Raw genomic sequence first — 57087 nt, 5'->3', positions numbered from 1 at the left:
AGGGCGTAGTACGTCCGCGACTTCACTGTGCCCAGCGGGATGCCCAGCACCTGTGCGGCCTCCGCCATGGTCCGGCCCCGGTAGTAGGTCTCCAGCAGGACGGCGCGGTGGTCCGGGGACAGTGACCGGACGGCTTCGGCAACCGCCCAGCTCTGCAGTGCCTGCTCGATCTCGTCCTTGCCCGGCCTCTGCTCGGCGGCTCGCTCCAGCACATCGCCGCCGGCCTCGGCCGGCCTGGACTGCCGGGCCCGGTGGGCGTCGATGACCAGGTGTCGAGCGACCGTATACAGCCATGCCCGGGCCGGGCCGCGGGCGGGGTCGAATGCGGCGGGATGCTGCCACGCTCGCAGCAGCGTCTCCTGTACCACGTCCTCTGCCCATTGCCAGTCTCCCGAGGTCAGTCGCAGCACGTAGTGAAACAGGGCTCCTGCGTGCTCTGCGTACAGAGTGCGCAGCAGTTCCTCATCTGCGGTCGAGAGGGTCCCTCTATCAGAGACACGGTGCGCGGAGCGATCCGGATCGGTCCTTGAACCACGCTTTCGGGAACTCCTGGGCATAAGACGATCATCAGGCATATGCGCCACTTTGTCCTGTACGGGCAGCTCGGTGCCGGGCACGCGCTGTGGGTGCCGCAGGTGGTACGCCCTTGCGGCGTTACGACCTCGCCATGATCAAGCATGCGCGGATCCGGGACCGACTCGCTTCCGCTGTGGCAAGGGGTGGAACAGGGGTGACCGAAATGCACCAGGCGACGCACGCGCTCTCGCCACCGGCCCCGCTCCCCTGCCCCCGTGCATCGAAGCCGGTGCCACTCCGCAGCCCCGACCGATGTCCAGCACACACCCACGCCGATGGCGCTACGCACAGTGATCGGTGGCTGTGCGGCGACCGGGGCAGGGCTCCATCCGGCCAGTGTGCGCATCACCCGTATGGGCGACGCCGACCTGCCCCGAGTCGCTCGCGGCTGCCTACTCGGGCGAACTGCCGCGTGTCGCCTTCATCTTCGTGGCGTGGCAGGGCGGATGCGCAGCGCGGAGCACCTGGAGGCGGGCAGCCGGCACGGGGCGGCACCCAGGCTCGCTCGCTGGGTCCGTGAGGACGCGTGCCGATGAACGCGGCATCCACCACATCGCTGCGGTTGCGTCCAGAACGACAGCCGGGCCCGCGAGCCAGAGAGCGGCGAAGGCCCGGGCCGACCGCGGCCGACCTGTAGGTGAAATGGTTTGACATCGACGACCAGCGGCACATGCCCGTCCCGCCGAACAAGAAAGTCCGGGACATGACGTCTTCTTGCACATCCACCTTGGCGGTGAGCAGGAACGGCTGGGCCCAGATGCCCGTTACGCTCCGGTCGAAGTCAGCGTAGAGCAGGCGCGTCAACTCGAGTCGCGACTCGTAATCACATGATCACATGATCCCGCATGGGCGAGGACCAGACGACGCGCGACATGCATCCCGTTGTCCTTTGGGCCGAACATGGGCCATGCTCTGCGAGAAAAGGACATACGAGATGAAAACCCACAACCGGCTCCCGGGAAGATCCGCACCGAGACCCCTGTTAGTAGAAGCGTGAACGAACTGCGTGAGGTCGAGGTTGTCGTCATCGGCGCCGGCCAGGCCGGGCTGTCCAGCGCCTATCACCTGCGGCGCACCGGCTTCGAGCCGGAGCGCGACTTCGTGGTCCTCGACCACTCCCCCGCGCCGGGCGGCGCCTGGCAGTTCCGGTGGCCGTCACTGACGTACGGCAAGGTGCACGGGATGCACGCCCTGCCCGGCATGGAGCTGACGGACGCCGACCCCGCGCGCCCCTCGGCGGAGGTGATCGGTGCGTACTTCGACCGGTACGAGCGCACCTTCGGCCTGCGCGTGCGACGGCCCGTCAATGTGCAGTCCGTCCGGGAGGGAGACGGCGGGCGGCTGCTCGTGGAGACCTCGGACGGCAGCTGGTCGACGCGCGCCCTGATCAACGCGACCGGCACCTGGGACCGGCCGTTCTGGCCGCGCTGTCCCGGCCAGGAAACCTTCCGCGGGCGGCAGTTGCACACCGCGCAGTACGCCGGACCCGAGGAGTTCACCGGACAGCGGGTCGTGGTCGTCGGCGGCGGCGCCTCAGGCACCCAGCACCTGCTGGAGCTGGCCCCGTACGCGGCCGCGACCACCTGGGTCACCCGGCGGCCTCCGGTGTTCAGCGAGGGGCCCTTCGACGAGGAGACGGGCCGGGCCGCCGTCGCACTGGTGGAGGAACGGGTGCGCCAGGGACTGCCGCCGCGCAGTGTGGTCTCGGTCACCGGGCTACCCCTCAACGACGCCGTTCGGCAGGGGCTCGCCGACGGGGTCCTGGACCGGCAGCCGATGTTCGACCGGATCACCCCGGACGGCGTGGCGTGGAACGATGGACGGAGCATCGACGCCGATGTGATCCTCTGGGCGACCGGGTTCCGGGCCGCGCTCGACCATCTGCGTCCGCTGCGGCTGCGCGAGCCTGGCGGCGGGATCCGGATCGTGGGCACCCGGGCGGTGGCCGATCCGCGTGTCCACCTCGTCGGCTACGGCCCCTCGGCCAGCACCATCGGCGCCAACCGTGCGGGCCGCGCGGCCGTCCGGGACATCAGGCGGCTGCTGGAGAAGGAACAGCCGGTCGCCGCGTGACCTTCCGCCGGGTCAGCGGACCGAAGGCTGCGAGGCTCCGGACCCGTCCGGACCCTGACCCGGGCTCTGGCCCTGTCCCTGCCCCGCGGCCTGGCGCACGGCGTTGAATTCCGCCACGTTGCGCAGGTGCGTCTGGTAGTCGGAGGTGAAACGGGTGTCTCCCGGCTTGACCGTGACGAAGTACAGCCAGTCGCCCGGCGTCGGGTTCAGCGCGGCGCGCATCGCCTCCTCGCCGGGGTTGTCGATCGGTGTGGGCGGCAGGCCCATGCGCTGATAGGAGTTGTACGGGCTCTCGATCCGGGTGTCGTCCTGGCTGGTGCGGACGGTGCTGCGGTTCATCGCGTAGTTGATCGTCGAGTCCATCTGCAGCGGCATCCCGCGTTCCAGCCGGTTGAGGACGACCCGGGCGACCTTCCCCATGTCCGCCTGCGTCGCCGCTTCCGCCTGGACGATGCTGGCGATGGTGACGGCCTGGTAGACGTTCATCGCGTTGCGCTGCGCCCCGGCCGCAACCGGCGCCGCATTGAACTCGCTGTTGGCGGTGTCGACCATCGAGCGCAGCAACGACTCGGGCGTCGCGCCCTTCTCGATGCGGTACGTCGCCGGAAAGAGATAGCCCTCCGGGTTGCCCTGGGCTTCGCCGGGCAACTGCAGGCCGGCTTTCCCGATGGACTTGCGGGTGCTGCCCGGGGGCAGCCTGAGGGCCCTGTCGATCGCGTCGTACACCTGGCTTGCGCGCCAGCCTTCCGGGACGACCAGCGCGGTGGGCGGTGGCGGCTCCTTCGGGCCGCTGTCCAGCGTCAGCAGCGGCACCGCCACGGCGGTGCCGACCAAGACGGCGCCGGCCGCGAGGAGGGCGAGTCTGCCCCGGCGTGTCAGTCGCATCGTGCCTCGTGACGGAATCTTCGTCTGCATGCGGGAACGGTAATACGCATATCGCCCTAAATCCGGTACATATGCAGTTGTCGGGCACAGCGTCAGCTTGTCGGTTCCGGCCGCGCTCAGCTCACGGGTTCCGGCCGCGCTCAGCACGAGGTTCGATCTGCGCTCAGCTCGTCGGTTCGAGTTGGGCGTCCCGGCGCACCAGCGCGGCGTACCTCCCGTCAAGCTCCAGCAGCTCCTCGTGACTGCCGCGTTCGGCGACCCGCCCGGAGTCGAGGACCACGATCTGGTCGGCGCCGCGGACCGTGGACAGGCGGTGGGCGATGGTGATCGTGGTCCGGTCCGCCGACAGGGCGTCGATCGCCTCCTGGACGGCGGCCTCCGTACGGGTGTCGAGCGCGCTGGTCGCCTCGTCGAGGATGAGGACCGGCGGATCGCGCAGGATGGTACGGGCTATCGCCAGGCGCTGTTTCTCACCGCCGGAGAAGCGGTGGCCGCGTTCGCCGACGACCGTGTCGTAGCCGTCGGGGAGCGCGGCTATGTGGTCGTGTATCTGCGCCGCCCTGGCCGCCGCCCGCAGTTCCTCGTCGGTGGCGTCCGGCTTGGCGAAGCGGAGGTTGTCGGCGACCGAGGCGTGGAAGAGGTACGTCTCCTGCGAGACCACACCGACCGCGCGGGCGAGGGTGTCGAAGTCGAGGTCCCGGACGTCGATGCCGTCCAGGGTGACGCGGCCGCCGGTGACGTCGTAGAGGCGGGGCACCAGATAGCCGAGCGTGGACTTGCCGGCGCCGGTCGGGCCGACGACGGCGAGGCTGCCGCCCGCGGGCACGGTGACGTCGATGCCGTCGAGGACGGGGCGGGTCCTGTCGTCGTTGTCGTAGCGGAACTCGACGCCCTCGAAGCGGACTTCGCCCTTGACCTGGTCGAGACGGACGGGCCGTTCGCGCTCGGTGATGTCGACCGGCAGGTCCAGGTACTCGAAGATGCGCTGGAAGAGGGCGAGGGAGGTCTGGATCTGGACGCCGGTCGCGAGCAGGCTCACAGCCGGGCGGAACAGCCCCTGCTGGAGCGAGACGAAGGCGACGATGGTGCCGAGCGAGACCTTCGGGCCGCCGAACTGGAGGGCGAGACCGGCGGTCCAGTAGATGACGGCGGGCATCGCGGCCATGACGATCGTGATCACGGCCATGCGCCAGCGGCCGGCCATGTTCGACCGCACCTCCAGGTCGACCAGGCGCTCGGACTCCTCCGCGAAGGACGCGGTCAGCGAGTCGGAGCGGCCCATGGTGCGGCCGAGGAGAATGCCGCTGACCGAGAGCGACTCCGTGACGGTGGCCGCCATCGCGGCCATCTGCTTCTGCCGCTGCGTGGTGATTTTCTTGCGTTCGTTGCCGACACGGCGGCTTATCCACACGAACACGGGCAGCAGGAGCAGCGAGACGATCGTGAGCCGCCAGTCGAGGGCGACCATCGCGACGATCGTGGCGACGACGCTGGTGGCGTTGGAGACGAGGGAAGTGGCGGTGGAGGTGACGGTGGCCTGCATGCCGCCGATGTCGTTGGCGATCCGGGACTGCACCTCGCCGGTGCGCGTGCGGGTGAAGAAGGCGAGCGACATGCGCTGCAGGCGGCCGTAGACGGCGGTGCGCAGGTCGTGCATGACGCGCTGGCCGACCGTGGTCGAGATCAGCGTCTGCAGCACGCCGAAGACGCTGGAGAGGACCGCGCTGAGGATCATGCCGAGCGCGAGCAGGCTGAGCAGACCGGTGCGGCCCTGGGGGATCGCGACGTCCAGGGTCTCCTTGAGCAGGAACGGCGTGGCCACCGAGACCAGGGAGGAGGCGCCGACCAGCAGGCCGACGACCGCCAGCCGGCCCCGGTAGGGACGGAAGAGCTTCAGGATGCGGCGCACCTGCCGGGGCTGTTCCTTGGCGTCGGCAGGCGGGGTCCAGGACGTTTCACGGTCGGGGTGCATGGGCTCCTACGGAGGTGAACGGGCGCCGGACAGGGATCGGCCGACGGTGACGAACGGATCGCAGCTCATTGTTACCTATACTCACAATGAACGGCATCCTGATATTGTTCCCGCATGACCATCCCCGACCCCGACGGCCTGCTCGCCGAGCAGTTGCTGCGGCTGACCCGCCGGGTGCACCGCATCCAGAAACGCCATCTGGAACGCCACGACCTGGGCATCACTCCGGCCCAGTCCCGGCTGCTGCGCACCCTCGCGCACTACGCTTCCCCGCCGCGCATGGCCGACCTGGCCGAGCGTCTGGAGGTGGTGCCGCGTGCGGTGACAACACTGGTCGACGGTCTGGAGGCGAGCGGGAAGGTACGGCGGGCGCCGGATCCGGCGAACCGGCGGGTGACGCGGATCGAGCTGACGGACGAGGGACGCACGACCCTGCGCGAGCTGCGCGGCGCGCGCCGCTCGGCGGCCGAGGAGATCCTCGCTCCGCTGACGGAGAAGGAACGCCAGGTGCTCGGTGTCCTGCTGGACACCCTGATCGAGGGGGACGGCGGCCAGCGCTGCTGAACCCACCGCCCCGGGCTCGGCGTACAGCGCGGCGGGCCGTACACCACTGGTGCCCAGACAGCTCTTGATGACCGCGAGGCCGCTTGCGTGCGACGCGTCGCGGCAGGGACGGATGCGGACTGCGGCACGGGCGTTCATCCGAAGGCGCGCTCGATCCCCACGGTGACGCCCGTGCCACAGCCGCTCACATCACCGTGGCGCATGCCACATCGCCGTGCTCAACAGCGGTAGCGGTCCTCCGTCAGCGCCCCTTGAGCCGTGGCCAGCGAACGGTCGTAGCAGCCGTCGGAGCCGTACAGCCGGTAGCGCTCGCTCGACGTGCCGACCGCGTGCCGCTGGTCGCGCGGGACGTTCATGGTGTACGCCGCGTCACCGTTGTAGGTGTCGTCCAGCCGCGACCACGCGGTGCGCCGGCCGCCTTGCAGTTCCACGACCGACGCGCGGTCGCCGAGTGTCAGCACGGTGCGCAGCCGGTCGTCGGTGCCGATGGTGGTCGCGCCGTTCATGGTGTACGTCCGGTGTGTGTGCGTCGTCCGCGCGGGGCCGTGTCCGCCGACGGTGACCGTCTGGTCGTCGGACCAGGTCGCGTCCAGTCCGTCCATGTTCTCGCCGTCGGTCCAGCGGTGGACGGAGGTGTTGGCGAGCGCCCGGGTGACGGTGGTGGTCACACGGCCGTGCGAGGTGTCGAGGTATCCCGAGACGGTGAGCCGGTGTCCGGCGTCGGTGGCGACACGGTTCTCCGAACCGGGCGTGTACACGGAGGAGTTGGCGATGTCCGTCGCCCGGTCCGCGGTCAGCGCGCCGGTGACGCGGTCACGGTGCGCGTCCTGCCAGACCAGGACGTTGACCGGCGCGCTCCAGCCCGGCCGGCCCGCGGGCAGACCGGCCACGGAGACCTCGAAACGGTGCGGACGGCCGTCGTTGAGCAGACCCGCGAAAGGCGTGAGGTCGTATGCGATCGGGCGGACGTCGAAGGCTCCCGGTGCCGGGAGGACGTACCAGAGGAACGGGTTGGACCAGCCGCCGGTCCAGACGTTCGGGAAGGGCGCGGCGATTCCGGCGAGCCGGCCGTCGACCTTGATCTGCACCTCGCGGTAGGGGCCGTGATCGGCCTTGCAGGAGTACGACGCCGGGTCGGCCACCGTCAGATACCAGAACTCCTCGCAGCCGCCGCCCGAACCGGTCGCGTACACCTCGGCGACGATCCGTTCGCTGTTGCGCGGCGTGGTGAGGGTCGTGCCGTCGGGCGTGTCGGCCAGGGTGAGCACGCGGTCGGGGGTCCGCTCCGCGGGACGACCCGCGTAGAAGGTCAGGGTGACGTGCACGTCGATGACACCGGTGTAGGTGCCGTCCACGACGTTGCCGATCAGCATTTCGACGTCCTGCGCCCTGCGGAAGGTGTCGCTGTAGCGGGTGACGTCCTTCTCGACGTGCCATTCGATCCCGTCGGGCGAGGGCTCCGGTGTGGAGGTGCGCAGGATCTCGACCCCGCCGACATGCAGATAGCCGAGGCGGTCGTACTGACGGCCCTTCACCTTGCCGTCGAGCCGCAGGACGACCTTGCTCCAACGGTCGCCGCAGTCCTGGGGCGGGGTGTACGCGCCCCGGTACGGCGTGAAGTCGCGGAACTGGGCGTCGGCGAGCGTGACCTGACAGGACGGGGTGTGCGGCCGGTCGACGGGCGGCGCCGCGGTGACCGGGTCGTGCCAGTCGGTGCCGAACTCGGCCGGAGCGTCGGCCGCCTGGGCGGCAGCGGCTCCCGGGCCGAACAGGGCGCTCGCCAAGAGGGTCGCTCCGGCGAGCATGGACATGACTATCCGTCTTCTCATGGCCGTGTTCTACGGGGAGTTGACCACCCACCGCAATGAGGAGATCGGACGACAGTCGCCGCGCGAGCCGGTCCGGCGGGAGCGCATACCGGCTGACCGCACAGCGGAACATTTAGTGCTATATGCACACCTCGCTGACATAGTGCGGTCATGAAGATCATGCCCGCCGGCCGCCCAGCGGGGTCCCCGCGCCGCGAGTCCCGGCACCGGCGCCCCCGCCCCGTCCTCCGCACCCCTCGCGTGACCCTGTCCCTGGCCCTCGCCGTTGCCGTCACCGGTGCCGCCGCGTTCGCCGCCCTGTCCTCGCACGGCGCCCACCGCTCGCCCGCCCCCGGCCCGGCCGCCTCCTCGGGCCCGGTGCCCTCCCCCGGCGCGCCGGGCATCGGCGACCCGCTCATGCCGCTCGCCGGAAACGGCGGCTACACGGTCCGCCGCTACACGCTCGACTTCGACTGGCGGGCGCCGCGGACGCCGTTCGCCGCCGGCGCCACCATCAGCGCCACCGCCACGCAGTCCCTGTCCCGCTTCGACCTCGACTTCGCGGGCAACACGCTGCACCGGGTCACGGTCGACGGGGCGCCGGCCACCGCGGTACGCGACGGCGACGAACTCGTCGTCACCCCGGCGCGCCCCATCCCCCTCGGCAGCACCTTCACCGTGCACGTCACCTACACCGCCGACCCCAGGCAGAGCCGGCACCGCGGCGACGCGATCCAGGACTACGGCTGGGTGCCCACCGCCGACGGCACCTTGGTCTGCGCTCAGCCCGACGGCGCGAAACTGATCTTCCCGGCGAACGACCACCCGAGCCTGCGGGCGCCCGTCACCTTCCGCATCACCACACCGCCCGGAATCAGTGCGGCGGCCAACGGCCGCCTCGTCGGCACCGTCCGGCAACCCGACGGACGCGTCCGGTGGACCTACGACTCCGAACAGCCGATCGCGGCACAGCTGGTCCAGATGGCGATCGGGAGGTTCACCTTCGCCGACAGCACCGGTCCGCACGGACTTCCGGTCCGGGACGTGGTCCCGGACGACCTGGTCGGCGACACGGAAGGCTTCCGCTCGCTCACCCCGGAGCATCTCGCCTGGCTGGAACAGCGGCTCGGCCCGTACCCGTTCCGCCGCTACGGCGTGCTGGTCGGCGACACCGACCTGCCGGTGGCACTGGAGACACAGTCGCTGTCCGTCGTACCGAAGGACGACCTGCTGGGCGACCGGGTCGACGCCGAGCGCAACCTCGTACACGAGTTGACCCACCACTGGACGGGTGACAGCGTCGCCGTCCGGCGCTGGGCCGACCTCTGGCTGAGCGAGGGTCACGCCCGCTTCTACGAACGTCTGTACTCGGCCGAGCACGGCGGCATCAGCCTCACGGACGCGATGCGGGCGGCCTACGAACAGCACGACCAGTGGCGGCACGACGAGGGGGCGCCCGCCGAGCCCACGCAGTCCACGCTGTTCAAGGTGATGCGCTACGACGGCTCGGCGCTCGTGCTGTACGCCCTGCGGGAGAAGGTCGGCGCGGAGACCTTCGGCCGGATCGAACGCTCCTGGGTGACGGCGTATCAGGGCCGGGCGGCCGGCACCCGGGACTTCATCGCACTCGCGTCGCAGGTCGCGGGCGAGGACCTGAGCCCGTTCCTGACCCCGTGGCTGTACGGGCCGCACACCCCGCCCATGCCGGGCCACCCCGACTGGCAGGTGGACCCGGTCGAGGACTGAGCCGGCACGCCGCCGACCGAGTGGCCCCTGCCCGGCCGCTCGGCCACCCCGGTGACGCTTGGCGCGACACGGCGCGGAAGGCACGGAAACGTACCAGGGGTGGCGTCCAGGACAACCCCCTGTGTTCTGGTGGTGACGACATGTCTGGAGAACCGTGCAATGAGAAGACCGGCCGCCCCACGTGTTCCCAACTCCCTGCGCGAGTGCCGCCGGGCAGCCTGCGTGATCGCGTCGGCGGCGGTGCTGGTGCCGCTGCTGCTCATCCCACTGGCCGACGACGAGACCCCGGACCAGCAGCTGCAGAACACCTTCGCGGAGGCCGCCCGCGAGTTCCACGTGCCGCGCAGTGTGCTCATGAGCGTGTCCTACATGCAGACGCGCTGGGACACCCATCCGGGTGCCCCGAGCGTCGCGGGCGGCTACGGGCCGATGCACCTGGTGGACCCCAGCCGGACCGAGGCTCCCGCAGCGGCAGCCGGCTCGGCGGAGAACGGCGCCGGCATCCGGCCGCACGCGGGGGCGGCCGGAACCTCTGCCGCACCCGAGGCCACCCCGTCGCCCGGTCACACCGTCCAGCCGGCGGACCTGGACCGCGCCGCACGCCTGATCGAGGTCCCGGCCGAACGCCTGCGGACGGATCCGACCGCCAACATCCGCGGCGGCGCGGCGATCCTGGCCGCCACGCAACGCCAGCTCGGCAAGCCCCTCAGCGACAACCCGGCGGACTGGTGGGAGGCGGTGCAGCACTACCCGGGCACCCGTGACATCACGGCGGCGACCACGTACGCGAACGATGTCTTCGACGTGATCCGCAAGGGGGCGCACCGCACCACCGCCGAAGGACAGGACGTCACCCTCGCCCCCAACCCCGGCGTACGCCCCCACGTCACTCGGGCACAGGCCCCACCGCGGCCCAAGCAGGTCGAGTGCCCCGCGGAGCTGGCCTGCGACTGGCTCAGCGCGCCGTACGAGGAGATCGACGAGGACGGTGACTACGGCAACCACGACCTCGGCAACCGGCCTGTCGACCAGAAGATCGACTACATCGTCATCCACGACACCGAGGCGTATCTGCCGAACATGTTCAAGACGGTGCAGGATCCCACGGAGGCGTCCTGGCACTACTCGATCCGCTCCAGCGACGGCCACATCACCCAGCATGTGAGGACCAAGGACGAGGCCTGGCACTCCGGCAACCAGTTCGTGAACGCCCGCTCGATCGGCGTGGAGCACGAGGGCTTCCTCACCCAGCCCGGCAAGTGGTACACGGAACCGATGTACCGGGCCTCGGCGCGCCTGGTGGGCTACCTGGCGAAGAAGTACCAGGTCCCGCTCGACCGGCAGCACATCATCGGCCACGACAACGTACCGGCGCCGACCGACGACTCCATCCCCGACATGCACGACGACCCCGGTCCCTTCTGGGACTGGCGGCACTACTTCGACCTGCTCGGCGCGCCGCTGCGGGCCTCGGCCGGTCCGGACAGCGACATGGTGATGATCCTGCCGGACTACGCCATCCACAAGCCACGGTTCACCGGGTGCAAGGGCAGCGGTCAGCCGTGTGCGCCGCACGGCTCCAGCGCCGTACGCCTCCACACGCGACCGGACGACAACGCCCCGCTGATCCAGGATCCCGGCCGCAAGCCGGACGGCGACCCGTCCACGGAGGACGTCAACGACCTGGGTTCCCGCGTGTCCGCAGGGCAGACCTTCGCCGTCGCCGACCGCAGCGGCGACTGGACGGCGATCTGGTTCCAGGGCCACAGAGCATGGTTCAGGAACCCGGCGAAACACCCGACGGCCGTCGGTGCGAGCGGCCACATGGTGACCCCGAGGGAAGGCCTGGACGAGATCCCGGTGTACGGGCGTGCCCTTCCGGAGGAGGACGCCTACCCCGAGGGCGTGGAGGGGGAGCCCGAATCGCCGCTGCCCTACCGGTTGCGGGCGGGACAGCGGTATGTGACACAGGCCCTCGTCCGCAGTTCGTACGTCCCCCGGTCGTCCATCGTCGACACACCCGACCCGGTGGTGAAGGGCCAGGAGGGGTACTACGAGATCCAGTTCGGCCACCGGCTCGCCTATGTCAGGGCCAGTGACGTGGACATCGTCGACAGTACCTCTGCGGCGGCGGGACCGCCGTCGGCGCCCACGGACGACCCGGCCGCGCGCTAGGCGGCCAGTTCCGCCCGGTCCCCCATCACCACGACCGGATCGAGCGCCGGGTCGAGCGTGCGCAGCAGGACCTCCATGGCCTGCTTGGAGACGCTGACGCAAGCCGAGGTGCCGCTGCCGTGGTCCATGTGCAGCCAGATGCCGCCCCCCTTGCCCGCACCCCAGGGACGGCCGGCGTCGCGCGGCGGGGTGCCGGGGAGGCGGTTGTAGTCGATGGCGATGACGTAGTCGAAGTCGTGCTGGTGCGCCTCGTCCCAGTCGGCCGGCGGCGTATAGGCGCTTACGTCGCGGTCGTACGGCAGTCGGGCGCCCGGGTCGGGGAGCACACCGCCCGCGTCGGAGAGGGTGAACACACCGACCGGGCTGCGCTGGTCCCCCTCATGGTGGTCGGCGGTCCAGCCGTGCCGCCCGTTGTGGGCGGGCCAACTGCCCGTCGAGTGCCACCCGGCACCACGCCGGGTGTACAGCACCAGCCTGGAGTCGGCGGAGTTCGCGCCCTCGCCGTAGACGGCCACGATCTGGCGGGAGTCGGCGGGGATCCGCCGGCGGAGGCGGGCGCCGACGCCGGGGATACGGGTCGGGTCGGTCGTGGGAACCGAGGACAGGGTCGGGCTCTGCGCCGGCCGGCCGACGGGCGCCGGCGCTCCAGCGGTGCGCGCGGGGCCGGATGCGGGGCCGCCGCACGCGGTGAGGGTGGCGAAGAGCGCTCCCAAGGCCGCCACCGCGACCGTCCCACGCCGCCGTACGTTGTCGATCTCCATGTGCACCGGGCCATGGTGGCCTGAAGCCGGTGGACTCAGATAGCGGTCGAGGAAAACCGTTTGAAATTCACCACTCTGCGACGCCAACCTGTCACGGCTTGTCCGCGTTCATCGCCGCTTCCCCCTGCCCTGACACGAGCCACTGGGACGTCATGCAGATTCAAGACCTGCCGTATTCCGATCCGGGCGTCCCCGACGCACGTTCGGGCCCCCGACTCCTGTGGTGGCTCTGGCAGAACCAGCTGGGCGGACAGCTGAAGTCGCTCGCCTGGGGCCTGTTGCACTTCGTCTCCGTGTCGGCCCTGCCCTTCTGCGTCGGCCTCGCCGTCCAGGCGGTCGTCGACCGCTCCGGCACCCGGCTCGCCCTGACGGGTGGTCTGATGCTGCTGTGCGGCACGGGCATCGCCCTCGGTGACACCTTGCTGCACCGGGCCGCCGTCACCAACTGGATCACGGCCGCCGCCCGCGTCCAGCAACTGCTGGCACGCAAGGCCGCCCTGCTGGGCTCCGCCCTGACCCGGCGGGTGGCCGCCGGCGAGGTGGTGGCCGTCTCCACCGGTGACGTCGAGAAGATCGGCTGGTTCGTGGAGGCCGTCTCCCGGTTCACCGCGGCCGCGCTGACGGTCGTCGTGGTCTGTGCCGGCCTCCTTCTCTACCAGCCCGCCCTGGGTGTGGTCGTCGCCGTCGGACTGCCCGTGGTGGCCCTCGCGGTACTGCCGCTGCTGCCCCGTGCGACGCGCCGCGCCGACGTACAGCGCGAGAAGGCGGGCCGGGCCACCGAGCTGGCCTCGGACACGGTCGCCGGACTGCGGGTACTGCGCGGCATCGGCGGCGAGGAGCTGTTCCTCGACCGCTACCGCCGGGCCTCGCAGGAGGTACGGCACGCCGCGGTGCGCAGCGCCCGGATGTGGTCGCTGATCTCCGCCATCCAGGTACTCCTGCCCGGACTGCTGCTCATCGCCGTCGTCTGGCACGGCATCCACCTGGCCCGGCAGGGCCGCATCACCGTGGGCGAACTCGTCACCGTCTACAGCGCGGTCATGATCCTCAACTACCCGCTGCGGCACTTCGAGGAGATCGCCATGGCGTACTCCTTCTCGCGCCCGTCGGCCAAACGGGCGGCCCGGGTGCTGTCGCTGGAGCGGTCCACGGCCACCGAGGGCACCCGCGAGGCCGAGGTCCCCGGCGGCGACCTGTACGACCCCGGCACCGGTCTGCTGGCTCCCGCCGGCCGTCTCACCGCCGTGGTCTGCGGCGACCCGGACGCGGCGGGCCGGCTCGCGGAGCGGCTGGGCGGCCATCCCACCGAACCGGGTCGCTCGGCGCTGCTCGGCGGCGTGCCCCTCGACGAACTCCCCCTGGACACCGCCCGTACCGCCGTCCTCGTCCAGGACAAGGACCCGGTGCTGCTGTCCGGCACCCTGCGCGAGCTGCTCGACGTCCCCGCCTCCGGAACCGTACGGGCCGCGGACGCGCTGGACGCGGCGCAGTGCGGCGACGTCCTGGACGCGCTCGTCCAGGGATCGCTGGACGCCGCGGACCCGATGGACGCCCGTGTCACCGAGCGCGGGCGCTCCCTGTCCGGCGGCCAGCGCCAGCGGCTCGCGCTGGCCCGGTCGCTGATCACCGACCCCGAGGTGCTGGTGCTGGACGAGCCGACCTCCGCGGTCGACTCACATACCGAGGCACGGATCGCGGACGGACTGCGCCGACTGCGCTCCGGGCGCACGACGGTGGTGTTCACCTCCTCACCGCTGCTGCTCGACCGCGCGGACGGGGTCGCCCTGGTCCACGAGGGCGAGGTCGTGGCGGTCGGCGTGCACCGCGAACTGATCGACGGCGAGCCGCGATACCGGGCCGTGGTCACGCGGGAGACGGACGACGAACTGGCCGCGGCCGACCAGGGTGCACTGGTGGGCGCACGGCAGGAGCGGGAAGAGATCGAGGAGAGCGCATGATCGGCGTTGCGCCACCGGCGTACGACCCGGCGGCCCCGACGACCGCCACCACCCTGCCCGTCGGCGCGGCGGCGACCGTACGGGCCTACGTCACCGAGCTGTTCCGCCGGCACCGCCGGGCCTTCCTGCTGCTCATCGCGGTCAACACGGTGGCCGTGATCGCGTCCATGGTGGGTCCGTACCTGCTCGGCGGCCTGGTCGAGCAAGTGTCCGACGGCGCCCGGGAGCTTCATCTCGGCCTGACCGCCGGTCTGTTCGTGCTCGCGCTCGCCGTGCAGGCGGCGTTCGTACGACAGGTACGGCTGCGAGGCGCGATGCTCGGCGAGCGGATGCTGGCCGACCTGCGCGAGGACTTCCTCGTCCGCTCGGTCGGGCTGCCGCCGGGCGTGCTGGAACGGGCGGGCACCGGCGACCTGCTCTCCCGCATCACCACCGACATCGACCGCCTGGCCAACGCGATGCGTGAGGCCGTGCCCCAGCTGGCCATCGGCGTCGTGTGGGCCCTGCTGCTGCTCGGCGGGCTGGTGGTGACGGCGCCGCCGCTGGCGGCCGCCGTGCTGCTCGCCGTGCCGGTGCTGGTGGCAGGGTGCCGCTGGTACTTCAAGCGGGCGCCCTCCGGCTACCGCTCCGAGGCCGCCGGGTACGCGGCGGTCGCCGCCGCCCTCGCCGAGACGGTGGACGCGGGTCACACCATCGAGGCGCACCGGCTCGGCGACCGCCGCGTCGCCCTGTCGGAGCGGCGGATCAAGGAGTGGACGGTCTGGGAGCGGTACACGCTCTGGCTGCGGTCCGTGCTCTTCCCGGTGATCAACGCCGTGCACGTCATCGTGCTGGGCTCGGTCCTCATGGTCGGCGGGGTGTTCGTCCTGCACGGCTGGATCGGGGTGGGCCGGCTGACCACGGGTGCGCTGATCGCACAGATGCTCGTCGACCCGGTGAACCTGATCCTGCGCTGGTACGACGAGGTACAGGTCGCCCAGGTGTCGCTGGCCCGTCTGGTCGGTGTGCGGGACATCGAGCCGGACGCCGGGGACGCCTCGCTGACGCCGGACGGACGCGACGTGCACGCCGACCGGGTGCGCTTCGGCTATCGCGAGGGCGTGGACGTGCTGCGCGAGGTGTCCCTGGAGGTCGCCCCGGGCACCCGGCTGGCCCTGGTCGGCCCGTCGGGCGCGGGCAAGTCCACCCTCGGCAGGCTGCTCGCCGGGATCTACGCACCGCGGGACGGGCGGATCACCCTGGGCGGCGCGGAGCTGTCCCTGATGCCGGCGGAACGCGTCCGCTCGCACGTCGCCCTCGTGAACCAGGAACACCATGTCTTCGTCGGCTCCCTGCGCGACAATCTCCTGCTGGCCCGCACCGGCGCCACGGACGCCGAGCTGTGGGCCGCCCTGGGCGCGGTCGACGCGGATGCCTGGGCGCGGGCGCTGGACGACGGCCTGGACACCGAGGTCGGCTCCGGCGGTCTCACGCTGACCCCGGCACAGGCCCAGCAGATCGCGCTGGCCCGGCTGGTGCTCGCCGATCCGCACACCCTGGTCCTGGACGAGGCGACCTCGCTGCTCGACCCGCGCGCGGCCCGGCATCTGGAACGCTCCCTGGCCCGTGTCCTGGACGGCCGCACGGTGGTCGCCATCGCCCACCGCCTGCACACCGCCCACGACGCCGACGTGATCGCCGTCGTGGAGAACGGCCGCATCAGCGAGCTGGGCAGCCATGACGAGCTGGTCGCGGCGGACGGCGCGTACGCCGCGCTGTGGCGGTCCTGGCACGGGTGAGGATCCGTCCCCGACCGGTACGACAGCGCGGCACCCACCCACAACGCCGGTCACCGCGCTCCCCTGGGCGCGGCCGCGGACCCTGCCCGGAACAGCACCGCCGGGCGCGCCCGGCGTTCACGGGAGTCCGACGGCGGGCGCGCCCGGTGGTCGCTGCAGTCCGACGGCGGGCGTGGCGGCCGGGCCCAGCGGATCGAGGGGCCGTGGGACCTGCGGGCGCTTGGGCAGCCAGGTCGCGGCGGCACGGCGTGCGGCGGGCTCCGCAAGCGCCCAGGAAGCGCGGGCTGTGGCGGGGCTGCCTGCGGTAAGGGCCGCCGGCGGTCGCGCCCGGCGTTCGCCGGAGTCCGCCCGCGGTCTGGGGGGTCGGGCAGGGCCGGCCGGTGCGTGGTGGGGGCTGTCGGGTGCCGGTGTTCGAGTGGTGGGCCTGAGCGGCGGCCGTGCCGTTGCGCGGGGCCGAGCAAGGGTGGAAGGCTGGAGAACGGCACAGGCTCGGGGAACGCCACGGAACCATCCGGTCCGCGGCGTGTGACACCTGTTGCGCGTGCTGACGGCCCGCCGCCCGTCGCGGTGGCACCCGGCCGTCCTCACCACCTGGAGGTACTCGTGGACAGCGCCGACGGCTGGGGGGACGACGTCTACCAGCCCGATCCCTCGGAGATCCGGGAGGACTCGGGGGTGCTCGACGTCGAGGACACACTGGACTTCGACGGCGTCAACGACCCGCTCGACCGCGGCTGGTCCCCTCCGGAGCGCCCCTGGGCAGTGGAGCACCGCGGGGTGACGGCGGCCGAACGCCAGGCGGGCGAGAGCCTCGACCAGCGGCTTGCCGAGGAACTGCCCGACCTCGACACGCCTGACGGCGACGGCCTCGGCGACTGCACCGGAACCGACGGGGAACTCCTGGACAACGAGGTCGGCCACCTCCGCTCCGGCCGGCTGGTGGCCCCGGACGAGGGAGCGCACGAGGACGAGGAGGCGGCCCTCGTCGCCACCGACGTCGGCATCGACGGTGCCGCCGCCTCCGCCGAGGAGGCCGCGATGCACATCGTCGACGAGGACTCCCTGTCCGGCTGACCCGCAGGAGGAGCCGCCATGCAGGAGGACAAGCACCCCGACTATCACCCCGTGGTCTTCCGTGACCGCGCCGCCGGATACGCGTTCCTGACCCGCTCGACCGCGCGGAGCGAGCAGACCATCGAGTGGGACGACGGCCGCACCTACCCGGTGATCGACGTGGAGATCTCCTCGGAGAGCCACCCCTTCTACACGGGCAAGGCCCGCACCGTCGACACCGAGGGCCGGATCGCCCGCTTCGAGCGCCGGTACGGCGGGGCCGACGCAGGCGACGTGACCTGATCCGAAGCGGTGCCCCGGGTCGGGTGACGGTTGCCTCAGATCACGTTGAGGGCCGCCGCGCAGCCCACTCCGCCGAGCAGCATGAACACGGGCATCAGTACCTTCAGCTCCACCCAGCTCCCGGCGCGGAACCGCATCGCCTTCGGCGGCCCCACGGGATACCAGCGTTTGCGGCCCACGGGGATCGGCCACAGGATCGGGCAGCCCGACACCGTCAGCGCGTCCCCTATGTCATGCACCAGGGCGCCGAGGACGATCGGCAGGCCGAGCCACAGGTACTCCTGTCCCGGCGCGGTGAACAGCCAGTCGGAGCCCTTGCCCGGCTTGTCCAGGATGCCCGCGAGAATCCATGCGCTGGTCGCCGCCAGCAGCCAGACCAGGACATCGCTGCTGGAGCCGCGCGCCGCCCGCCACAGCAGCCCCTCGATCGCCAGCACCATGTGCACGAACAGGATCGCCAGCACCGCCCAGCGGCCTCCCGTGATCGCCGCCGCCGAGCAGCCGGCCCCGATCAGGACAGCCCAGATCCAGGTGTGCGTCAGCGTGCGGTGGCCGCCCGAGCGGCGCGGGTCGCCCTTCATCCTGGTCGCCTTGTAGACGGCGTACGACAGCTTGTCCACGACCTCGCAGGTCCAGCGCGAGAGCGGCCCGAAGGCCCGCGAGATGGTGGCCGCCTTGTGGTCGAGGTCCGGGGCGAGTGCGGCGCCGGCGCAGATCAGAGCGCCGACGAGGAGCACCGGCCAGGGCATCGGGCGCCCCGCTGCGGCGGCGGCCGCTCCGACGCCGAGCCAGGCCGCGGCCCCCGACAGTGAGTGTGCTGGTCCCATCATGGCCGCTTCCCGCCCCGTTCCTCGTGTGCCGCTGTCCAGTTGACCTGGTGCGCTGACCCTGCGTCGGCGTCACAGCGTAGCGGCCGTGATCTTCGTGCCCCCAGCCGATTCCCTTCTCGGGGACGAGGCCAGGCAAGATGGGTGCGTGACCCTCATCGATCAGCTGCCGCCGACCGCCGACCCCGACGCCCTGTACGAAGCCTTCGAGTCGTGGGCCCAGGAGCGCGGCCTCACCCTCTACCCGCATCAGGAGGAGGCGCTGATCGAGGTGGTCTCCGGGGCGAACGTGATCGTCTCGACGCCCACCGGCTCCGGCAAGAGCATGATCGCCGCCGGTGCGCACTTCGCCGCTCTGGCCCGGGACGAGGTCACGTTCTACACGGCCCCGATCAAGGCGCTGGTGTCGGAGAAGTTCTTCGAGCTGTGCAAGCTCTTCGGCACCGAGAACGTCGGCATGCTCACCGGCGACGCCTCCGTGAACGCCGATGCTCCCGTGATCTGCTGCACCGCCGAGGTGCTGGCCTCGATCGCGCTGCGCGACGGCAAGGACGCGGACGTCGGCCAGGTCGTCATGGACGAGTTCCACTTCTACGCCGAGGGCGACCGCGGCTGGGCCTGGCAGATCCCGCTGCTGGAGCTGCCTCAGGCGCAGTTCATCCTGATGTCGGCCACTTTGGGTGATGTTTCCTTCTTCGAGAAGGACCTCACCCGCCGCACCGGCCGCCCCACCGCGGTGGTCCGCTCGGCGACCCGCCCGGTGCCGCTCTCCTACGAGTACCAGCTCACGCCGCTCACCGAGACGCTCACCGACCTGCTGGAGAGCAAGCAGGCGCCGGTGTACATCGTGCACTTCACGCAGGCACAGGCCGTGGAGCGGGCTCAGGCGCTGATGAGCATCAACATGTGCTCGCGTGAGGAGAAGGACCAGATCGCGGAGTTGATCGGCAACTTCCGCTTCACCACCAAGTTCGGCCGCAATCTCTCCCGTTACGTCCGGCACGGCATCGGCGTGCACCACGCCGGCATGCTGCCCAAGTACCGGCGTCTGGTGGAGAAGCTCGCCCAGGCCGGTCTGCTGAAGGTCATCTGCGGCACGGACACGCTCGGTGTGGGCGTCAACGTGCCCATCCGCACGGTGCTGTTCACGGCGCTGACCAAGTACGACGGCAGCCGTGTCCGCACCCTGCGGGCCCGTGAGTTCCACCAGATCGCGGGCCGGGCCGGCCGGGCCGGCTTCGACACGGCGGGGCTCGTCGTCGCGCAGGCGCCCGAGCACGTCATCGAGAACGAAAAGGCGCTGGCGAAGGCGGGCGACGACCCGAAGAAGCGGCGCAAGGTGGTGCGCAAGAAGGCGCCGGAGGGCTTCGTCGGCTGGACCGAGAACACGTTCCAGAAGCTGATCGAGTCGGAGCCGGAGCCGCTGACGTCGCGTTTCCGGGTGACGCACACGATGCTGCTGTCGGTGATCGCCCGCCCGGGCAACGCGTTCGAGGCCATGCGTCACCTTCTGGAGGACAACCACGAGCCGCGCAGGCAGCAGCTGAGGCACATCCGGCGGGCGATCGCGATCTACCGTTCGCTGCTCGACGGCGGAATCGTGGAGAAGCTCGACAAGCCGGACGCCGAGGGCCGCATCGTCCGGCTCACGGTCGACCTCCAGCAGGACTTCGCGCTCAACCAGCCGCTGTCCACGTTCGCGCTCGCCGCGTTCGAACTCCTCGACCCCGAGTCGCCCTCCTACGCCCTCGACATGGTGTCCGTCGTCGAGTCCACCCTGGACGACCCGCGGCAGATCCTCGTCGCCCAGCAGAACAAGGCGCGCGGCGAGGCCGTGGCCGCGATGAAGGCGGACGGCGTCGAGTACGAGGAGCGCATGGAGCGGCTCCAGGACATCACGTACCCGAAGCCGCTGGAGGAGCTGCTCTTCCACGCGTACAACACCTACCGCAAGAGCCACCCGTGGGTCGGCGACCACCCTCTGTCGCCGAAGTCCGTCATCCGCGACATGTACGAACGCGCGTTGTCCTTCACGGAGTTGGTGTCCTTCTACGAGCTGGCCCGCACCGAGGGCATCGTGCTGCGCTACCTGGCCAGCGCCTACAAGACCCTCGACCACACCATCCCGGACGACCTGAAGTCCGAGGACCTGCAGGACCTCATCGAGTGGCTCGGCGAGATGGTGCGCCAGGTGGACTCCAGCCTGCTGGACGAGTGGGAGCAGCTCGCGAACCCGGAGGAGATGACCGCCGAAGAGGCCCAGGAGAAGGCCGACGAGGTCAAGCCGGTCACCGCCAACGCGCGCGCCTTCCGGGTCCTGGTCCGTAACGCGATGTTCCGCCGCGTGGAACTGGCCGCTCTCGACCAGGTCGAGGAGCTGGGCGAGATGGACGCCGAGTCGGGCTGGGACGCCGACGCCTGGGGCGAGGCGATGGACAAGTACTGGGACGAGTACGACGACCTGGGCACCGGTCCCGATGCCCGCGGCCCCAAGCTGCTGGTCATCAAGGAGGAGCCGGAGAACGGACTGTGGCGCGTCCGCCAGATCTTCGACGACCCGAACAGCGACCACGACTGGGGCATCAGCGCGGAGATCGACCTCGCGGCCTCGGACGCCGAGGGCCGTGCCGTCGTCCGCGTCACCGATGTAGGCCAGCTCTGAGCTGCTTCCGGCCAGTTGTGAGCCAAGGAGAATCCCACCGATGACGAACCCGGCCGAGAGACTGGTCGACCTGCTCGACCTGGAGCAGATCGAGGTCAACATCTTCCGTGGCCGAAGCCCGCAGGAGTCGCTGCAGCGGGTCTTCGGCGGCCAGGTGGCGGGCCAGGCGCTGGTCGCCGCCGGCCGCACCACGGACGGCGACCGTCCGGTGCACTCGCTGCATGCGTACTTCCTGCGCCCGGGCCGCCCAGGGGTGCCGATCGTGTACCAGGTGGAACGGGTCCGCGACGGCCGGTCGTTCACCACGCGCCGGGTCACGGCCGTGCAGGAGGGCCGCACGATCTTCAATCTGACCGCCTCCTTCCACAAGCCCGAGGAAGGACCGTTCGAGCACCAGCTGCCGCCGGCCCGCGAGGTGCCGGACCCGGAGTCGCTGCCCACGGTCACCGAGGAGATCCGCAAGCACCTGGGCGCGCTGCCGGAACAGTTGGAGCGGATGGCGCGCCGCCAGCCCTTCGACATCCGCTATGTCGACCGGCTGCGCTGGAACGCCGAGGACATCGAGGGGGCCGAGCCGCGCAGCGCCGTGTGGATGCGCGCGGTCGGACCGCTCGGTGACGACCCGCTGGTCCACACGTGCGCGCTGACCTACGCCAGTGACATGACTCTCCTGGACGCGGTCCGTATCCCGGTCGAACCGCTGTGGGGGCCGCGGAACTTCGACATGGCCTCGCTGGACCACGCCATGTGGTTCCACCGGCCGTTCCGCGCGGACGAGTGGTTCCTGTACGACCAGGAGTCGCCGATCGCGGTGGGCGGCCGGGGTCTTGCCCGGGGTCGCATCTACAACCTCTCAGGGCAACTGATCGTGTCCGTGGTGCAGGAGGGACTCTTCCGCAAGCTGGGCTGACCTGGCCGCCGGGACGGTGTGTCAGACCATGGCGAGCCGGTCCACCAGCAGCTCCACCCTCGGCTCGGCGTCCTCGGGCAGCAGGCGGCCCGCGCGGGTCAGGGTCGCAAGGCCATGCAGGGCCGCCCAGAACAGCTCGGTGAACAGCCCCGGGTCGACGCCGTCGCCGGCGACCTCGCCGAGAGTCTCCAGCAGGGCGGCGAAGGCGTCCTTCAGAGGCTCGGGGGTGTCTTCCTGCGCGTACGCCAGGCCGCCGTCGAGCTGGAACAAGGCGTCGTAGACCGCCGGGTTGCGTGCCGCGAAGTCCAGGTAGGCGCGGGCCAGCGCGGCGACCCGGGCGCGCGGGCCGTCCGCGGCGGAGGTCGCGGCCCGCACCTCGGTGGCCAGTTCGGCGGCCCCCTGAAGGGCGACGGCGCCGATGATCTCGCGCTTGCCGCGGAAGTGGCTGTAGAGGACGGGCTGACTGTATTCGATGCGCTCGGCGAGCCGGCGGGTGGTGACTGCGTCCCAGCCCTGCTGCTCGGCGAGTTCGCGGGCTGTCGCCACGATGAGGCGCTCGCGCTCCGCCCGTTCGCGCTGCTTGCGTTCCTGTACCGACATAAGTCGATCCTAGCACCGCTAGACAATCGAGCGGCAGCAGTACTAGCGTTGCCTCATCAGCTAGCAACGCTAGTTCACGGAGGGATCGTCATGCTCAACGCACTTGAGGTCGTCACCACCGTCGTCGTCGGCCTGATGGTGGGGGTGGAGTTCTCCGTCGCCTTCGTCATGAACCGGATCCTGGACGCGCTTCCCGAGGACAGCGGCCAGCTCGGCCACGCCCACGGCGGCCGGATGCTCGGCGCCCTGATGCCGTTCTGGTACATCGGCTCGGTCGCCCTCAGCGCGATCTGGGCCGTCGCCGGATGGCACCGCCACGGCGCCGGACTCGTCGCCACCGCCGCCGGACTGCTGATCGTCAGCGTGGTCATGTCGATGCTGCTGCTCGTCCCGATCAACAACCGAAACAAGACCTGGACCCCCGAGAGCCGGCCCGCCGACTGGAAGGAGCAGCTGCACCGCTGGGAGCGCTTCCACTACGTCCGCGTCGCCATCATCATCGCCGCCTTCGCCCTGCTCGCCTCCGCCCTCGTCTGATACCACCGCTGCCCCGGCATGCGCTGGTTCGCCCACTCAGCAAGCTCCAACGAAGCTCACCGAGACGACGAAGACTCGCAAGGAGAAGAACGATGTCGCTGAAGAAGATCAATACCGTTCTGGCCGCCGCCTTCATCCTCTTCATCCTCTGGTTCGGGGGGGGAGTTCATCTTGAGCCCGGAGACGACGGCGCCGAGCTTCGGCCTGCCGAGCTGGCCGTCCGGCGACGGCGACGGCTTCCTGATCATCAAGGGAATCCGCGACGTCGTCCTGGCTCTGGTCCTGGGCATCCTGCTGGTGACGGGCCACCGCCGGGCGCTGGGCTGGGTGCTGCTGGTGGAGGCCCTCGCCGCGTACGGCGACATGACCACCGTGCTGGCCCACCACGGCTCCGTGGCCACCGCGCTCGGCGTCCACGGCCTGACCGCGACACTGATGGTGGTCAACGGCCTGCTGATCATGCGCGAGACCCGCAAGGCCGCGGCCGCTCCGGTCACACCAGCCCCGCAGCCCGCCTAGGGCGCGGATCGGGTCGTGATCAATCCGTGGGTTTCGCCCCGTTCCAGGCCCTGGCCCGGTAGTCCCTCGTGCGTGACGCGCGCGACTGACGGACGAAGAGCGGGAGTTCATCGAGCCGCACGGCGGTGGGGGGAGATAGTGGGGAAGAATGATGGGATGGTCATGCTTGAGACCCCACGTCTGATCCTGCGTCGCTGGCGCGAGGAAGACGTTGCGCCCATGGCCGCCATCAATGCCGACCCCGAGGTCATGCGGTGGATCCGTGACGGCAGCGTCCGTGACGAACAGCAGACACGCGGCGGGATCCGGGCATGGGAGAGCGAGTGGGAGTCACAGGGCTTCGGCCTGTTCGCCGTGGAGATCCGGTCCACTGGCGAGCTGGCCGGGTTCACCGGCCTGTCGGTACCCCACTTCTTGCCGGAGGTACTGCCGGCGGTTGAGGTCGGCTGGCGGCTGGGACGTTCCCACTGGGGGCAGGGCTTGGCCACCGAGGCCGCTGCGGCCGCTGTACGGTTCGGGTTCGAAGAGCGAGGGCTGGAGCGGATCGTCAGCATCACTCAAGTCGGCAACGACGCCTCCGAACGGATCATGACCAAACTGGGGATGCGTCCGGTCCGTGAAACCGTCAACCCCACCGGCGGTCGGCGGGTACGGGTGTTCGAGTTGTCGTCGGACCAGTACCTCACAACCACTCATTGATGGTGGTCGGTTGCTTCCGTAGTCGTGAGGCGTGAGATACGCACAGGGCGGGCTGACCGACGCCGGGAGGACCACGCGGAAGCGGATCCGGATGGAGGCCGTCCCTCCGCTGCGGCATCCTCCTTCACAGCACCCTCATCGGGCGCGTTGACCTTGTGGCCGTCAACCCACCCAAGTACGGCCCATCAACTCGGAGGCCACGCCCCATGGGGCTGCCCACCATGTGCACCCCGTCCGACCGGACCGGGGCGGCCGGATACAGTGCGCGCGACGGCAACCTGGTTGCTCAAGGAGGGGAAGCGTGACCGACACCAGCGAAACCCGATCCGCCGACAGTGCAGCGCACGCGACTCAGCAGAGCCGACTGCACCGCCTGATGCGCTACCTCCCCCTGATCGCCCCCGTCCTGCTGTGGACCGTGCCCTGCTGGCTGCTGCTGCACACCGGCCAGCACTGGCCGCTCCCTGTCACGCTCGCCGGCACCGCCCTGTTCGCCCTCGGCCTGATCGGTATGCCGCTCGCGATGGTGCGCGGCCACGGCCGACGCCAGCAGGACTGGGCGGCGATCGTCGGAGACACCCTGCTGGGCACCAGCTGGGTTCTGTTCACCTGGTCCGTTCTGATCGGCGTCTTCTTGCGGCTCGCCCTGACCGTGGTCGGCGTCGGCGAGAGTCAGGACCGGGCCCGAATCGTCACCTGGGCCGTCCTCGGCGTAACCGCCGCACTGCTCGCCTGGGGGTACGCCGAGGCCCGCCGCGTGCCACGCGTGCGCGAACTTGACGTACAACTCCCGCGCCTGGGGGCCGGGTTGGACGGCACGCGCGTCGTCCTCATCACCGACACCCACTACGGCCCGCTCGACCGCGCCCGCTGGTCGGCGCGGGTCTGCGAGACGGTCAACACGCTGAAGGCCGACCTGGTCTGCCACACCGGAGACATCGCGGACGGCACGGCCGAACGCCGCCGCGCCCAGGCCGCCCCACTCGGCACCGTGCAGGCCACCCGGGCCCGGGTCTACGTCACCGGCAATCACGAGTACTACAGCGAGGCCCAGGGCTGGGTCGACCTGATGGACGAGCTGGGCTGGGAGCCGCTGCGCAACCGCCATCTGCTGCTCGAACGCGGCGGCGACACCCTCGTGGTCGCCGGCGTGGATGACGTCACGGCCGAGTCCTCCGGCCTCGCCGGCCACGGCGCCCACCTCGCCGGAGCCCTGCACGGCGCCGACCCCGACCTGCCCGTCCTGCTCCTGGCCCACCAGCCCAAGTTCGTCGACCGGGCGGCAGCCGGCGGCGTCGACCTCCAGCTCTCCGGCCACACCCACGGCGGCCAGATCTGGCCCTTCCACCACCTGGTCCGCATCGACCAGCCCGCCCTCGCCGGCCTCAGCCGCCACGGCACCCGTACCCTCCTCTACACCAGCCGTGGCACCGGCTTCTGGGGCCCGCCCTTCCGCGTCTTCGCCCCCAGCGAGATCACCCTGCTCGTACTCCGCTCCCCGCAGCGGCCCCCCACGCCGTAGCGCCGGGCGGGCCGGCGGTTCCGCCTCGGAGATGCTGCAGTGCACCGGCACCCCGAACAAGGGCTACGCATCCTGCAACGCCCTGTGCACGGCCGAACGCCGCCGCGGACTCCCCCACCGGCTACGGCCCCAGCGACCTGCAGTCGGCCTACGGCCTGACCTCCGCCTCCGCCAGCGGCTCCGGCGGGACCCGCGCAGCAAACGTCTGCTTGTCCCGGTCGTCCAGCCGGGCCTTTTCAGGTCCCTGTAGCCAGCGAGCGGTCGGGGTCCGTGGCCGAGTGGTTCAGGCTCGCGCCGGTCGGTGGTTTCTCCGCCGCAGCCAGGCACGCAGGCCGCGATCGGGCTGCGGCGGGGCCTGTTCGGGCCCGCGGTGACGGCGACGGGCCGAGGAGGACGCGGCCGGCCGCACCACCGACGCACCCCCTGCCCGGACGGCCTGCGCCCGGCACGCTCGTGTCACCGGCTCGTCCGTCGCCTTGGCCGGCCCCAGCAGCGAGGCGCAGTCCGGCCCGAACGCTGCGGCCACCGTCCCACTCTGCGGCTCGGGCACCCGTGCCACGGCCGGATCTTCGGGGGGCTCTGACGACGACCGCGCCGTCGGTTGCGTGAGTCGCGTGACCGTGGGGGCCATCGGAGGAACGGGGTGTGCTGCCACTCGCCGGGTCGGTGCGGTGCGGCGGGCGGCCGGGCGCGGGGCCGGGAAGAGGGTGCAGGCCTCCTCCAGCAGCTGGCACAGCTCGCTGCGCAGCCACTCGATCTCGTCCGCGTCCTGCGCCGTCGCGATCCGCTCGGCCAGATGCGCGGCAGGTGATCCCGGGGTGCCCCGACCAGGTTGCGCCGGCCGGAACCGGTTCAGGTAGGAACGCGCATACGGATCCTTGACGACGTCGGCGATCTCGACGGGGGACAGGAAGCCCGCCACGGCTCCGGCCCGGGCCCACGGCTGCTCGGCCTGCCGCAACAGGAACCCGAGATGGCGTGCCCGCCAGTTGCGGGCGCGCAGGTCCACCCCGGCGGCCAGCTGGCCACGCAACGTCTCGGGTGTGCGCCCCTTGAGCAGGGTCGCGTTCTCTGTGTCCGATGTGAAGCTCCGCAGGTCGTCCGCGAGATACAGCCAGACGATGGCCCGGTAGCGGTTCAAATACCACTTGACCGGCACGAGCAGGCCCAGCCGGGCGAGGCGGGTGAACCGAGCGGCCGGGATCTTCATGAGCGCGGCGCCCTCCGTCGTGCCCACCACCCGCACGCGGTCGAGCAAACTCTCCGGATAGCCCTCCTGTGCGCGGAGGCGGTCGATCTCCGCGCGCTCCACCCTCCGACCTCCTCCCCCGCCCTCGTCGGGCACGGTCCGGATGTGACCGAGGTGCACGGCGAGGTCGAACTCGCCACGCTTGAGGCCCAGTTCCCGAGCGGCATGGCTGGGCGTGCAGGTGGTGGACCGGGGCTGGCTGAACGTGCTTGCCGACATGGTCGTACTCCCCCGTGGAGTCGTTGGCTCACGCCTTGTGCGTTCGTCGTGCACACACGGTAGCCAATCCGGCCCAGTTCCCGCCGAGCCTGTGGACAACTCCACCAACGAAGGAGAAGCCGCAGGTCAGACGTCTGCGATGGGGGTTCGCTCCGGCTGCCTGGCGTCGACGCCGAGGTGTTCGCCGACACGATTGACGAGCAAGGTCATCTCGTAGGCGATCTGGCCGATGTCGGCCTCCGCGCCGCTGAGCACACACAGGCAGCTGCCGGTGCCGGCCGCGGTCACGAACAGCACTGCGTCGTCGTACTCGATCATGGTCTGGCGTACCCGGCCGGCACCGAAGTGGCGTCCCGATCCCTTGGCCAGGCTGTGCAGCCCGGACGCCACGGCGGCAAGATGCTCGGCATCCTCACGGCGTAGGCCCGTACTCGCGCCCGTGACCAGGCCGTCGTTGGACAGGACCAGCGCGTGCCGCACGTGGTCCACCCGCTCGGTCAGATCGTCCAGGAGCCAGCCGAGTCCCTGGTTCTGCGCCATCTCCGTCTCCCCGTGTGATGTCTCCCCCTGGCTGGAGGAACTCCCCGCCAGCCTTCCCCACCACCGGCGTCCGGGCAAGCACGATGAGCGCATGGCACAGAAGATGACCGACGAGGAATGGCGGGCGTTCGTCTCGGACGGCACCCGGACCGGCAAGCTGTCCACCGTTCGCGCCGATGGGAGCCCTCATGTGGCCCCGATCTGGTTCCTGCTGGACGGCGACGAACTCGTTTTCAACACCGGTAAGGACACGGTGAAAGGACGCAATCTGGCCCGTGACGGGCGGATCGCCCTGTGTGTGGACGACGATCGGCCGCCGTTCCACTTCGTGGTGCTCAACGGCCGCGCACGGCTGTCGGAGGAACTGGACGAGCTGCGTCACTGGGCCACCCGGATCGCCGCCCGGTACATGGGCGAGGACCGCGCCGAGGAGTACGGCGCCCGCAACGGCGTTCCGGGTGAGCTGCTCGTCCGGGTCAGCATCGACCAGGTGGTGGCCGTGCGGGATCTGGCAGCCTGAGCGGCACGCCCGGCCTCAGCCGACCGAGTCCAGCAGCCGGGCGGTGTGCATCCGCCCGGCATACTCGACGAGCCGGATCAGGACTTCCTTGCCGGAGTCCCGCTCCCGCGCGTCGCACAGCACCACGGGCGTGCCGTGGTCCAGGTCGAGGGCCCGGGAGACGTCGTGGACGCCGTAGCTGCGGGCTCCCGCGAAGCAGTTGACGGCCACCACGAACGGGATGTGCCGGTGCTCGAAGTAGTCGACTGCGGGAAAGCAGTCCTCCAGGCGCCGGGTGTCCGCGAGGACGACGGCGCCGAGGGCGCCCTGGGACAGCTCGTCCCAGAGGAACCAGAAACGGTCCTGTCCGGGTGTGCCGAAGAGGTAGAGCGACAGGCCGGAGCGGATGGTGATGCGCCCGAAGTCCATGGCGACGGTCGTGGTGGTCTTCTGGTCCACGCCGTCGGTGTCGTCCACCAACTGCCCTGCCTCACTGAGCAGTTCCTCGGTGCGCAGCGGCCGGATCTCGCTGACGGCCCCGACCAGGGTCGTCTTGCCGACGCCGAATCCACCGGCGACCAGAATTTTCAGGGCCAGGGCGGAGGTGTCGTCGGCGTCGTCGGAGTGCTCGATGACCATGATCACTTCTCTCGGGAGGACCGGTACGGACCGGATGCAGAACGGCGTACGGCGGGTTCGGAACGTTCATCTACAGCGCTCGCAGTCCCGCGATGACCTCGCGCAGAATCCGTTCGTCGGGCAGCTGTGCCGGGGGGACGGGACGGCTGATGACCACACAGCCGAGTTCCAGGAGGTCACCGAGCAGCACCCGGACCACGCCGACGGGGAGGTCGGCGTCCGCCGCGAGTTCGGCGACGGACTGTGTCTCCGTACGGCACAGCGCTGTCAGCGTCCGGTGTTCGGGGCCGAGCGCGGTGTCGTCGTCGAGTGCCGGTGCCGCGGGGTCGAGGGTGACGAGCGCGATCAGGTCGAAGCGCACCCCGGTGGGCCCCGGCTGGGTGCGCCCGCCGGTCATCGCGTACGGGCGGACGAGCGGTCCGGCCTCGCCGTCGTACCACTGACTGCCCGGCTCCCACGGACCGCCGGTCTGGTTCTCCGTCATCGATGCCGCCATTGCGGGATCATCCGGCGGCGGGCGGCTGCGCGGCGACACGCGGCGGGGTGTACAGGTGCTCGCCGACCCTCTTGACCAGGCGCGCCATCTCGTAGGCGACCAGTCCGATGTCGGCGGTGACGGCGGTGAGGACGGCCAGGCAGGAACCGTCGCCGGCGGCGGCCACGAAGAGGAACGCGTCGTCCATCTCGACCATGGTCTGCCGCACGCCGCCCGCTCCGAAGTGCCGTCCCGCGCCCTTGGCGAGGCTGTTGAAGCCGGAGGCGACGGCGGCGAGGTGCTCGGCGTCCTCCCGTGCGAGGCCGCTGGAGGCGCCGACGGCCAGCCCGTCGTTGGAGAGCACGACGGCGTGTCGTACCTCGCTCACGCGCAACACCAGGTCGTCGAGCAACCAGTCCAGTTCGCCGGAACGCTGGCCGGCCCTCGTGTTCGGGTCCTGGATCATGCCGGGTCTCCTTCACTGCTGTCACTGCCCGTCGGGGGTTCCGTGGCGACGCCGCGGCCCGGCTGTCTGCCGCCGCCGCGAGCCCAGCCGTCGCGGTAGGCCGCCATGCGGTCCCGTACCTGCTCGGGGGTGCGCCGTTCGTCGCCGTGCCGTGCGGTTTCCGGTGCCTGTGCTGGGGGGCGCTGCCGGAGCTGGGGGGCGAGGCTGGCCTGGCGCACACGGCGTGGGAGGTCGTCGTCGGTCTCGGAGTGCTCGGATGGTCGGTGCAGCCTCAAGGCGGTGACTCCGGGGGGCGGGGGTTCGTCGACGCTTCCGTACGGGTCCGGCTCGTCGGCACCGTGGGGTTCGGGAGCGGTGGCCGCGAGGGCGGGCCGGTCCGACCGAGCCGTGACGGCCTCCTGGTGCGAGGTGGCGCCGGGTACGCGCGCGTACTCGCGTTCCTGCCGGGGACGGGCCCGCTCGCCCTGGTCGCAGGCGCGTTCCGGCGCGCCGCTGTGGAGCAGGGCGGTGGGCACCAGGACGACGGCCGTGGTGCCCCCGTAGGGGGAGGTCCGCAGGTGCACCTTGACGTCGTGCCGGGAGGCGAGCCGGCTCACCACGAAGAGGCCGAGCCGGTCGCTGTCGAACAGGTCGAGGGCCTCGGACTGTTCGATGCGGCGATTGGCCTCCGCGAGGGTCTCGGCGCCCATGCCGAGGCCCCGGTCCTCGATCTCCAGGGCGTAGCCGTTGCCGACGGGTTCGCCGGTGACGCGCACGCGTGTGTGGGGCGGCGAGAACTGGGCGGCGTTCTCGACGAGTTCGGCGAGCAGGTGGGTGAGGTCGGCGACGGCGGCTCCGATGACATGGGCCTCGGGGAGCTGGCGTACCTCCACGCGCGCGTAGTCCTCGACTTCCGACACGGCGGCCCGTACGACGTTGGTCAGGGACACCGGCATGCGCCAGGCCCGGCCGGGAGCGGCGCCGGAAAGGATGATCAGACTCTCGGCGTGCCGCCGCATACGCGTGGTGAGGTGGTCCAGGCGGAACAGGTCGCTCAGTTCGTCGGGGTCGTCCGAGCGGCGCTCCATGCTGTCCAGGAGGCTGAGCTGGCGGTGGACCAGTACCTGACTGCGGCGGGCCAGGTTGACGAAGACGCCGGAGATGCCGCTGGCGAGTTCGGCGCGCTCCACGGCGGCGCGCAGGGCGGCGCGGTGGACGGTGGTCAGGGCTTCCGAGACCTGACCGGTCTCGTCCTCGGCGGGTGGTCCGGCGGGCGCCTCCGCCTGGATGTCGATGTCGTCGCCGGCGCGCAGTCTGCGCATCGCTTCGGGGAGTTTGCGGCGGGCGATCTCCAGGGCGTCGTTGCGCAGGCTCACGAGTTCGACGACGAGCGCGCGTCCGATGCGGACGGAGATGACGAGCGAGGCACCGACGGCGGCGAGGCCCAGGAGTACGGCGGCGCCCGCGGGGCTGAGCAGGCCGTGCGTGACCGGATCGGCCCGGCCGGCGACGGCCCGGCCCGTGTCCGTCGCGATGTCCTGCATGCCGTCCCGCACGCGCGCGTGGGCTGCGCTCCAGGCAGCCTGCGGTGCCGCGCCGGCCGGTGTGGCGCCCGGTGCTGCGGCGAGGATCTTGTCCTCGGCGGCACCGAGAGCGGTGTAGGAGTCGCTTCCGGCCACTTCCTGCCAGGCGGCGCGCTGGGCGGCGGGCAGATCGGCGACGGCCGTCTCGGTGAGGGCACGGCGCGCGGCGACGGCGGCGCCGAACAGCCGTAGCCGCTCACCCCGCAGCTGCCCGGCGGTCCGGGCACTGCCAAGGACGGTGTCCTCCTGGGCCAGCGCCTCGGCGGCCCGGCTGAATTCGAGCAGCACGCGCGCGTCGGAGCCGACGTCGGCCTGCTGGATGCCGGTGAGGGCACCGTCCGCGGCGAAGGCCGCGCCGATGGTCTTCGTGTACTGCGTGTACGCCGTGTCCCAGCCGGCCTTGTGGCCGAGTACGGCCGTACGCAGTGCGCGCAGGTGCTCGGCGCCGGTGACGAACGCAGCGAGGCGCCCGGAGACAGCGGCAGGCAACTCCTGGCTGTCGGCGACGGTATTGTCGCGGCCGAGCCGCAGCTCGGCGACGGCCCGGTCGGTGCGGGCGGCCAGGCTTCGCAGGTTGCTGCCGTCGGCCGCGCCCGGCGCGCCGGCGTAGCGCACGGCCGCGGTGCGCTCGGCCTGGAGGGCGGCGACGGCGACGGCCACCGGGGTGCGCAGTTCGGCGTCGACCCGCTGGGACTGCCGCAGCCGGGCGACGTCCTGGGCGGTGGTGACGGTGGCATACGCCCACAGGGCGAGCAGCGAGACCACGGGCACCATCAGCAGACTGACCACCTTGGCGCGCACGGTACGGGGGCGCAGGTGCCGGCGGTTTCCACGCGCGCGTGCCGTGGCCGGTGCGGTACCGAGCCCGCGGTCGGAGCCCTCGTCGGCGGGCGGTCCGGCATGGGCGCGGCGGCCGCGTGGCGGGGGCGCCGGGGCGCCGGCTTTCGGGGCGTTACGGGGTGGGCGCATGGCCTCCTCGCTCGGGACGTGGGTCGGGGTGCTCGGAGCGGGCTCCCGCTAGCGGGCGATGCTCTCGACGGGCCGCTGGGCGGAGGCGGATGCCTCCCGCTCGCCGGCCGTGGGTGAGAGGGCGACGAAGGCCGAGGTGATGAACAGGTAGGACCCGAGGCCGACGGCGAGGGGGAAGATGAACTGCATCGCCGTGGCCCCGGGCAGTGTGGCGCCGGAGGGGTCCACACGCACGCTCACCGCGAACATCCCGGTGTAGTGCATGCTGCTGACGGCCGCTCCCATGACGAGGGAGGCGACGGTGACCGCGAGGGGGGACTTGATGTTGAGGCCGGCCCACAGCGCGGCGGTCGCCGCCACGACGGCGATGAGCACCGACACTCCGACGAGCACGGGGTCGTACGTGATGTCGCCGTGCAGCCGGACCGCCGCCATGCCCAGGTAGTGCATGCTGGCGACGCCCAGCCCGGTGGTGAGACCCCCCAGGAGGAGCGCCCGGTTGCGGTCGCGGCTGTAGCCGACGGCGAAGACTCCGGCGCAGACGACGACCATGGCGACGAGGAGGCTGAGGATGGTCAGCGGAACGTCGTAGCGGATGTCGGTGCCGCTGACGCGGAAGCCGAGCATGGCCACGAAGTGCATGGTCCAGATGCCCGTCCCGATGGCCGAGGCCGCGGTGACGAGCCAGTTGCGGCGCGAGCGGCCGGTGGTGGCGAGCGCGCGGACGGTGCAGCGCAGTCCGAGCGCGGCGCCGATGCAGGCCATGACGTACGACAGTACGGGGGTCAGCCAGCCGAAGGCGGCGTGGTCCAGGTGTCCCATGGCCACGGGACGCTAGGGGGGTACGGGCGCACGAAGGGGGCGCATTTCGAAAGCTGTTGGAATATGACACACAGATGCGACGGAACGATCGGCTCCGGCCCGAACATGTGCGCCTCCATGTCCCCCGGGTTGATGAGGAATCATGCGGAATATGAGCGATGACCACACACATGTCCAGGAGTTCTTCACTGCCCGTGCGGCCGACTGGGACAGCAGGTTCCCCGACGACGGCCCCGCGTACGCGGCGGCCGTCGGCGATCTCGGGCTGCGGCCGGGCGACCGGGTGCTGGACGCGGGCTGCGGCACGGGGCGTGCCCTGCCGCCGCTGCGTGCCGCCGTGGGCCCGTCCGGGGTGGTGCTGGGCGCCGACCTCACCCCGGCGATGCTCACTGCGGCCGTGCGGGCGGGCCGGGACCGGCACGGGCGGCTGCTGCTCGCGGACGTCTCCGCGCTGCCGCTGCGGTCCGGATCCCTGGACACCGTGTTCGCGGCCGGTCTGATCGCGCATCTGCCGCAACCGGAGGAGAACCTGCGGGAGCTGGCCCGTGTGGTGCGGCCCGGCGGAAAGCTCGCGCTGTTCCATCCCCTCGGGCGCGCGGCCCTGGCGGCGCGGCAGGGGCGGCAGATCACCCCCGACGACCTGCGCGCCGAGGGGAACCTCGGCCCTCTTCTGTCGCGTTCGGGATGGAGCATGACGTCGTACGCCGACGAGGACGCCCGCTTCCTCGCGCTCGCGGTGCGCGAGAACTGAGCGTCCCGTCGCGGAAGGCCGGGGCGGGTCAGTCCCTTCCGGCGACGGCTGCTGCGAAGGCGTCGGGGTTGTCGAACATGACGTTGTGCCCGGCGCCCGGCACGGTCACGACGCGCACCCCCGCGGCTTCCAGGCGCTCCCGGCCCGGCAGTTCGCCGCTGTGCTCGCCCTGCAGGTACACGCGCTCGACGGGCAGCTTCTCCAGGATCGTGCGCATCACAGGATCCGAGCCGCGGCGCAGGCCGACGGCGCTTCGGTGCAGGGCGCGCGGGTCGGCCAACCGCATGGTGGCCGCCCACAGCGGACCGACCGCCTCCAGCACGCGCGCGTGCTGTCGTTCGACGAAATCGCCCTCTTCGTAGGTGGCGATTCTGCTGCTTCCGGCCGTGGGCCGCGGGTAGGCGTCCAGATTGGCCTCCGTGAGGACGAGCCGGGAGGCGAGGTCGGGCCGCCGATGGGCGAGCACGATCGCCACGGCGCCCCCCATGCTGTGCGCGACCAACTCGGCGCCGCGCACTCCGGCTTCGTCCAGCGCGACCGCCACCGCCTCGGCGTGTTCCTCCAGCGTGTATCCGAACGCGCTCGGCCGGTCGCTGAGACCGTGTCCCGGCAGATCCAGGAACAGACTGCGCCGGCCCGCGAGTTCGGGCCGGGACGCGATGTGCGCGTGATAGACGGCGGACACCGAGCCGAGCCCGTGCAGATACACGCGCGCGGGCTCCGCCCCCGGCGCCTCGGTCCAGCGGATCCGGCTTCCCTCGTGGTCGAACACGGCCTGCTTCATGGTGCCCCTCTCCTGCACATCCTCCGACAGCCGGACTATACATCGCCATCGATGTATAGCCGCAAGAAAGTATTAAGGTGACGAGGTACAGCGTCGTGCGCGAGAATGCGGCCGTGCTCGAACTCGCCATCCTCGGTTTCCTCTACGACGCCCCGCTGCACGGATACGTCCTGCGCCGGCACATCGCGGCCCTCACCGGCCACGTCCGGCCCGTCGCCGAGAGCACGCTCTACCCGGCGATCAAGCGGCTGGAGAAGGCGGGCCTGCTGGTACGCGCCACCGAGCCCGGCGCGGTGGCGGCACCGCGTCACGTACTGCGGCTGACCGAGGAGGGCGGGCGCGAACTGAAGCGCCGGCTGGCCGAGCCCGCGCAGCGCGAGATCACCGACGAGAACCACTGGTTCACGCTGCTCGCGTTTCTGCGGCACCTGGAGGACCCGGCCGCCCAGGCGGCCGTACTGCGCCGCCGGCTGGCCTTCCTGGAGGAGCCGGCGAGCTTCTTCTACGACGGCGACCGGCCGCTGGCCGCCGAGGAGCTGGACGACCCGTTCCGGCACGGTGTCCTCACCATCGCCCGTGCCACGAGCCGGGCGGAACTGGCCTGGCTGCGCGACACCCTGGCATCACTCGACGCCGTCGGCCGCTGAGCCGTCGCAGTGCCGCACCGGGCAGCCACGCAGCCCGAGGACCGGGCGGTGCCCCGGTCGGCGACCCCGTAGCCGTCCGGGTAGCTCTTGATCTCCGGGTTCCGGCGTGCGAAGTGCGGGGCGCGGCGCACCAGCGCGCAGGTGGGCGCGTCGGGTGGGGCGTAAGGGTCTCGAACGCGCGGTATCGTCATACCGCTTCTGCGTACACTCGGTCAGTTCCGTGCGCCGGTGGAGTCCGTTTGACCGCGTCGTCCCCCTTCTGCTGCGGAAGGTCCGTCTCTACGTTGAATGACAGCAGATGAGCGATCGACGACGACCCCGTTTCGGGGGAGAGGGTGGTCCGCATGTTCGGCCGGATAGGCAAGATGGCCGCCAGACTCCGCGACTCCGCACAGGCTCAGCCGGCGGGCACCCGGGACAGACGTGCGCACAACCTGTTCGAAGCGGCGGCCACCTATGTCGTCGCCCGCGCGGAGGACGATCAGGAGCGGATCGAGGAGGCGGCGGCCTGGGTGTCGCCGGAGGCGCTGTCGTTCGGGGTGAGCGAACTCGCCTGCCGGGCGGTCGTCGCGTTGGCCCGGGAGCGCGACGAGTCTCCGGCGGCGGTGGCCCGTGATCTCCTCGGGCTGCCCACGAGCTGAGGAAGATCCCCTTCGATGTGGTCGTTTCGCCCCCCTCCAGGCGGAAACCTGCAGGTCCGCGTGGTGTGAGGAGTCGTGACAAGCGGCTTCCGCTCGCACTAGGGTGCGCGCCGATGGACGAACCACTGGAGGCAGGGATGGCCGGGACCGAGGATGAGGCCGTCGCCGCCGCTGAGGATGCGCTGTACGTACTGACGGCAGTGCTGCTGACGCCGGCGCAGTTCCCGAGCGTTCTGGGCGACGACTATCCGGAGGCGTGCGCGGCGCTGGGACTCGCGCCCCTCGCCGACGGGTACGGGCTGATACTGGGCCAGGACGGCGAGGGCGCCCGCTGGACGGTCGTCATCGACGACGTCTCGCTGGTCGCCGTGGCGATCGCCTCCTGGGACTGCGGCATGGAGTACGAGTTGTCTCCGGACGAGCGCGCCGTCGTGACCGCCCTGCCGGGCTGGCCGCTGGCGGTCTCGGTCGCGGCCCCGGGCGTCCCCGCGCCGCATGACCCCGCTGCCGAGGTGGCGGAGCGGCCTGCGCTGAGCCCGCCGGACACCAGTTCCTGGGGGCCGGCCCAGCGCCGCCTGGGCGCCGACGAGATAGCGCTGCAGTGGGCGACGTGGCGGGAGCAGATCAACGACGCGGAATTCTCCGTGCCCGAGGGGGAGCAGAAGCCGGACCGGCAGGAGAAGGCCGAGGAGTTGCCGTCGGAGGGCGAGAAGGGCGTGCCGCGGAGCGGCCACCGGGGAGTCAGGCGGGTGCTGGCGGAGGCCCGCGCCTATGTCGACACGCCGCCGCCGCTCGGCCGGGTACGCTCGGCGTTCGCCCCGGGCGACGCGCGTATGCTGCGCGCCGACGGCCCCGGCTGGTCGATCGTGGCCCGCACCGACGACATCGCCTTCGTCCTGCTCGACGAGGAGCCCGGCGAGGTGCTGCCGGTGGGCCGGGGCCCCGAACTGCCGGGCCTGCTGGAGGCACTCGACAAGATGGCCGTACGCCCCGTCTAGCCCGCACGACACCACGGCCGGCGCACACCGGGCCCCCGCCCCGCCAGATCGAGGCCGTCTCCGAAGCCGGACGCGCGCGAGGGGCCGGGCGGTCCGCACGTGGGGCCGGGTGAACAGGCCCGAGGGAGCAGGCCGTCCCCCAGCCAGGCGCGAAGCCCCATGAGGCAGGCGCGAAGCCCCTGGCCGGGCACCCCCTCGGCGAGGGCGCCGCGCGGTCCGCCACCCCCGACAGGCGCCCGGCGCGCCTCCCCGTGGGATCCGCTGTCGCCTCAGCGGCCGAGCTCCTTGCGGGTGACCCTGCGGAGCCTGCGCCGCTGTGAGGGGTCCAGCGCCAGATAGGCGGCCACCGGGACCCCGACCACGATCAGGAACGCCACCCACCAGGGCAGCCAGATCAGCAGGAGCAGCCCGACCGCCACACCCCCGACGGCGATCTTCGCGTTCTTGGACATGAGCGTCGCCTCCTTCGCGGCCACTGCCGCTCTCCGACCTGAAAACGGCCGCCCGCTCCATGCAGTTCCGGAACCCGACCCCGAGACAACCCTGAGCCGCTCCCCCTACTGGCCGGGGCCGCCCTCTTCTCTCTTTCGAACAGAATGTGAAGTGGCCGGGATCACGTCGTCAGTATGCCGGGGCCACCCCCGACGTGCTGTACTCTCGGCGACTCCGACTCAGTAGTCAAATTTGAGGAGTGCGCCTCAGCTGTGCAGACCAACCCCACGGCACCACCCTCCGAACTCTCCGAACTGACCCGCTGCTGCGCGGTGTTCCTGCCGTCCGACCCGCCTCGCACTGGCCGGATCGCCTTCTGGCAACGGGACGGCGGGGAGGCCCTCCCCCTCGTCGCCGGAGGCTCCGCCGCAGAGCTGGACATCGTGATGCCCATGGTGGACGGCGGCGTCGAGCCGGTCCGTACGCCAGCGGTCCTGCTGCCCGTACACGATGTTCTGCCGCTGCTCACACGCGCGCGTGCACTGCGGCAGGGGCATCGCTCGGCGGGCTTCTGGGGTGCCGCCTGCCAACTGGCCCTGTCGTTCCTGGCGCGTGGGCTTCTGCTGCCGGGTCTGTCCCCCGGCGGTCACGACGCCTGGCGGGTGGGCCCGCTGTCGGCCCGGGACGCGGAGCTGGTCCGCGAAGTCGCCGCTTCCATGCCCCCGGAGGCCCATGCGGTACCGCTCTCGCCCGAGGGACCGCTCCGGCTGCCCGAACCTGAGCGGCTGCTGCACGCTTTCCTGGACGCGGTCGCCGATGTACTGCCGCGCTCCCCCGCCGCCCCGTCGGTGACCGGCGGCCCCGCATACGCGGCTCCCGAGCCGCAGCGGTTGCCCCATCTTCGGGCGTGGGCCGATGACATCGCCGCCGGCCAGGACGCGGGCGTGCGGCTGTCACTGCGCGTGGAGGTCTCCGGGCTCGACGACGCCGTACAGCGGGACGACGCTGCGGTCGCGTTCCGCGCGGTGCTGCAGGTGCACGGCGTGAGCGGGGCCACGGACGTCATCGATGCCGCCGCCCTGTGGGCCGGTGCGGGAGCCGTGCACGAAACGGCCGCTCCACGCGCGCGTGCCGAGGCGTTGCTGGCCCTGCGCCGCGCCGCGCACGCCTGGCCGCCGTTGACGCCACTGCTCTCCGCCGCCGTACCCGACACCGTCGCCCTCGCCGACGACGAGGTCGCCGAACTGCTCGGTGAGGGCACGCGGGCCCTGGCTGCGGCGGGGGTCGACGTGCACTGGCCGAAGGAGCTGTCGCGTGAGCTCGCGTCGCACGCGACCGTCGGGCCGACGGATGACGGCACGCCCGCTCGGCGGGACGCCGCGACGCCCTCGTCGTTGCTCTCGTCGGACGCCATGGTCTCCTTCCGCTGGCAATTCGCGCTCGGCGGGCGGGAGTTGTCCCGGCAGGAGCTGGACCGGCTCGCGGCGGCCAAGCGTCCCCTGGTGCGGCTGCAGGACGGGTGGGTGCTGGTGGATCCGCGGCAGGCACACCGCGCCCGGTCCCGCCGAAACCGCGCCCTCTCCCCCGTGGAGGCGCTGGCCGCCGCGCTGACCGGCTCGGCGGAGGTCGACGGCCGGCAGGTCGACGTACGCTCGTCCGGGTGGCTGGAAGGGCTCAGGAAGCGGCTCACGGACCCCGGGACGGCACCCGCCGTCGAGCAGCCTCCGGGGCTGGCCGCCACCCTGCGCGACTATCAGCTCCGCGGGCTCGACTGGCTGGCCCGCATGACCGCCCTCGGCCTGGGCGGCTGTCTGGCCGACGACATGGGCCTCGGCAAGACGATCACCCTGATCGCACTGCATCTGCACCGGCAGACGGACGCCTCGGCCGCCGGCCCCACCCTCGTCGTCTGCCCTGCCTCCCTGCTCGGCAACTGGCAACGCGAGATCGAACGGTTCGCCCCCGGTGTGCCGGTGCGCAGGTTCCACGGTCCCGGACGCGCTCTCGGATCCGTCGCGGACGGGGAGTTCGTCCTGACGACGTACGGCACGATGCGCCTGGACGCCGAGCGGCTGGCCGCACTGCCGTGGGGCCTGGTCGTGGCCGATGAGGCGCAGCACGTGAAGAACCCCTATTCGGCGACCGCGCGGGCATTGCGGTCCATCGGGGCACACGCGCGCGTGGCGCTCACCGGCACCCCGGTGGAGAACAACCTCACCGAGCTGTGGGCCATCCTCGACTGGACGACTCCCGGCCTGCTCGGCCGCCTCGGCACCTTCCGCGCCCGCTACGCGCAACCGGTCGAGGCCGGCCTCGATCCCGCCGCCGCACACCGTCTCGCAGGGCTCGTCCGGCCGTTCCTGCTGCGACGGCGCAAGTCGGACCCCGGCATCGCCCCCGAGCTGCCGCCGAAGACCGAGAGCGATCACCCGGTGGCTCTCACGCCGGAACAGGCAGGACTGTACGAGGCGTTGGTGCGCGAGACGCTGGAGCGGATCGCGGCCGCCGACGCCATGGCCCGCCGGGGCCTGATCGTGCGGTTGCTGACCGGCCTGAAGCAGATCTGCAATCATCCGGCGCAGTTCCTCAAGGAGGACGAGCCGCGGCTTGCCGGCCGCTCGGGCAAGCTGGAGCTGCTCGACGAACTCCTCGGCACCATCCTCGCGGAAGGCTCGGGGGTGCTCGTCTTCACTCAGTACGTGCGCATGGCCCGCCTGCTGGAGCGCCATCTGACGGCCCGTGGGGTGCCCTCGCTGCTCCTGCACGGCGGAACCCCGGTGAGCGCGCGCGAGGAGCTGGTCCGGCGTTTCCAGGACGGCGGGGCACCGGTGTTCCTGCTGTCCCTGAAGGCGGCCGGGACGGGCCTGAACCTCACCCGCGCCGGGCATGTCGTGCACTACGACCGCTGGTGGAATCCGGCGGTCGAGGCGCAGGCCACCGACCGCGCGTACCGCATCGGGCAGACACAGCCGGTGCAGGTGCATCGCCTGATCGCCGAGGGAACCCTGGAGGACCGCATCGCGGACCTGCTGGACCGCAAGCGCGAGCTGGCGGACACGGTGCTCGGAACCGGCGAGGCCGCGCTGACGGAACTGACGGACGCGGAACTGGCCGCGCTGGTCGAGCTGCGCAAGGAGGCACGATGAGCGATTACGACGACGAGCACGGCCGTGCGGCGGGGCGCACGCTTGCCGCACTGCCACCCGTCCACGGACGCGGGTTCGCGCAGAGCTGGTGGGGTCGGGCATGGCTGCAGGCGCTGGAGGACGCGGCCCTGGACGGTGCGGCGGTCAAGGCCGGCCGCAGGCTGGCGCGAGCGGGCGGAGTGGGCGCGGTGACCGTGCGGCCGGGGCGGGTCACCGCCGTCGTACGCGATCCGGGAGGCGCGGCCCACCGGGCCGATGTCCTCGTGCCGGAGCTGTCCGAGGAGGAGTGGCGGCGGTTCCTGGACGTGACCGTGGAGCAGGCCGGGCACATGGCCGCGCTCCTCGACGGGGAGCTGCCGCCGCTGCTGGTCGAGGACGCCGCGGTCGGCGGTGTCGAGCTTCTGCCGGGCCTGGGTGATCTGGAACCCGAGTGTGACTGCGGAACGTGGGACCACTGCGGGCACACCGCCGCGTTGTGTCACCAGGTGGCGCGGCTGCTGGATGAGGATCCGTTTCTGCTGCTGCTGATGCGCGGTCGCGGCAAGGATGCGTTCCTGGCGGAGCTGCATGTGCGCGGTACGGCGTCCCGCACGGAAGACTCCACATCCGTGGCCGGGGGCTCCGTGGCCAGGGGCGTGGACGCGGCGGAGGCCTGGGCGGCCGGGGACATCCTGCCCGGGCTGCCGGAGTTGCCCGGGCTCCCGCAGGCTCCGGGCGCACCGCCGTCCCTGACGGCCGCAACGGCACCGGCGCCCGGCATCGATCCCGTGGCGCTGGAGCACCTGGCGGGCCGCACCGCCGTGGAGGCGTACCGGCTCCTTGCGGTGGTCCTGCGCTCGGGTGCGTGGGACGGCACGGCCCGCACGGCCGCCCAGGACGCCGTACGACTCGCGTGCGGAGCGCCCTCGGGCGACGTCGTCGCACGGCTCGCCGAGGGGTCGGGCCGCGGCCGCCAGGGGCTGGCGACGGCTGTCCGTGCCTGGCATGCCGGTGGTGTCGCGGCCCTGGCCGTGCTCGACGAGGAATGGCAGGTGGAGGGTGTGGCACTGGCACGCGCGCGTGCGGCGCTCGAAGCGGCCTGGGAGCCGGACGAGCGGCCGGAGTTCCACAGCAGCGGCAACCGGTGGACCGTCCCGGGCGGAGGGGTTCAGTTGCGCCTCGGCCGGGACGGCCGCTGGTGGCCGTACCGTGAGGAGGCCGGGCACTGGGCCCCTGCGGGCGGGCCGGACGCTGATCCGGCGACGGCACTGGCCGCGGCGCGGCTCGGCACCGGCCCGGAGGGTGAAGAGGACTGCTGACAGGCCGTCAGCCCGAATCGTCGCGATCCGATGAACGGCCGACGCCGGCTGTTCACCCCGCGGTCTTACGGCGTTCCTCCTGGGGCCCAAATGTGGCCGCTGTCAATGAACTTGCCCCAGGAGGCCCGATGTCCCCGCAGTCCGCCGGCCGGCGCCGCGTCCACCGTTCCGTTGCCACGGGCCTGTCCCTGGCCCTGGCCGCCACGTTGCAGGCCGCGGGGACGGCTGAGGCGGCACCGTCCCAGGACGCCCGCGTCATCCGCACGGCGACGCTCGGCGAGATCCCGCTCGGCGCGTTCAGCAACGCGCTGCTGCCCGGCAGTGTCGACGACGACCACGGGGTGAAGCTCGGCGGCATCGGCAGTGACATCTACCCGGCGGGCCGCAAGGGCGAGTACTGGACGGTGACCGACCGCGGCCCCAACGGGCAGATCAAGGTGAACGGCACGAAGCGCCGTACGTTCCCGGTGCCGGGATTCGACCCCGCGATCGTGAAGATCCGGGTCTGCGGCGACAAGGTCCAGGTCATCGATGCAATCCCGCTGACGACCTCCTCCGGGCAGGCCGTCACCGGGCTGCCCGACCAGAAGAGCCGCGACGAGGCGCCGTACACCTACGACGCGCAGTCGCCGCTCTCCTACAACCCGAACGGCCTCGACACCGAGGGCATCGTGCAGGCCGGCGACGGGACGTTCTGGCTCGTCGACGAGTACGGCCCCTCGCTCGTCCACGTCTCCGCGCGCGGGAAGGTGCTCACCCGGTACGTACCGAAGGGGCTCGGGCCGACGGGCGCGGACTACCCGGTGGTGGAGGCGCTCCCGTCGGTCTTCCTGCACCGCAAGACCAACCGGGGACTCGAGGGGCTGGCGCAGCTGCCCGGCGGTGATCTGGTGCTGGCCCTGCAGAGCCCGCTGTCGCTGCCGGACGCGGATGCCGGGAGCGCCTCGCGCACCACGCGGCTGCTGCGCTTCTCGCCGGGCAAGGAGGCCGTCACCGCCGAGTACGCCTACCGGTTCGACCCGGTGGACGTCGTCGATCCGGGCGAGGACGACACCTCCGAGCTGAAGATCTCCTCGGTGGTGGCCGTGGGCGGTGACCGGCTGCTCGTCGAGGAGCGCACGGACAACGCGGCCCGGCTGCAACTGGTCGAACTGAAGCGGCGGTCGAGCATACTGGGCGGCTCCTGGGACGACGACACGACGTCTCCGTCCCTGGAACAGCTGGACGACCCGGCGTCCGCCGGCGTACCGGTCCTGGCCAAGCGGCTCGTGGTGGATCTGGGCAAGGTCGACGGAGTGCAGCGGAAGATCGAGGGCATCGCGCGCGTGGACAACGACACGCTCGCCCTCATCAACGACAACGACTTCGGGATGACCGACGGCGCGGGCGCGTTCGACGCACAGGGCCGGCTTGTCGACAGCGGGATCAGGACGGCCGTCACGTATGTCCGGCTGCCCGAGGGACTGTGACGTCCCTGACTCCGTCAGTCCGGAAAGCGGACTGACGGACGGCCGGGACGGCGGCGCGTGCCGCTGCCCGGCCGTCCTCGCGTTCAGCCGCGTGCCCCCAGCAGGTGGTCCATGGCGAGCTGGTCGAGGCGTTCGAAGGCCATGCCGCGCGCGGCGGCCGCGTCGACGTCGAAGTCCTCGAAGGCCGTACGGTCGCCGAGCAGGGCCTGCAGACCGTCGGCCGCGGTCGGCCGGGCCAACTGGTCCAGGCGTGCGGCACGCAGCGCCTCCTGCACCTCGGGGTCGGCGCGGAAAGCGGCGGCACGCTCCTTGAGGATGAGGTAGTTGCGCATGCAGCCCGCGGCCGACGCCCACACTCCGTCGAGGTCCTCGGTCCGCGGCGGCTTGAAGTCGAAGTGCCGCGGGCCTTCGTAGCCGGCGCTCTCCAGCAGGTCGACCAGCCAGAACGCCGCCCGCAGGTCACCGGCGCCGAACCGCAGGTCCTGGTCGTACTTGATGCCGGACTGGCCATTGAGGTCGATGTGGAACAGCTTGCCCGCCCACAGGGCTTGGGCGATGCCGTGCGGGAAGTTCAGGCCGGCCATCTGCTCGTGCCCGACCTCGGGGTTGACGCCGTACAGCTCGGGGCGCTCCAGGCGCTCGATGAAGGCCAGCGCGTGGCCGACGGTGGGCAGCAGGATGTCCCCGCGCGGCTCGTTCGGCTTGGGCTCGATCGCGAACTTCAGGTCGTAGCCCTGGGAGGTGACGTACTCGCCGAGGAGGTCGAAGGCCTCCTTCATGCGGTCCAGGGCGGCGCGCACGTCCTTGGCGGCACCGGATTCGGCGCCCTCACGGCCGCCCCAGGCGACGTACGTCCTCGCGCCCAGCTCGACCGCGAGGTCGATGTTGCGGATCGTCTTGCGCAGCGCGTAACGGCGTACGTCGCGGTCGTTGGCGGTGAAGGCGCCGTCCTTGAAGACGGGGTGGGTGAAGAGGTTCGTGGTGGCCATCGGGACGGTCATGCCCGTCGCGTCCAGGGCCTGACGGAACCGCTTGATGTGCGACTCGCGCTCGGTGTCGGAGGATCCGAAGGGGATCAGGTCGTCGTCGTGGAAGGTCACCCCGTAGGCGCCCAGCTCGGCCAGGCGCCGCACCGTCTCGACCGGGTCGAGGGCCCGGCGGGTGGCGTCGCCGAACGGGTCCCTTCCCTGCCAGCCGACGGTCCACAGGCCGAAGGTGAACCTGTCCTCGGGGGTGGGCTGGTAGCTCATGCCGCGGCTCCTTGCTGTGTTGCGACCATTTCGTCATGGCCGTTTACAAATTAGTATGCGCTCGCGCCTCCGGGAAGAGACAAGATGTCTATGTCCCGCAGAGTCGCGGAACGTCGCGCAAGTCGCGGAACGTCGCGGAAAAGGGAGAGCCCGATGTCAGCAGCCGAGGGTCCGCTCGTCGTCGGCGTGGACACATCAACGCAGTCCACGAAGGCACTGGTCGTGGACGCGGCCACCGGCCAGGTGGTGGCGAGCGGCCAGGCGCCGCACACCGTGTCCTCCGGCGCGGGCCGCGAGAGCGATCCGCGTCAGTGGTGGGAGGCGCTGTGCGAGGCATTGCGCCAGTGCGGGGACGCGGCACACGAGGCGGCCGCGGTGTCGATCGGCGGCCAGCAGCACGGCCTGGTCACCCTGGACGAGCGCGGTGAGCCGGTGCGTCCGGCGCTGCTGTGGAACGACGTGCGCTCGGCGCCGCAGGCCCGCCGGCTGGTGGAGGAACTCGGCGGTCCGAAGGCCTGGGCCGAGCGCACCGGCAGCGTGCCCGGCGCGTCGTTCACGGTCACCAAGTGGGCCTGGCTGGCCGAACACGAACCGGAATCGGTCCGCGCGACCAGGGCGGTACGGCTCCCCCACGACTACCTCACCGAGCGCCTGACCGGACAGGGCACCACCGACCGCGGCGACGCGTCCGGCACCGGCTGGTGGGCGTCCGGGACGGAGGCGTACGACGCGGAGACGCTCGCCCACGTCGGCCTCGACCCTGCGCTGCTGCCCCGTGTGGTGCGGCCGGGAGAGGTGGCCGGCACCGTGCGCGACAGCCACGACCTGCCGTTCTCCAAGGGCACGCTGGTCGCCCCCGGCACCGGCGACAACGCGGCGGCGGCGCTGGGCCTCGGGCTGCGGCCGGGCACCCCGGTGCTCAGCCTCGGCACGTCCGGCACGGTGTACGCCGTCTCCAGGCACCGCCCGGCCGATCCGACCGGCACGGTGGCGGGGTTCGCCGACGCCCACGGGGACTGGCTGCCCCTGGCCTGCACCCTGAACTGCACGCTCGCGGCGGACCGCGTCGCGGCGCTGCTGGGCCTGGACCGTGACGCGGTGGAGCCCGGCGGCTCGGTGACCCTGCTGCCGTACCTGGACGGCGAGCGCACCCCGAACCTGCCCAACGCCTCCGGCCTGCTGCACGGCCTGCGCCATGACACGACCGCAGGCCAGCTGCTGCAGGCCGCGTACGACGGCGCCGTGCACGCGCTGCTCGGCGCCCTCGACCTGGTCCTGGACGAGGACGCGGACCGCAGCAGCCCGCTGCTGCTGATCGGCGGCGGGGCACGCGGGACGGCGTGGCAGCAGACGGTACGGCGGCTGTCGGGCCGTCCGGTCCAGGTCCCCGAGGCCAGGGAACTGGTCGCCCTCGGGGCCGCGGCACAGGCCGCCGGCCTGCTCACCGGCGAGGACCCGGCAGCGGTGGCCCGCCGCTGGAACACGGCCGCGGGCCCGGTGCTGGAGGCCGTGGAACGGGACCGGGAGACCCTGGAGCGGATCACCGGGGTACTCTCCGACGCGGCCCCCCTGCTGGAGCGGGGGACGGACACCACGCCGCACGGATGAGCCGGGCGGCAGACACCGGGGACTGACTTCAGGCATGACCGCACCGCTGCACGAGGCCCGCCCGTCGAGCGCCGGCCGCGCCCTGCCGGACACCCAGCAGGGCATGCGTCGGCGCAACCTGGCCCGCGTGATGCACGCCGTCAGCGCCGAGGGTTCGCTGTCGCGCGCCGCGGTCGCCTCGCGCATCGGCCTGACACGGGCGGCCGTGTCGACCCTCGTGGACGAGCTGATCCGCTGGGGGCTCCTGGAGGAACTGGGCCCGGAGCGTCCGGGCCGGGTGGGCCGGCCCGGGTCGGCACTCGCGGTGAGCGGCCGGGGTCCGGCCGGGATCGGAGCCGAGATCGGCGTCGACCACCTCGCGGTGTGCGCGGTCGACCTGCGTGGCACGGTGCGCGCGCGGGCCGTGCGGCACGGAGCGAACCGGGGCCGCGCGCCCGCACCTGTGGTCGAGGAGCTGACCGGGCTGGTGCACCGGGTCGTCGCGGAGGCGGAGCGGGAGTCGCTGTGGCCCGCCGGACTGGCGGTTGCCGTGCCCGGACTGGTGGCACGGGACGGCCGTACGGTCGTACGCGCCCCGAACCTCGACTGGCACGACACCGACCTCGGCGCCCTGCTGCCCGGCGCGTGGCCGCTGACCGTGGACAACGAGGCGAACTTCGGTGCACTCGCGGAGTTGTGGCTCGGTGACGGCACGCCGCATGACTTCCTTCACGTGTCGGCCGAGATCGGAGTCGGGGCCGCGGTCGTCGTGGACGGCGGACTGCTGCGCGGCACCCGCGGCTTCGCCGGCGAGCTGGGCCACGTGCCCGTACGGCCGGACGGGCCGTCCTGTCCGTGCGGCGGCCGCGGCTGCCTGGAGCAGTACGCGGGCGAGGAAGCCGTGCTGCGTGCGGCGGGGCTGGAAGCGGGCGAGGATCTGGTGGGCCTGCTCGCCGGGCGCGCCGAGCAGGGCGACGAGAACGTACGAGCCGCCCTGCGGGACGCCGGCACGGCGCTCGGCATCGCGCTGACCGGGGCGGTGAATCTCCTCGACCCCGAGACGGTGGTCCTCGGCGGTGCTCTGGCCGGCCTCTCCCCCTGGCTGCTGCCGTCCCTGGAGACGGAGCTGGCGAGCCGCACGGCGGGCCCGCCCTGCCCGGTGACAATGTCCCGGCTGGGCCCGGAGGGGCCCCTGCTGGGCGCGGCACATTCGGTCGTCCGGGCCGTTCTGGACGATCCGGCGGTGGTGGCGGAACGGTCCTGAGGCCCGTTGCCGGGTCTCGTGGGACTCCAGGGCTGTGAAACGGGCTGGGGACAAACCGGCCCGGTGACTGCCGCCGTTCGCCCGATCGGGTGGCCCGGTTTTCCACAAGTGGGGGCTTCTCCACGGAACCGGCGCGCACTCTTCTGCCCAACCCGCCTGCGCCGTACCGTGATTCACGCGAGGCACTCGGCCGACGGATCGTCAACGTCTGCGGCTGCCGAGCGATCGACGGTATTTCACACACATCGGGTGGCAGTGGGCTGACACGCATCGGGGGACACACATGCACGAGAAGACGACCGGGGCGCTGCGGCGCGACGCCGTCGGGTTGCGCGAGGTGCTGTTCCAGAGCGTCACGGCGATGGCGCCGGCCGCCGCAGTGGCCGCGTCGATTCCGGCCGGTGCCGCCTTCGCCGGCGGCAGCCTGCCGCTGGCGGTCCTGATCGCCCTGGTGGCCTGTCTGTTCACCGCGTCCTGCGTGGCCGAGCTGGCCCGGGAGCTGCCCGCCGCGGGCTCGGTGGCCACCTACGCGGCGCGGGGACTGCACCCGGCCGTCGGGTTTCTGGTCGGCTGGGGTTACGTCTTCGTGGAGATGCTGGTCCCCCCGTTGCTCCTGCTGCAGCTGGGCTTCACGGCGGCGGGCACACTGCACGAGGAGTGGTCCTCGTATCCGGCGGATCTGTGGTGGCCGTGGTCCCTGGCGGGGGCCGGCGTGATCGCCGTCGCCGGTTACCTCGGCGTCCGCGCCTCGGCCCGGTTCGGCACCGTCCTCGGCATCTTCGAGGTCCTGGTCTTCCTGGTGTTCGCGGCCCTGCCCATCGGCATGGCGGGCAGCGCCAACACCCTGTCGGTCTTCGGCACCTCACACACTGCCGATGGTTACGCAGGGCTCGGTGGCGTGTTCGCCGGATCCGTGTACACGGTGCTGGCGTTCGCGGGGTTCGAGGCGGCGGCGCCGCTCGCCGAGGAGACCCGCGACCCCCGGCGGACGATGCACCGCGCGGTCCTCGGGGCGGCCCTCGGGATCGGTCTGTTCTACGTCATCACGACCTATGCGATGACCGTCTACTTCGGCCCGGACCGCTTCGCGACGTTCGGCGCCTCGGGCTCGGCCTCCTGGGACGGCGTCGCCCGGGCCTCCTTCGGGCTCTTCTGGGTCCTGGTGTTCCTGGCGGTGATCAACTCCACGATCGCCAATGCCAACGCGTGCGCCAACGTCTCGACCCGTACGGCCTTCGCCCTGGCCCGGATCCGGGTCCTGCCCCGCCTGCTCGCCACGCTCCACCCCCGGCACCGCTCCCCCGTGGCCGGTATGGCGCTGCAAACGCTGGTGGCGGTCGGGGCGGTGCTGGGACTCGGTTTCGGCTACACCCCCGTGACCGGGTTCCTGCTGCTCGCCACGGTGATCGTCACGGTCGTCGTCAGCGTCTACATCGTGGTGAACCTCGCCTGCGCCGGCTACTTCCTGCGGGCCGGCCGGGCGGGCCTGAGGCCGGTACGGCACCTGCTGTTCCCGGTGCTGGGCATCGCGGCCTTCATACCCGCCCTGCTGACGGCCGCAGGCCTCCCGGTCTTCGACTTCGTCACTGAACTGACCGCCCCGGTCTCGTATGCGGGCCCGGTCGTCGGGATCTGGATGGCGGCGGGTGTCGTGGTGCTGATCCTGCTGATGCGGCGTCATCCCGAGCGCATAGCCGAGACCGCGCGGGTGCACCTCGACGCGTACGACCCGGCCGACGACCGGCAGGACGGGACCGTGCTCCGCTGACGTCCCGTCACGCCCCGCACCCGCCGCACCACAACGCACCGGTGCCCACCCCCGTCCCACGACCGCCCACGTCAGAAGGGACCACCTCCACGATGACCGACCCCCGGATCCTCACCGTGCGTCCGGAACCGGACGCCTACGCCTGGACGTTCGGCGGTGCTCCGCCGGTGGCGCGGATCGCGCCCGGCACAGTGCTCGACCTGTACACGGAGGACTGTTTCGCCGGGCGGGTACGCTCGGAGAAGGACCTCGTCTCCGAGGTCTGCGAGTTCCCGTACCTCAATCCGCAGACCGGCCCTTTCCACATCGAGGGTGCCGAGCCAGGCGACACCGTGGCCGTGCACTTCGTGTCGATCGAACCGGCCCGCGACTGGGCGGCGTCGACGACGGTCCCGCTCTTCGGCGCGCTCACCTCGACCCACACCACGGCCACGCTGCAGCCCCCGCTGCCGGAGCGCGTCTGGATCTGGCAGCTGGACCGCACGCGGCGCACCGCCCTGTTCCAGGCGCAGGACAGCGACATCGAGGTCGAGCTGCCCCTCGATCCCATGCACGGCACGGTGGGCGTGGCGCCGGCCAATCTGGAGGTGCGCTCCGCTCTGGTCCCGGACGCCCACGGCGGGAACATGGACACCCCCGAGATGCGGGCCGGCGTCACCTGCTACCTGGGCGTCAACGTCGAGGGCGGCCTGCTCAGCCTCGGCGACGGACACGCCCGGCAGGGCGAGGGCGAGACCTGCGGCGTGGCCGTGGAGTGCGCGATGAACACCGTGGTGGTCGTGGAGCTCCTCAAGGACGTCGCCACCCCATGGCCCCGGTTGGAGTCGGACACCCACATCATCTCGACCGGCTCGGCGCGACCGCTGGAGGACGCGTTCCGGATATCGCAGCTGGACCTGGTGCAGTGGCTGGTGCGCGACTACGGGTTCAGTGCGCCGGACGCGTACCAATTCGCCACTCAGGCAGTGGAATCGCCGCTGGCCAACGTGTGCGACACGAACTACACGTGCGTGGCCAAGCTCCGCAAGGAATGGCTGCCGGCGCGCGAGACGTACCGCGGCGTGCACCACCGGCTGCGGGAGACCGCCCGGGCACTGCGCGGTTGACGCCGACGACGTCCCCGTGGGCGCGCATTCCCCCACCCTGAGTCCCCCCTCTCGTCCCCCTCGATCCCCCCTCTCTGAAACCTGACGCTCCTACGGCTCCGACTCCCCCCACCTTGAAAGGCACCGCCGATGGACATGGACCCGGCCGGCACCGCACAGCCGAGAGATCCGGCACCACCAGCGAGACCGGCACAGCCACGCCTGAGCAGACGCCGGCTGCTGAAAGGCGCGGCGCTCGCCGCCGTCCCCTACACACTGCTCCCCGACCCACGCGCCGGTGCGCAGCCCGAGGCCGTCGACTACCCGCCCGCCGAATGGCATCCGGCGAGCGTCTCCAACTACACCGCGTCCGACCGCCCGGGCGACTACGCCATCGACCGTGTGATCATCCACGTCACACAGGAGACGTACGCCAACACGCTGACGATCTTCGGAAATCCGCAGAAGAAGGTGTCCGCGCACTATCTGGTCCGCTCGGCGGACGGGCACATCGCCCAGTGCGTGCACGAGGCCGACATCGCCTGGCACGCGGGAAGCTGGGACTACAACACCCGCAGCATCGGCATCGAACACGAAGGGTGGGTGGACCAGCCGGCCTACTTCACCAACGCCCTCTACGAGCAGTCGGCGAAGCTCACGGCGGCGATCTGCACCAAGTACGGCATCCCGAAGGACAGGCAGCACATCATCGGCCACTACCAGGTGCCCGGCACCGATCACACCGACCCGGGCCCCGGCTGGGACTGGGTCCGCTACCTGAGACTGGTCAACTTCGCCTAGCCGGAAGACGATGGACGCAAGGAGCGGCATCAGGACCGACATCGCCGATTCGCCGTGCGGGAGGCAGAGTTGACCGATCCGTGGGTGGCCCTGGATCCGGGGGCCGACCCCACCGAGCGGGTCCGTGTGCTGCGCAGGGCGCACGAGACGTTCACCACGGTAGGCACGGTGCCGAGCCCGGTGCGGTCGGTCGTGGCGGAGTCGTGGCGGCGCAGCGCGCGGGCCGGTGTGGCACCGGACGCCACCGCCGGCGTGGAGCTGACCGACGCCGACCTCGGCGCGTACCGGGCGGAGCACCCGCTGGCCAGGGTGATGCCGCTGTTCCGGGAGCTGATGGGTACGTTCGCCGCCGACGGTGAGCATCTGCTGGCGGTGTGCGACGCGCAGGGCAGGCTGCTGTGGGTCGAGGGGCACCGGGCGACCCGGCGCCGGGCGGACGGGATGAACTTCGTCCCGGGCGCGCGCTGGTCGGAGAGCGCGGTCGGCACCAACGCGCCGGGGACCGCCGTCGCCGTGGACCGGCCGGTGCAGGTGTTCGCCGCGGAGCACTTCATACGTCGGGTCCAGCCGTGGACCTGCGCGGCGGCTCCGGTGCACGATCCGCGCACCGGCCGGGTCCTGGGCGCGGTGGACATCACCGGCGGGGACGGGCTGGCGCATCCGCACAGCCTGGGCTTCGTGCAGGCGGTGGCGCGGGCCGCGGAGGTGCAACTCGCGCTGCTCGCGCCGCCGCCGAGCACCGCGGACACGCCGCTGCTCGGCGCGCTGGGCCGGGACGAGGCCGAACTCGTCCTGAACGGCCGACGGGTCCGGCTCAGCCGCCGGCACAGCGAGATCCTCGTGCTGCTCGCCCGGCACCCCGAGGGCCTGACCGGTGACGAGCTGCTGTGCGCGCTGTACGCGGACGAGTCGGTGACCCCCGTGACCCTGCGTGCCGAACTCACACGCCTGCGCAGGCTGTTGGGCGCCGGCCTGCTCGGCTCGCGGCCGTACCGGCTCACGGCCGCGGTCGAGTCGGACGTCACCGCGGTGGAGCGGTGGCTGGAGGCGGGGGCGGTCACCGCGGCGGCGGAGGCGTACACCGGTCCGCTGCTGCCCGCTTCACAGGCCCCGGCGATCGTACGGCTGCGGGACCGTCTCGCCGACGGGCTGCGGTCGGCGCTGATCGCGCACCGCGACCCGGACCTGCTGGCGGACTGGGTGCGCGCGCCCTGGGGCGAGGACGACCTGGAGGTGTGGCGGGCGCTCGCCGCGGTGCGGCCCACGGCGCCCGTGCGGGCCCGGCTCGCCACACTGGAGGCCGAGCTGACGGCACCGGCCGGCCGGGCACCTGGCGGGACGCGCGGTGCAACGTAGTTGCAACGTCCGCCCGCCTAGCCTCGCGCCGAGAGCTGCCCAACGGCGGGCAGCGCTGCAGCGGGAGGCAGACCAGCATGACTCGTTACGCGGCGCCGGGCACCGAAGGCGCGATCGTCTCCTACCAGGCGCGCTACGACCACTTCATCGGCGGCGCGTATGTGCCGCCACTGCGCGGGCAGTACTTCGAGAATCCGTCGCCGGTCAACGGACAGCCGTTCACCGAGGTCGCGCGCGGCACGGCGGAGGACGTCGAGCGGGCGCTGGACGCAGCGCACGAGGCCGCGCCGGGGTGGGGCCGTACCCCGGTGGCGGAGCGTTCCGACATCCTGCTGAAGATCGCCGACCGTATGCAGGCCAGCCTCGAAGCGCTCGCGGTCGCCGAGAGCTGGGAGAACGGCAAGCCGGTGCGGGAGACGCTGGCGGCCGACATCCCGCTGGCGATCGACCACTTCCGTTACTTCGCGGGGGCGATCCGGGCGCAGGAGGGCTCGCTCGGCGAGATCGACGACGACACGGTGGCGTACCACTTCCACGAGCCGCTGGGGGTCGTCGCGCAGATCATCCCGTGGAACTTCCCGATCCTGATGGCGGCGTGGAAGCTCGCGCCGGCGCTCGCCGCGGGCAACGCGGTCGTCCTCAAGCCGGCCGAGCAGACCCCGGCCTCCATCCACTACTGGGTCGGCCTGATCGCGGACCTGCTGCCGCCCGGCGTACTGAACATCGTCAACGGGTTCGGGGTGGAGGCGGGCAAGCCACTGGCGTCCAGCCCGCGCGTGGCGAAGGTGGCGTTCACCGGGGAGACCACGACGGGGCGGCTGATCATGCAGTACGCCTCCGAGAACATCAAGCCCGTCACCCTGGAGCTCGGCGGCAAGTCGCCCAATATCTTCTTCGACGACGTGTGGGCGCACGAGGACGACTTCCGCGACAAGGCTCTTGAGGGCTTCACCATGTTCGCGCTCAACCAGGGCGAGGTCTGCACCTGCCCGTCCCGGGCGCTGATCCAGCGCGGCCACTACACGGAGTTCCTCGACGCGGCGGTCGAGCGCACGCGGCTGATCAAGCCGGGTCACCCGCTCGACACCGACACGATGATCGGCGCCCAGGCCTCCAACGACCAGTTGGAGAAGATCCTCTCCTACCTGGACATCGGCCGGCAGGAGGGCGCGAAGGTGCTCACCGGCGGCGAGCGCATCGAGTACGACGGCGAGCTGAAGGGCGGCTACTACGTCCAGCCGACCATCTTCGAGGGCGACAACCGCATGCGGATCTTCCAGGAGGAGATCTTCGGCCCGGTCGTCTCGGTGACCTCCTTCGACGACTTCGACGACGCCATCAAGATCGCCAATGACACGCTTTACGGCCTCGGCGCGGGCGTCTGGACCCGGGACGCCACCACCGCCTACCGCGCCGGCCGCGCGATCCAGGCGGGCCGCGTGTGGACCAACTGCTATCACGCGTATCCGGCGCACGCGGCGTTCGGCGGCTACAAGCAGTCCGGGATCGGCCGCGAAACACACAAGATGATGCTGGATCACTACCAGCAGACGAAGAACATTCTGGTTTCATACAGCCCGAAGAAACTTGGGTTCTTCTAGAGCCTGATACCTCGCGCCGCTGTCTGGACTCCAAGTGCAATCAGTCCCGGACCAGCCGCGGACCGAACGACGTCCCTGTGGAACCACTTCCGGCGGGGCGGATGGCTGCGGCACCTGTGAGACGGACGTGCTGGACGGTGCGCGGCCGTGTGGGCCGACCGCCCACAGACTCAGGGCGTCGCCGACCAGCGTGAGGGGCAGCCCGGCGACCAGCGACCCATACAGTGGCTCGCTGGTCGCTCCGTATGTACCGTCGTCGTCCGCGACCACCAGACCGGCCATCCCCAGGCCGACCGTCAGCGCTGTTTCCCGCGAGACATGCCAGGCCGGCCGCGCCCCAGGTCCGACGGCAGCGGCCCACGCTTCGTGCCCACGGCACTGATTCCGGCCGATCCGCGGGATCGGCGCCCACGCGTTCGGAATCTTCGCGAACCTGCCTCTCTGCGGTCCACGCACGCTTTTGTCGGCCCGTCGGGGAGGTCGAAGACGTTGTGCGCCCCCGGCGCACAGCAGGTCATCGCGCAACGGATAGTTCATTGCCTGCCATGCGCCGACTGCCCCTGCCCGTACTCCGAGCCCTAGGCTGGCCGCCCACTGCGTCACGCCTCGGGGGAAGCGTTCATGGGAAACACCGCCGTACGTCTGGCTGCTCTGCTCACCGCACGCAAGGAACGGCTGGCGCAAGTCGACGCTGCCGCTCAACGATGGAGCGCGGTCAGCGCGGGACTGGCCGAACTGGGCCGGTCCCTGCGGATGCTGGCCGCCCACCCGGATCTCTCCGACGAGGTCAGGGCCCAGCTGTCGGCACCGTCCCTCCCGCCGGCCCAGGCCGCGATCGCCGAACTGCACGAGCTGTTGCGCGCCGCGGCGTCCCGCTTCGCCCGGGATACCGTGAACATCGGGGTCAGCGGCCGCGCCCGGGTGGGCAAGAGCACCCTGCTCCAATCCATATCCGGGCTGTCGGACATCCAGATCCCCACCGGTTCGGGGCTGCCGGTCACCGCGGTCCGCAGCCGGATCTTCCACACGCGCGGGCCCGAACGGGCGGTGCTCCGCTTCCACGGGCCGGAATCCTTCCTGACCGAGGTGGTACACCCGTACCACGCCCAGATCGGCCTGCCGGCCACGCCGGCGTCCCTGGAGGAGTTCCGGGGCTGGCGCTACCCGGAGCCGGAGGATTCGGCGGACTCGGAACCCGTGGCCCTGCTGGTGCGACTGCGGCAGATGCAGCAGGCCCTGTGGTCGTACGAGGCCGACCTCACCGGCGGCGAGCGCGTCCTCGACTTGGATGAGCTCCGCCCCTATGTCGCCTACCCCACCGACAAGCAGGTGGAATCGGGGGACGCCTGCCCCCGCCCGTACCTCGCCGTGCGCGACGTCCGGATCGACTGCTCGTTCCCGCACGCCGATGTGGCGAGCCTGGGAATCGTGGACCTGCCGGGCCTCGGGGAGAACGAGGCCCAGTCGGAGAAGCACCACGTCGCCGGGCTGCGCCATGAAGTGGACCTGGTCGTGATGGTGAAACGGCCGGTGGAAGGCATGGGGTACTGGGGCAAGGAGGACGCCAAGGCGCTCAGCCTGCTGGACGAAGTGCGCGGCTTCATCCGGCAGCGGGGGGACTTCGTCGAGCTGCTGCTGAACGTCGGCACCCCCGAGGACCACAGCAGCGCTCCCGCCCTGCGGAACCACATCAAACGTGAGGTCAACGGCGGCCAGGACGGCCGCTGGTACACGGTCCGCGAGACGAACGCGAAGGATCCCGAGGCGGTGGGCGCGCAGCTGCTGGGTCCCATGCTGGACCGGCTCGCCCGCACGCTGCCGGTCATGGACGACGACATCCTCGACGGGACGCGCCGGGCCGAGCAGGCGGCCGCGCAGCGGGTCAGGGCCGTGCTGGCCGAGGTGCGGCAGGCGCTGACCCAGGCCCGGTCGCGCAGCGCGGCACCGGCCGAGGACCTCGAAGCCCGGGTCCAGGAACTCCGGCGGTCCCTGGCCGTCGATCTGTCGGTGCTGCTGGACGAGCTGCGCACGTACGCGTACGCGGAGGACCAGGATCCCGACTACGAGACCGCCGTGGAGGCCGCCCACCGCCAGCTGCGCTCCTGGCTGACGCTCGGCCTGGGTACGGGCGGGCAGGACGGTGACCCGGAGGCGGCGCGGGCCGCCTGGTGCGAGGAGGCACTGCGCGTCATGCGCGTGGAGCTCTCCAGCGGCGGGCTCGTGGCCGACGAGCTGCACCGGATCCGGGTGGAGACCGGCCGCCACTTCTCCCGGGTCGACACCTACTTCGACCGCCGGGTCGCCTGGCTCTGGACCAAGGTGACCGCCCTGCTGGCCGGGCACACGGGGACGTTGCTCGCGGAGCGGCCGGACGAAGAGGGGCTGCGTGCCCTCGCCGGATTCGCCAGGGCCGCGGCGGAGCCCTGCCCCACGCTGGAGGAGGCTGTACAGGGGCTGCTGGACCTGCGGCTGGACTACCGCAGCCAGCTCCACCCCAGGGTCCACCGCGAGTTGGAGCGGCTCCGTCCACAACAGCGGGACCCTCTGACCGGCATGCCGCAGTCGCAGATCGTGGTCGAGATCAGTCCGGCCGGAGCGGGGGCGTTGTACGAGTTCCTTACCGAGCGGGCCGAGCAAGCCGCCCACCGGACGCGGCAGGCCCTGCTGCGCGAGTCGATGACGCCGGCCACGGTGCTGCTGTCGGCGCTGGAGCACTTCGACGACCTGCTGATCCGCTCGGCCGATGCCGAGCGCGACCTGCGCCGCTTCGCCCGGAGCTACCGCAACGAGCTGTGGCCGGGCGTCTACGAGGGGCTGGACTCGGGTCACGCCCGCTTCGCC

The 57087-nt window shown here is 71.6% G+C and carries 45 protein-coding genes and 3 pseudogenes (2 of these 48 only partly in view); 30 read left to right on the top strand and 18 right to left on the bottom strand.

Features of this window, described 5'->3' with window-relative positions; all coding sequences use genetic code 11:
• Positions 1–557, bottom strand: the 5' portion of a protein-coding gene (locus ACZ41I_RS05100) for a sigma-70 family RNA polymerase sigma factor (protein WP_468513428.1). 46 nt of this gene lie to the left of the window's left edge; the window shows 557 of its 603 coding nt (coding positions 1–557); it begins with the start codon at positions 555–557; its stop codon lies off the left edge, out of view.
• Positions 558–1569: 1012 nt separating this feature from the next.
• On the opposite strand from ACZ41I_RS05100, the gene ACZ41I_RS05095 reads away from it, so the two are divergent.
• A complete protein-coding gene (locus tag ACZ41I_RS05095) occupies positions 1570–2649 on the top strand; it encodes an NAD(P)-binding domain-containing protein (RefSeq protein WP_468513181.1) in 1080 nt (359 codons plus the stop codon).
• Positions 2650–2661: 12 nt separating this feature from the next.
• Here ACZ41I_RS05095 and mltG read toward each other — a convergent pair whose 3' ends face one another.
• Together mltG and ACZ41I_RS05085 are read right to left on the bottom strand one after the other, a co-directional pair.
• Positions 2662–3564 carry an endolytic transglycosylase MltG gene (gene mltG, locus ACZ41I_RS05090; RefSeq protein WP_399763083.1) on the bottom strand — a complete coding sequence of 301 codons (903 nt, stop codon included), beginning with the start codon at positions 3562–3564 and terminating at the stop codon, positions 2662–2664.
• A 133-nt stretch (positions 3565–3697) separates the two neighbouring features.
• On the bottom strand, positions 3698–5506 hold the full coding sequence (locus ACZ41I_RS05085) for an ABC transporter ATP-binding protein (protein ID WP_363215360.1): 1809 nt from the start codon (positions 5504–5506) through the stop codon (positions 3698–3700).
• A 114-nt stretch (positions 5507–5620) separates the two neighbouring features.
• On the opposite strand from ACZ41I_RS05085, the gene ACZ41I_RS05080 reads away from it, so the two are divergent.
• Entirely contained in the window at positions 5621–6070 is a 450-nt protein-coding gene (locus ACZ41I_RS05080) for a MarR family winged helix-turn-helix transcriptional regulator (RefSeq protein ID WP_363215359.1), read from the top strand.
• A gap of 218 nt (positions 6071–6288) precedes the next feature.
• Here ACZ41I_RS05080 and ACZ41I_RS05075 read toward each other — a convergent pair whose 3' ends face one another.
• The gene (locus tag ACZ41I_RS05075; RefSeq protein ID WP_468513180.1) at positions 6289–7899 is read right to left on the bottom strand and encodes a peptide-N4-asparagine amidase; all 1611 of its coding nucleotides are present in this window, start codon (positions 7897–7899) and stop codon (positions 6289–6291) included.
• 150 nt (positions 7900–8049) lie between these two features.
• On the opposite strand from ACZ41I_RS05075, the gene ACZ41I_RS05070 reads away from it, so the two are divergent.
• Both ACZ41I_RS05070 and ACZ41I_RS05065 read left to right on the top strand, forming a co-directional pair.
• Positions 8050–9624: a M1 family metallopeptidase gene (locus ACZ41I_RS05070; protein WP_468513179.1), complete on the top strand. Its 1575-nt coding sequence runs from the start codon at positions 8050–8052 to the stop codon at positions 9622–9624.
• 159 nt (positions 9625–9783) lie between these two features.
• Positions 9784–11799, top strand: coding sequence for an N-acetylmuramoyl-L-alanine amidase (locus tag ACZ41I_RS05065; RefSeq protein ID WP_468513178.1), 2016 nt, complete (start codon positions 9784–9786; stop codon positions 11797–11799).
• On the opposite strand, the gene ACZ41I_RS05060 is transcribed toward ACZ41I_RS05065, so the two are convergent.
• Entirely contained in the window at positions 11796–12560 is a 765-nt protein-coding gene (locus ACZ41I_RS05060) for a L,D-transpeptidase family protein (RefSeq protein WP_468513427.1), read from the bottom strand. The two genes, ACZ41I_RS05065 and ACZ41I_RS05060, sit on opposite strands and share 4 nt — an antisense overlap.
• A 152-nt stretch (positions 12561–12712) precedes the next feature.
• Between ACZ41I_RS05060 and ACZ41I_RS05055 the strand changes: the two genes are divergently transcribed.
• From ACZ41I_RS05055 to ACZ41I_RS05040, 4 genes are all read left to right on the top strand, one after another.
• Positions 12713–14518, top strand: coding sequence for an ABC transporter transmembrane domain-containing protein (locus ACZ41I_RS05055; protein WP_468513177.1), 1806 nt, complete (start codon positions 12713–12715; stop codon positions 14516–14518).
• Entirely contained in the window at positions 14515–16296 is a 1782-nt protein-coding gene (locus ACZ41I_RS05050; RefSeq protein WP_468513176.1) for an ABC transporter ATP-binding protein, read from the top strand. Before ACZ41I_RS05055 ends, ACZ41I_RS05050 begins: the two co-directional genes overlap by 4 nt.
• Before the next feature lie 603 nt (positions 16297–16899).
• The gene (locus ACZ41I_RS05045; RefSeq protein ID WP_363215353.1) at positions 16900–17370 is read left to right on the top strand and encodes a DUF5709 domain-containing protein; all 471 of its coding nucleotides are present in this window, start codon (positions 16900–16902) and stop codon (positions 17368–17370) included.
• A gap of 18 nt (positions 17371–17388) precedes the next feature.
• Positions 17389–17652: a type B 50S ribosomal protein L31 gene (locus ACZ41I_RS05040; RefSeq protein ID WP_363215352.1), complete on the top strand. Its 264-nt coding sequence runs from the start codon at positions 17389–17391 to the stop codon at positions 17650–17652.
• Positions 17653–17687: 35 nt separating this feature from the next.
• Here the strand turns inward: ACZ41I_RS05040 and ACZ41I_RS05035 are convergent, their stop codons facing one another.
• Positions 17688–18482, bottom strand: coding sequence for a metal-dependent hydrolase (locus tag ACZ41I_RS05035; protein WP_363215351.1), 795 nt, complete (start codon positions 18480–18482; stop codon positions 17688–17690).
• 145 nt (positions 18483–18627) lie between these two features.
• Between ACZ41I_RS05035 and ACZ41I_RS05030 the strand changes: the two genes are divergently transcribed.
• Positions 18628–21141 (top strand): DEAD/DEAH box helicase, encoded by a 2514-nt coding sequence (locus tag ACZ41I_RS05030; protein ID WP_363215350.1) that lies wholly within the window; start codon positions 18628–18630, stop codon positions 21139–21141.
• Between the two features lie 40 nt (positions 21142–21181).
• Positions 21182–22051, top strand: coding sequence for an acyl-CoA thioesterase (locus ACZ41I_RS05025; protein WP_363215349.1), 870 nt, complete (start codon positions 21182–21184; stop codon positions 22049–22051).
• Positions 22052–22072: 21 nt separating this feature from the next.
• Here ACZ41I_RS05025 and ACZ41I_RS05020 read toward each other — a convergent pair whose 3' ends face one another.
• The gene (locus tag ACZ41I_RS05020; protein ID WP_399763095.1) at positions 22073–22651 is read right to left on the bottom strand and encodes a TetR/AcrR family transcriptional regulator; all 579 of its coding nucleotides are present in this window, start codon (positions 22649–22651) and stop codon (positions 22073–22075) included.
• Between the two features lie 90 nt (positions 22652–22741).
• Between ACZ41I_RS05020 and ACZ41I_RS05015 the strand changes: the two genes are divergently transcribed.
• From ACZ41I_RS05015 to ACZ41I_RS05000, 4 genes and pseudogenes are all read left to right on the top strand, one after another.
• Entirely contained in the window at positions 22742–23188 is a 447-nt protein-coding gene (locus tag ACZ41I_RS05015) for an anthrone oxygenase family protein (protein ID WP_399763097.1), read from the top strand.
• 92 nt (positions 23189–23280) lie between these two features.
• Positions 23281–23707, top strand: a pseudogene (locus ACZ41I_RS05010) (DUF4267 domain-containing protein).
• 162 nt (positions 23708–23869) lie between these two features.
• Positions 23870–24406: a GNAT family N-acetyltransferase gene (locus ACZ41I_RS05005; RefSeq protein WP_468513175.1), complete on the top strand. Its 537-nt coding sequence runs from the start codon at positions 23870–23872 to the stop codon at positions 24404–24406.
• Positions 24407–24707: 301 nt separating this feature from the next.
• On the top strand, positions 24708–25928 hold the full coding sequence (locus ACZ41I_RS05000) for a metallophosphoesterase (protein WP_468513174.1): 1221 nt from the start codon (positions 24708–24710) through the stop codon (positions 25926–25928).
• A gap of 631 nt (positions 25929–26559) precedes the next feature.
• Here the strand turns inward: ACZ41I_RS05000 and ACZ41I_RS04995 are convergent.
• Positions 26560–27396, bottom strand: a pseudogene (locus tag ACZ41I_RS04995) (DUF6397 family protein); the annotation flags it as partial.
• Positions 27397–27522: 126 nt separating this feature from the next.
• The gene (locus ACZ41I_RS04990; protein WP_363215344.1) at positions 27523–27936 is read right to left on the bottom strand and encodes a roadblock/LC7 domain-containing protein; all 414 of its coding nucleotides are present in this window, start codon (positions 27934–27936) and stop codon (positions 27523–27525) included.
• 91 nt (positions 27937–28027) lie between these two features.
• Between ACZ41I_RS04990 and ACZ41I_RS04985 the strand changes: the two genes are divergently transcribed.
• On the top strand, positions 28028–28456 hold the full coding sequence (locus tag ACZ41I_RS04985) for a PPOX class F420-dependent oxidoreductase (protein ID WP_363215343.1): 429 nt from the start codon (positions 28028–28030) through the stop codon (positions 28454–28456).
• Between the two features lie 15 nt (positions 28457–28471).
• Here ACZ41I_RS04985 and ACZ41I_RS04980 read toward each other — a convergent pair whose 3' ends face one another.
• From ACZ41I_RS04980 to ACZ41I_RS04960, 5 genes are all read right to left on the bottom strand, one after another.
• The gene (locus ACZ41I_RS04980) at positions 28472–29074 is read right to left on the bottom strand and encodes a GTP-binding protein (RefSeq protein WP_363215342.1); all 603 of its coding nucleotides are present in this window, start codon (positions 29072–29074) and stop codon (positions 28472–28474) included.
• Between the two features lie 70 nt (positions 29075–29144).
• Positions 29145–29558 (bottom strand): DUF742 domain-containing protein, encoded by a 414-nt coding sequence (locus ACZ41I_RS04975; protein WP_363215385.1) that lies wholly within the window; start codon positions 29556–29558, stop codon positions 29145–29147.
• A gap of 19 nt (positions 29559–29577) precedes the next feature.
• Complete coding sequence (locus ACZ41I_RS04970; protein WP_363215341.1) at positions 29578–30015, bottom strand: roadblock/LC7 domain-containing protein; 438 nt, start codon at positions 30013–30015, stop codon at positions 29578–29580.
• Positions 30012–32546 (bottom strand): sensor histidine kinase, encoded by a 2535-nt coding sequence (locus tag ACZ41I_RS04965; RefSeq protein WP_468513173.1) that lies wholly within the window; start codon positions 32544–32546, stop codon positions 30012–30014. The genes ACZ41I_RS04970 and ACZ41I_RS04965 overlap by 4 nt, the downstream gene beginning before the upstream one ends.
• 48 nt (positions 32547–32594) lie before the next feature.
• Positions 32595–33368 carry an MHYT domain-containing protein gene (locus tag ACZ41I_RS04960; RefSeq protein WP_399763107.1) on the bottom strand — a complete coding sequence of 258 codons (774 nt, stop codon included), beginning with the start codon at positions 33366–33368 and terminating at the stop codon, positions 32595–32597.
• A gap of 151 nt (positions 33369–33519) precedes the next feature.
• Here ACZ41I_RS04960 and ACZ41I_RS04955 point away from each other — a divergent pair, with 151 nt between their 5' ends.
• Positions 33520–34119, top strand: a complete 600-nt coding sequence (locus ACZ41I_RS04955; protein ID WP_399763108.1) for a class I SAM-dependent methyltransferase — start codon at positions 33520–33522, stop codon at positions 34117–34119.
• A 28-nt stretch (positions 34120–34147) separates the two neighbouring features.
• Here ACZ41I_RS04955 and ACZ41I_RS04950 read toward each other — a convergent pair whose 3' ends face one another.
• Positions 34148–34903: an alpha/beta fold hydrolase gene (locus ACZ41I_RS04950; RefSeq protein WP_468513172.1), complete on the bottom strand. Its 756-nt coding sequence runs from the start codon at positions 34901–34903 to the stop codon at positions 34148–34150.
• Between the two features lie 113 nt (positions 34904–35016).
• Here ACZ41I_RS04950 and ACZ41I_RS04945 point away from each other — a divergent pair, with 113 nt between their 5' ends.
• A complete protein-coding gene (locus ACZ41I_RS04945) occupies positions 35017–35550 on the top strand; it encodes a PadR family transcriptional regulator (protein WP_468513426.1) in 534 nt (177 codons plus the stop codon).
• Here the strand turns inward: ACZ41I_RS04945 and ACZ41I_RS04940 are convergent.
• Positions 35527–35714: pseudogene (locus ACZ41I_RS04940) on the bottom strand (oxygenase MpaB family protein); the annotation flags it as partial. The gene ACZ41I_RS04945 and the pseudogene ACZ41I_RS04940 overlap by 24 nt on opposite strands.
• A 180-nt stretch (positions 35715–35894) precedes the next feature.
• Here ACZ41I_RS04940 and ACZ41I_RS04935 point away from each other — a divergent pair.
• Together ACZ41I_RS04935 and ACZ41I_RS04930 are read left to right on the top strand one after the other, a co-directional pair.
• Entirely contained in the window at positions 35895–36191 is a 297-nt protein-coding gene (locus tag ACZ41I_RS04935; protein WP_399763110.1) for a hypothetical protein, read from the top strand.
• A gap of 137 nt (positions 36192–36328) precedes the next feature.
• The gene (locus tag ACZ41I_RS04930; protein WP_363215383.1) at positions 36329–37189 is read left to right on the top strand and encodes a hypothetical protein; all 861 of its coding nucleotides are present in this window, start codon (positions 36329–36331) and stop codon (positions 37187–37189) included.
• Positions 37190–37458: 269 nt separating this feature from the next.
• Here the strand turns inward: ACZ41I_RS04930 and ACZ41I_RS04925 are convergent, their stop codons facing one another.
• On the bottom strand, positions 37459–37641 hold the full coding sequence (locus ACZ41I_RS04925) for a hypothetical protein (protein ID WP_351243327.1): 183 nt from the start codon (positions 37639–37641) through the stop codon (positions 37459–37461).
• A 252-nt stretch (positions 37642–37893) separates the two neighbouring features.
• Between ACZ41I_RS04925 and ACZ41I_RS04920 the strand changes: the two genes are divergently transcribed.
• The 3 genes from ACZ41I_RS04920 to ACZ41I_RS04910 all read left to right on the top strand — a co-directional run bounded on the left by ACZ41I_RS04920 (position 37894) and on the right by ACZ41I_RS04910 (position 43534).
• Positions 37894–40767 carry a DEAD/DEAH box helicase gene (locus tag ACZ41I_RS04920; protein WP_468513171.1) on the top strand — a complete coding sequence of 958 codons (2874 nt, stop codon included), beginning with the start codon at positions 37894–37896 and terminating at the stop codon, positions 40765–40767.
• Entirely contained in the window at positions 40764–42065 is a 1302-nt protein-coding gene (locus ACZ41I_RS04915) for an SWIM zinc finger family protein (RefSeq protein WP_468513170.1), read from the top strand. Before ACZ41I_RS04920 ends, ACZ41I_RS04915 begins: the two co-directional genes overlap by 4 nt.
• Before the next feature lie 128 nt (positions 42066–42193).
• On the top strand, positions 42194–43534 hold the full coding sequence (locus ACZ41I_RS04910) for an esterase-like activity of phytase family protein (protein ID WP_468513169.1): 1341 nt from the start codon (positions 42194–42196) through the stop codon (positions 43532–43534).
• 83 nt (positions 43535–43617) lie between these two features.
• On the opposite strand, the gene xylA is transcribed toward ACZ41I_RS04910, so the two are convergent.
• On the bottom strand, positions 43618–44784 hold the full coding sequence (gene xylA, locus ACZ41I_RS04905) for a xylose isomerase (RefSeq protein WP_399763117.1): 1167 nt from the start codon (positions 44782–44784) through the stop codon (positions 43618–43620).
• Positions 44785–44937: 153 nt separating this feature from the next.
• Here xylA and xylB point away from each other — a divergent pair, with 153 nt between their 5' ends.
• The 8 genes from xylB to ACZ41I_RS04865 all read left to right on the top strand — a co-directional run.
• The gene (xylB, locus tag ACZ41I_RS04900; RefSeq protein WP_468513168.1) at positions 44938–46392 is read left to right on the top strand and encodes a xylulokinase; all 1455 of its coding nucleotides are present in this window, start codon (positions 44938–44940) and stop codon (positions 46390–46392) included.
• Positions 46393–46426: 34 nt separating this feature from the next.
• Positions 46427–47635: an ROK family protein gene (locus ACZ41I_RS04895; protein ID WP_468513167.1), complete on the top strand. Its 1209-nt coding sequence runs from the start codon at positions 46427–46429 to the stop codon at positions 47633–47635.
• 283 nt (positions 47636–47918) lie between these two features.
• The gene (locus ACZ41I_RS04890; RefSeq protein WP_468513166.1) at positions 47919–49403 is read left to right on the top strand and encodes an APC family permease; all 1485 of its coding nucleotides are present in this window, start codon (positions 47919–47921) and stop codon (positions 49401–49403) included.
• A 92-nt stretch (positions 49404–49495) separates the two neighbouring features.
• On the top strand, positions 49496–50509 hold the full coding sequence (locus ACZ41I_RS04885) for an acetamidase/formamidase family protein (protein ID WP_468513165.1): 1014 nt from the start codon (positions 49496–49498) through the stop codon (positions 50507–50509).
• 135 nt (positions 50510–50644) lie between these two features.
• The gene (locus ACZ41I_RS04880) at positions 50645–51289 is read left to right on the top strand and encodes an N-acetylmuramoyl-L-alanine amidase (protein WP_468318345.1); all 645 of its coding nucleotides are present in this window, start codon (positions 50645–50647) and stop codon (positions 51287–51289) included.
• Positions 51290–51358: 69 nt separating this feature from the next.
• Entirely contained in the window at positions 51359–52645 is a 1287-nt protein-coding gene (locus ACZ41I_RS04875; RefSeq protein WP_468513164.1) for a GAF domain-containing protein, read from the top strand.
• Positions 52646–52722: 77 nt separating this feature from the next.
• Positions 52723–54246, top strand: coding sequence for an acetaldehyde dehydrogenase ExaC (gene exaC, locus ACZ41I_RS04870; protein ID WP_468513163.1), 1524 nt, complete (start codon positions 52723–52725; stop codon positions 54244–54246).
• A 621-nt stretch (positions 54247–54867) separates the two neighbouring features.
• Positions 54868–57087, top strand: partial view of a hypothetical protein gene (locus ACZ41I_RS04865; protein WP_468513162.1) — the 5' portion only. Its footprint extends 57 nt past the window's final position; the window shows 2220 of its 2277 coding nt (coding positions 1–2220); its start codon is at positions 54868–54870; the stop codon falls past the right edge of the window.

The organism is Streptomyces sp. NPDC030799, from assembly GCF_055572255.1.
Note: the sequence above shows the minus strand (reverse complement) of the source record. Positions and strands in the feature narration are given on the sequence as shown.

Bases quoted from the DNA above. Each gene is read 5' to 3' on its own strand.
- ACZ41I_RS04925 (WP_351243327.1), bottom strand. From the start codon at position 37,641: ATGTCCAAGAACGCGAAGATCGCCGTCGGGGGTGTGGCGGTCGGGCTG.
- ACZ41I_RS05070 (WP_468513179.1), top strand. From the start codon at position 8,050: ATGAAGATCATGCCCGCCGGCCGCCCAGCGGGGTCCCCGCGCCGCGAG.
- ACZ41I_RS05085 (WP_363215360.1), bottom strand. From the start codon at position 5,506: ATGCACCCCGACCGTGAAACGTCCTGGACCCCGCCTGCCGACGCCAAG.
- ACZ41I_RS04960 (WP_399763107.1), bottom strand. From the start codon at position 33,368: ATGGGACACCTGGACCACGCCGCCTTCGGCTGGCTGACCCCCGTACTG.
- ACZ41I_RS04950 (WP_468513172.1), bottom strand. From the start codon at position 34,903: ATGAAGCAGGCCGTGTTCGACCACGAGGGAAGCCGGATCCGCTGGACC.
- ACZ41I_RS05025 (WP_363215349.1), top strand. From the start codon at position 21,182: ATGACGAACCCGGCCGAGAGACTGGTCGACCTGCTCGACCTGGAGCAG.
- mltG (WP_399763083.1), bottom strand. From the start codon at position 3,564: ATGCAGACGAAGATTCCGTCACGAGGCACGATGCGACTGACACGCCGG.
- ACZ41I_RS04885 (WP_468513165.1), top strand. From the start codon at position 49,496: ATGACCGACCCCCGGATCCTCACCGTGCGTCCGGAACCGGACGCCTAC.
- xylB (WP_468513168.1), top strand. From the start codon at position 44,938: ATGTCAGCAGCCGAGGGTCCGCTCGTCGTCGGCGTGGACACATCAACG.
- ACZ41I_RS05020 (WP_399763095.1), bottom strand. From the start codon at position 22,651: ATGTCGGTACAGGAACGCAAGCAGCGCGAACGGGCGGAGCGCGAGCGC.
- ACZ41I_RS04985 (WP_363215343.1), top strand. From the start codon at position 28,028: ATGGCACAGAAGATGACCGACGAGGAATGGCGGGCGTTCGTCTCGGAC.
- ACZ41I_RS05035 (WP_363215351.1), bottom strand. From the start codon at position 18,482: ATGATGGGACCAGCACACTCACTGTCGGGGGCCGCGGCCTGGCTCGGC.
- ACZ41I_RS04895 (WP_468513167.1), top strand. From the start codon at position 46,427: ATGACCGCACCGCTGCACGAGGCCCGCCCGTCGAGCGCCGGCCGCGCC.
- ACZ41I_RS04970 (WP_363215341.1), bottom strand. From the start codon at position 30,015: ATGATCCAGGACCCGAACACGAGGGCCGGCCAGCGTTCCGGCGAACTG.
- ACZ41I_RS05015 (WP_399763097.1), top strand. From the start codon at position 22,742: ATGCTCAACGCACTTGAGGTCGTCACCACCGTCGTCGTCGGCCTGATG.
- exaC (WP_468513163.1), top strand. From the start codon at position 52,723: ATGACTCGTTACGCGGCGCCGGGCACCGAAGGCGCGATCGTCTCCTAC.
- ACZ41I_RS04990 (WP_363215344.1), bottom strand. From the start codon at position 27,936: ATGGCGCAGAACCAGGGACTCGGCTGGCTCCTGGACGATCTGACCGAG.
- xylA (WP_399763117.1), bottom strand. From the start codon at position 44,784: ATGAGCTACCAGCCCACCCCCGAGGACAGGTTCACCTTCGGCCTGTGG.
- ACZ41I_RS04975 (WP_363215385.1), bottom strand. From the start codon at position 29,558: ATGACGGAGAACCAGACCGGCGGTCCGTGGGAGCCGGGCAGTCAGTGG.
- ACZ41I_RS05065 (WP_468513178.1), top strand. From the start codon at position 9,784: ATGAGAAGACCGGCCGCCCCACGTGTTCCCAACTCCCTGCGCGAGTGC.
- ACZ41I_RS04930 (WP_363215383.1), top strand. From the start codon at position 36,329: ATGGCCGGGACCGAGGATGAGGCCGTCGCCGCCGCTGAGGATGCGCTG.
- ACZ41I_RS04935 (WP_399763110.1), top strand. From the start codon at position 35,895: ATGTTCGGCCGGATAGGCAAGATGGCCGCCAGACTCCGCGACTCCGCA.
- ACZ41I_RS05055 (WP_468513177.1), top strand. From the start codon at position 12,713: ATGCAGATTCAAGACCTGCCGTATTCCGATCCGGGCGTCCCCGACGCA.
- ACZ41I_RS04910 (WP_468513169.1), top strand. From the start codon at position 42,194: ATGTCCCCGCAGTCCGCCGGCCGGCGCCGCGTCCACCGTTCCGTTGCC.
- ACZ41I_RS05080 (WP_363215359.1), top strand. From the start codon at position 5,621: ATGACCATCCCCGACCCCGACGGCCTGCTCGCCGAGCAGTTGCTGCGG.
- ACZ41I_RS05040 (WP_363215352.1), top strand. From the start codon at position 17,389: ATGCAGGAGGACAAGCACCCCGACTATCACCCCGTGGTCTTCCGTGAC.
- ACZ41I_RS05005 (WP_468513175.1), top strand. From the start codon at position 23,870: ATGCTTGAGACCCCACGTCTGATCCTGCGTCGCTGGCGCGAGGAAGAC.
- ACZ41I_RS04890 (WP_468513166.1), top strand. From the start codon at position 47,919: ATGCACGAGAAGACGACCGGGGCGCTGCGGCGCGACGCCGTCGGGTTG.
- ACZ41I_RS04980 (WP_363215342.1), bottom strand. From the start codon at position 29,074: ATGGTCATCGAGCACTCCGACGACGCCGACGACACCTCCGCCCTGGCC.
- ACZ41I_RS04955 (WP_399763108.1), top strand. From the start codon at position 33,520: ATGAGCGATGACCACACACATGTCCAGGAGTTCTTCACTGCCCGTGCG.
- ACZ41I_RS05060 (WP_468513427.1), bottom strand. From the start codon at position 12,560: ATGGAGATCGACAACGTACGGCGGCGTGGGACGGTCGCGGTGGCGGCC.
- ACZ41I_RS05050 (WP_468513176.1), top strand. From the start codon at position 14,515: ATGATCGGCGTTGCGCCACCGGCGTACGACCCGGCGGCCCCGACGACC.
- ACZ41I_RS04965 (WP_468513173.1), bottom strand. From the start codon at position 32,546: ATGCGCCCACCCCGTAACGCCCCGAAAGCCGGCGCCCCGGCGCCCCCG.
- ACZ41I_RS04915 (WP_468513170.1), top strand. From the start codon at position 40,764: ATGAGCGATTACGACGACGAGCACGGCCGTGCGGCGGGGCGCACGCTT.
- ACZ41I_RS04880 (WP_468318345.1), top strand. From the start codon at position 50,645: ATGGACCCGGCCGGCACCGCACAGCCGAGAGATCCGGCACCACCAGCG.
- ACZ41I_RS05075 (WP_468513180.1), bottom strand. From the start codon at position 7,899: ATGAGAAGACGGATAGTCATGTCCATGCTCGCCGGAGCGACCCTCTTG.